A 56,899-nucleotide genomic window follows, 5' to 3' on the forward strand; every position below is an offset into this window, starting at 1 on the left:
CGACATGATCAGCGGGGTGTAGCCGCTTTCGGTCAGGGCGATGATCGCCTTCACGCCCGGGAAGTGGTTGGCGGTGTACATGGCCGCCAGGGCGATGCTTTCGTCGCAACGCTCGAAGGTGGTGTGCAGGCGGTGGCTGGACTTCTGGCTCGTCGGGTGCTTTTCAGCGCCCAGGCAGATGCGGGCCATGGCCTGAACGGCTTCGATCGGGTACGAACCGGCAGCACTTTCAGCCGACAGCATCACCGCGTCGGTATTGTCCAGCACGGCGTTGGCCACGTCGGACACTTCGGCACGGGTCGGCATCGGGTTCTGGATCATCGACTCCATCATCTGGGTCGCCACGATCACCGCTTTGTTGTTGCGGCGGGCGTGCTGGATGATCTTCTTCTGGATCGCGATCAGCTCGGCATCGCCGATTTCCACGCCCAGGTCGCCACGGGCAACCATCACCGCGTCGGAGGCGGCGATCAGCTTGTCGAGGGTCTCGTCGTCGGCAACCGCTTCGGCGCGTTCGATCTTGGCTACCAGCCAGGCGCTGCCACCGGCTTCGTCACGCAGCTTGCGCGCGTATTCCATGTCGCTGGCGTCACGCGGGAAGGACACGGCCAGGTAGTCCAGGTCCATTTCCGCAGCCAGCTTGATGTCGGCCTTGTCTTTTTCGGTCAGGGCCGGAGCAGTCAGGCCGCCACCTTTGCGGTTGATGCCTTTGTGGTCCGACAGTGGGCCACCGATGATCACCACGCAGTGCAGGGCATCTGCAGTGGCGGTTTCGACGCGCATGACCACGCGGCCATCGTCCAGCAGCAGTTCGTCACCGACGCCGCAGTCTTTGACCAGGTCGGGGTAGTCGATACCGACGATGTCCTGGTTGCCTTCGGTCAGCGGGTGGGCGGTAGAGAAGGTGAACTTGTCACCGATCTTCAATTCGATGCGCTTGTTGGCGAACTTGGCGATGCGGATCTTCGGACCCTGCAGGTCGCCCAGCAATGCTACATGGCGGCCGTTCTTGGCGGCGATGTCACGGATCAGGCGCGCGCGGGCCTTGTGCTCGTCCGGAGTGCCGTGGGAGAAGTTCAGACGTGCCACGTCCAGGCCGGCGAGGATCAGCTGTTCGATCACTTCCGGCGAGTTGCTGGCGGGGCCAAGGGTGGCGACGATTTTGGTACGGCGGATGCTCATGCACAGACTCCTATAGTGAAGCGCAGCGAAAGGCTACTCCTGAATCTCGCTGTAGTCATTGTTCCGTTGCACTACCTGCGACCAAGGCAGGGTGGCATTTGAACGGGCAGGGTATGCTTGCAAAACGCTGTGAAGATTTGTTGGCGTTGGCCGATAAACAGGCATCAAAGGAGATCCCCATGCGAGCCCTGATCGTTTTAGCCCTGGCCGCCAGCGTCGTCGGCTGTACCCGCTGGTCCATGGACCACCACCTGAACAATGCCTACCGTGCCTACGACCGTGGCGATTGCGCCCGGGTCATGCTGGAACTGTCGCAGGTCGACCGCACCAGCCGTGCGCGGCCATTCATCCACCCTGAGGTGTCGCTGCTACGCGGCCAATGCCTGGAGCGCCAGGCGCTTTATGTGGATGCCGCGCAGACCTATCAGTACCTGATCCAGCAGTATCCAGGCAACGAGTATGCCTATCGCGCCCAGGCCCGCCTGCAGACGCTGGAGAAACTGGGCCATTTGCGCGACGGTGAAACGGCGGTGGCCAAGCCGGTGACTACCGTACCTTGGCGCTAACACCAAGGTGTGGTTTATTTCACGAGATTTGCAGCGCGTGCTGCGCTAATCTGTAACTCAGCTGTTACAACAACCGCCAGTTCCTTGTATTCCTGGCATCAGGTACGGAATACACTTGCGATCATGTTCAACAAGCGCCACATCGAACGCCATCAGCTGCCTTGTGTCCTCAAGGTGTTCAACCGGTTTACCAACCAGGAAATCGGCCAGCTAGGCAATGCCTCCGAAGATGGCTTGATGGTCATCAGCCAGCTGCCCGTGCTGGTCGGGCCGGATTACGAGCTGCAACTGCGCATGCCGTTGGGCGGCGGGGGGCATCAGTTCGTCAACCTCACCGCCAGTTGCCTGTGGTGCCGCGAAGACCAGACGCCCGGGCACTATGATTCGGGCTTCATGCTGCTGCAGGCACCGCGCGAATACGACGAGTTCGTGCATTCGTTGCGTGATTACTTCAGTTTCCACCCCGCCAACGCTTCTGTCTGAGGCTGCGCTAGAATCGGGTCGACCTCGATACAGGACGAACCCGTGACCTCCAGCATTTTCTGGCACGACTACGAAACCACCGGCATCAACCCGCGCTGCGACCGCCCACTGCAGGTGGCCGGTGTGCGCACTGACTTTGACCTCAACGAGATTGACGAGCCGATCAGCCTTTATTGCCGGCCCTCTGACGATATCCTGCCGCATCCGGCCGCTTGCCTGGTGACCGGCATCACGCCACAGCTGCTGGCCGAGCAGGGGTTGTGCGAAGCCGAGTTCATGACCCGGGTGCATGCACAGCTGGCTCAACCGGGCACCTGTGGTGCCGGCTACAACACCCTGCGCTTTGACGATGAAGTGACCCGCTACAGTCTATACCGCAACTTTTTCGACCCTTATGCCCGTGAGTGGCAGGGCGGCAACAGCCGCTGGGACCTGATCGATATCGTGCGTACCGCCTATGCCTTGCGCCCGGACGGTATTGAATGGCCGCAGCAGGACGGCCGTACCAGCCTGCGCCTGGAGCTGCTGAGCAAGGCCAATGGCATTGATCACGGGCATGCCCACGAAGCGCTTTCCGACGTACGGGCAACCATTGCCCTGGCCCGCCTGATTCGGCAAAAGCAGCCAAAATTGTATGACTGGCTGTTCCAGTTACGCAGTAAGCATAAAGTGATGGAGCACATCCGTTTGTTACAGCCGCTGGTGCATATATCCGGGCGCTTTTCGGCGGCGCGTAGTTACCTGGGTGTCGTATTGCCACTGGCCTGGCACCCGCGTAATCGCAATGCACTGATTGTGTGCGACCTGCATCAGGAAACCCTACCGTTACTACGGGAAAGTGCTGAAGTTTTGCGCCAGCGTTTGTACACCCGGCATGATGAATTGGCCGAGGGGGAATTACCGGTACCGCTCAAATTGGTGCAGATCAATCGCTGCCCGGTACTGGCGCCGTTGTCGGTATTGCGCCCGGTCGATCAACAGCGATTGGGCCTGGACTTGACGTTGTTACAATTGCGCGGTGAAGAGTTGGCCAATCAACAGGCGCAATGGCAAGACAAGCTGGAGCACATCTATGGCAAGGATGAGTTTGCCCCGAGTGAGGACCCGGAACAGCAATTGTACGAGGGTTTTATTGACGACCGTGACCGGCGCTTATGCGAGCAAGTTCGTGCGCTGGAACCGGCGCAGTTGAGCCATGGGCACTGGATGTTCGATGACCCGCGCTTACCCGAACTGCTGTTCCGTTACCGGGCGCGTAACTTCCCCGACACCTTGAACAGCGAAGAACGCCAGCGCTGGCATGGCTTCTGCCAGCAGCGCCTGAGCGACCCGCGATGGGGGGCACCGAACACGCTGGGTGACTTTGAGCAGGCACGCCAGCAAGCCTGGGAGGGCGCGGACGAAGCGGGCCGGCGTGTGCTGGAGGCTTGGCAAGTGCATGCCCGGCAATTGCAGGCACAATTTGCAGTTGGCTGATCACCAGACAAACAAAAACGCCGGCGATGTGCCGGCGTTTTTGTTGCGATAAGCAAAAGGCGTAGATGGACAATCAGTCCAGCAGGGTCGCCCAGCTTTCAACCACATCGCCACCCCAAGTGGCTTTCCACTCTTTCAGGGTTTTGTGGTTGCCGCCTTTGGTTTCGATCACTTCACCGTTGTGCGGGTTTTTGTATTGCTTGACCTTGCGTGCACGCTTGGTGGCAACAGCCTTGACCGCACCACGAGGTGCCTTGCTCAGTTTCGACTCTGGGTCGAGCAGGGCAATCACGTCGCGCAGCGACTTGGAGTACTCGCCCATCAGTGCACGCAGTTTGCCTTCGAACTCCAGTTCTTTCTTCAGCTTGTCATCCTGCGACAGGTTGGCCAGGCGGGCCTGAAGTTCCTTGATGGCTTCTTCGGTGGCGCGGTACTCGTTGATCAGGGACATGGAGTGTTCCTTAATGCGTGTTCAGAAATGTGTGGGGCAATAATAGACAGGCGATAGTCGCAAGTAAACATGCTATTGGACAATTAACTGTTAATTAAGCTGTGACAACATTTCTCCACGTGAACAAAAATTTACATAAAGGCCCGCTATTTCGTCATGTCTGTCAGTCAAAGCGCGCTGCTGCGTTTGCAGGCCAGCATTGACCCACGCGGCTGCGATCAATACTGCGTTTTTTCTGTCGGGCCGCTAGAATAGGCGCCTTTGCGAAGTTCTGGAGTCTCATTCATGCGCACCTATCGTCTGGTGATCGCCTGCCCCGACCGCGTAGGCATCGTGGCGAAAGTCAGTAATTTCCTGGCCTTGTACAATGGCTGGATCAACGAGGCCAGCCACCACTCTGATGAGCACAGCGGCTGGTTCTTCATGCGCCATGAAATCCGCGCCGAATCGCTGCCGTTCGGTATCGAAGCCTTCCGCGAGGCGTTTGCGCCAATTGCCGAAGAGTTCTCCATGACCTGGCGCATTACCGACTCGGCGCAGAAAAAGCGCGTGGTGCTGATGGCCAGCCGCGAGTCGCACTGCCTGGCCGACCTGCTGCATCGCTGGCATACAGACGAACTGGACTGCGAGATCCCCTGCGTGATCTCCAACCACAACGACCTGCGCAGCATGGTCGAGTGGCACGGTATTCCGTTCTTCCATGTACCGGTCGACCCCAAGGACAAGGCCCCGGCCTTTGCCGAAGTGTCGCGCCTGGTCAATGAGCATGCCGCTGACGTGGTAGTGCTGGCCCGCTATATGCAAATCCTGCCGCCGCAACTGTGCCAGGACTATGCCGAGAAGGTGATCAACATTCACCACAGCTTCCTGCCGTCGTTCGTCGGTGCCAAGCCTTACCATCAGGCCGCTCTGCGTGGCGTGAAGCTGATCGGTGCGACCTGCCACTACGTTACCGAAGAGCTGGACGCCGGCCCGATCATCGAGCAGGACGTGGTACGCGTCAGCCATGCCGACAGCATCGAAGACATGGTCCGCTTTGGCCGCGATGTCGAAAAGATGGTGCTGGCCCGAGGCCTGCGTTATCACCTGGAAGACCGGGTGCTGGTGCATGGCAACAAGACCGTGGTGTTTGACTGACACTGGCTGGTTGGCTCTGAGACTCTGGGGCGCAAAGCGCCCCCGGGAATCCTGAAAGGAATACCCATGGCCAAGCAACGTAACACCCCCACTGCTTCACCCCCGCCCACCCTCGGCGAAGGCTGCCTGGCCCGCTACGACCCCGAAGCCCTGGATGACACTGACGGCACCGACTTCCCTGGCGCCGCCGAACTCTGGCAGCAGCTCAACCCGCCTGACGTCGCCAGCGCTCCAGCAACGGACGCGCAAGCAGGCACACGAACACCGGCCCACCCGCCAGCAGATAAAAGTAGTAAGTAACCGCCCGCCAAATCAGGATCGCCGCCGCTGCGGTCGAACTGCCCACCAAGGGCGTCAGCAGGCTGGCTGAAGTCAACTCGGCGGCCCCCGCCCCTCCAGGCAACAGGCTGAACTGGCCAGCACTGAGCGATAGCATCTGCACCAGAAAGCTGGGGATCCACGCCAAGTCCACACCCAGCCCTCTCAATACCAGGTACAGCACGCTGTAGCGCAGGCCCCAGTGTACGCAGGTCAGGGTGAATACCAGGCTCAGGGTGCGTTTGGGCAGGCGCCAGGTCTGTGCCAGTGCATCGATGAAGTGCAGCAGTTTGCGTGCCCAGCGGCGCTGGCGCGGCTGAGCTACGCCCAAGTGCTGCAGCAGCCTGCCGTTCATGCGCATTACCGTACGCCGGTAGCGCAACAGCCCGATCACTCCGGCCAGTGCTGCGCATAGCAGCAGTGCGCTGCCCAGCAGCATGCTTTCCTGGCTGCGGCCCAGGCTGTGGAACAAGGCGTAGCCGGCTATCGCGAGCATTGCGCAGAAGAAGAACGCCAGATCGTTCAGCTGGTCCATGGCGAACACGGCGCCGCTGCGCGCCGGGCCGATGCGGTGACGCGCCAGCAGCGCCATCAGGGTCAATGGCCCGCCACTGCCACCTGGGGTCGTGCAGATGGCAAACTCCGTGGCCATGACCACGCCGAGGCTGCGTGCATGGCTTAACTGTTTTGCCTGCTCACCCAGCAACAAGCGCAAGCGCAGCGTGTTGATGACCCAGCACGACAGAATCATGCCAAGCAATATGAGCAGCAGTTGCGGGTCGAACCGGCTTAGTCTGGGAAGCAGTTGGCTACCTCCCAACAGCGCTGGCACCAGTGCTGCGCCCAACAATGCCAGCATCAGCAAGGCCCAGCGGTTCATGCTGCCACCTGGCGCTCCAGCCAGGCCGATTTGGTCAGCGGTTCGCGGCCATCCTTCAGCAGTTGTTCCAGTGTTCGCAGCCAATAGTCGCGGGACGAGCGATGGCGCATGTCTACCGGGTGCAGCCCCAGGCGTAATGTGGTCGCGCCTTTCCAGCGACGGCATTGCCAGTCGCACAGCACGCGGGACAACGTGCGACGCCATGCACTGCGGGCGCTCCAGACAAGGCCAGGCGCATCGATAGGGATGAAGTCAGGCAAACGGTACAGGTGCTGTGGTGTGCTGGTGTACTTCAGCGGCAGGCGACGCAAGGCTTGCCGAGTGCCTTGGCTCATGAGCCAGGCCGGTGCGACAAACCCTGCCACAGGCCAACCTTGGCCCTCGAACAATGCCAGGCCATCCTGAAGGCGGGTAAGTGCTTCGGCTTCATCAAGGCTGTAGAACTCGCCTTCATGGGTATAGATGCGCCGCATGAAGTAGTCGATGGGGCTGCGCGGTGGCGGCCCTTCGTCCGCATGGGCGTAGCCGTGCAGCGCCAGTTCGTCCCCGTTGGCCAAGCGTTTGTCCAGCAGACGGCAGAACGAGGGCGCCAGTTGCAGCGGATTGCGCCGATGGAAGTCCGGGACCACCAGCCATGTCATGGGTACGTTGCCCAGCGCGTCGACGGCCTCTACGAATGGCTGGTAGTCCGGCCAGGTTTCCGGGGCTACATCATGCAGTACCAGCATGAGGTAGCGGTGGCTGGAGGAAGGCTCAGGCATGGGCACGCACCTGTGGCTGATAACCGAGCACGGCCTGGTAGTGCTGGAGCAGCCCCGCGACCACGTTATCCCACGAGTAATGCTGTTCTACATGCAGACGGGCCTGCGCACCCAGCGTGCCTACGCCAGCCTCGAACGCTTCGCGCACAGCGGTTGCCATGGCGCGGCCATCGTTGGCGCGGCACAGGAGGCCGCACTGATCATTGATGATTTCACCAAAGGCACCCGCGCGCACGGCCACCACCGGCGTAGCGCTGGCCATGGCTTCGAGAATGACCAGGCCGAACGTTTCCTGGTCGCCAGCGTGCACCAGCAGGTCGGCGCTGGCCATCAGCCGGGCCACCTCTGCAGCCGGGCAGAAGTGGTCGATGACGCTGACGTTGTGTGGCACGTTGGCGGGCATGTTCGAACCTACCAACACCAGGTGGTAGGGGGCGCCGAGCTGCTGTATGCAGTCGAGCAGCACCGGCAGGTTCTTTTCCCGCGAGCCGCGGCCGGCGTAAATCAACAGGCGGCTGGTGTCGGCAATGCCCAGCTGCGCACGCAAGTGCGGGTCGCGCTGGTCGGGGTTGAACGTGGCCAGGTCCACGCCCAGGCGTTGCACATGCACGTTGCGTATGCCCAGGCGGCGCAGTTTGTCGGCCATGATCTGGCTGGGCGCCAGCACCCGGTCGAAATTGCCGTACAGCTTGCTCACGTAGGCCTCGACATTGGGCGTGAACCAGTTGCCCATGCGGTTGCTGACCAGCAACGGCAGGTCGGAATGGTAGAAGCCGATCACTGGCACATCCAGTTGGCGCCTTGCCTCCAGTGCCGCCCAGGCGGTCAGGTAGGGGTCGCCGACTTCGATCAGGTCGGGTTTGAGCGTGCGCAGCGTCTTGCACCAAGGGGCGAGGCGTACCGGAAAGCGGTAGCCCTTGCCAAACGGCAGGGGTGGGGCGGGTACCTGAAAGATGCCATCGGCATGCCGGGCGCTTGGTCCGGGAATCAACAGGCTATGGCGTACGCCTTGGATGGCGTCGAGGCGGCGGTGTTTGGCATCAAGATAAGTACGTACGCCACCGCTGGCCGGGGCGTAGAACATGGTGATGTCGGCGATGTGCACGATCAGCATCCCTCCGGGATCGTCTTCGGGTCTGTCATCCGGCGGTAACGGGCCGGCGATGACGCGCCTAAAGGTTGACCTTTCAGAAGGATAGTTTGTTCGATCGGGGTTGGGGGGAGCGGCGTGGGCTTCTTCGCGGGTAAACCCGCTCCCCTAGGGACAGCGCAGGCCTTGATGCTTGCGCTGCCTCCTGTGGGAGCGGGTAAACCCGCGAAGCATGCGGCGCGGTACGTGCTTAGATGCGGAAGCTGCCCACCAGGTGTTTAAGACGGCCGGCCTGCTGCTCCAGGTCAGAGCACGCGCGCAGGGTGGCCTGCAGGTTCTCCACGCCTTCTTGATTGAGCATGTTGATCTCGTTGATGTCCATGTTGATGGCCTCGACCACGGCGGTCTGCTCTTCGGTAGCAGTGGCTACGGACTGGTTCATGCCATCGATCTCGCCAATGCGCACAGTCACGCTGTCCAGCCGTTCACCGGCCTGGTTGGCGATCTGCACGCTGTCCTGGCTGTGGCGCTGGCTCTGGTCCATGGTCTCGACCGACTCACGGGCGCCGACCTGCAGCTCTTCGATCATGGTTTGCACTTGTTGCGCCGATTCCTGGGTGCGGTGCGCCAGGTTGCGCACTTCATCGGCGACCACGGCAAAGCCACGCCCGGCTTCACCGGCGCGGGCCGCCTCGATAGCGGCGTTCAGCGCCAGCAGGTTGGTCTGCTGGGAAATGCTGGTGATCACTTCGAGGATCTGGCCGATATTCACGGTCTTGCTGTTCAGCGTTTCGATGTGCTCGCTGGACGTGACGATCAGGTTGGACAGGCGGTTCATCGCGGCTATGTTGCGCTCGACCACTTGTTGGCCTTCCTCGGCCAGCAGGCGCGCGGAGCTTGCATGCTGTGAAGCCTGGGCAGCGTTGCTGGCTATTTCCTGGGCGGCGGCACCCAGTTCGTTGATGGCGGCTGCCACGCTGTTGGTACGGTTGGACTGCTCGTCAGAGTTGGTCATCGACGAATTCGAAGCACTGATCACGCGCAGTGCCACTTCGTTGACCTGCTCGGTGGCCGAGGACACTTCGCGGATGCTGCTGTGAATGCGCTCTACGAACCGGTTGAAGGCGTTACCGAGGATGCCGAACTCGTCGTGGTTGTGAATGCGCAAGCGCTTGGTCAGGTCGCCTTCACCTTCGGCAATGTCTTCCATGGCGCGCGTCATGGTGTGCAGCGGCTGCATCAACACGCGGATCAGCAGGCCCAGTAGGCCGATGATGATCACCACCGCTACCAACGTGGCGATCACCGCCGAGGTACGGAAGGTGCTGAGCATCGAGAACGCTTTGTCCTTGTCCACCGACAGGCCGATGTACCAGTTGGCCGACGGCAGGCCGGTGATCGGGGTGAAGGTCAGCAGGCGGGCCTGGCCATCGCTCTGCACTTCGGTCAGTTCACCGGTCAGTTTCGGCGTGTGCTGCGGGAACAGGTCCGACAGTGACTTCATCACCAGGTCTTTGTCCGGGTGTACCAGGATCTTGCCCTGATCGTTGACCAGGAAGGCGTAGCCCATGCCGCCGAAGTTCAGCGAGTTGATGATCTGCACCAGGCCGTCCAGGGCCAAGTCGCCACCCACCACGCCGACACTGCTGGACACCTTGCTGAGGATGCCAATGACCATCTTGTTGGTGGTCATGTCGATGTACGGCTCGGTCAGGGTCGCGCCCGCCGCATTCATGCCTTCCTTGTACCAGGGGCGGGTGCGCGGGTCGTAGCCATCGGGCATCTTGGCGTCCGGCCGTACGCTGAAGCCGCCGTCGGTTTTGCCCAGGTAAACGGTAAGGAAGCTGGAAATCAGGGCATTCTGGCCCATCAGTGTTTCGGCGTTGGTCGGGGCCTGGGCAATGTTCTGCGCCAGGTTCTCTACCAGTTTGATACGGCCTTCGAACAGGTTACGAATGTTGGTCGACGTGGAGGCGCCCATTTCAGCCAGATAGTTTTCCAGGTCCTCGCGGATCGCATTACGCTGGAGGTAATCGTTGTAGAGGGTGAAAAGGCTGAAGGCGAGCATCACAATCAGTGATGCGGCCAAAAGGATCTTGTGGCTGAAACGAAGGCTTTTGTTCATGGCGTAATCGGTTCCGCTAAGGTGTTATATCAGGCGTTCGCTCCGGGGGAGCGCAAGGCAGTGCAACATCCCGAAATATCCCTTTTCGGTTGTTCCTCTCTATTAAGGCGAATATCACCCAAAGGTATCGGCCGAATTAAGGTAAAGCTTGAGCAGAGGATTAATGAGATGTCGGAATCTTCGACCATCGTTGTAGGCGCTGGCCCGGATGGCCAGCCAGTAGGGCAAGCGATGCGGCTGGCTAACCGTCACGGTCTGGTGGCAGGTGCGACGGGCACGGGCAAGACCGTCACCCTGCAGCACCTGGCGGAAGTGTTCAGCGACGCAGGGGTGGCCGTGTTCGCGGCCGACGTCAAAGGTGACCTCTGTGGCCTGGGGGCTGCCGGTGCGCCACAGGGCAAGGTGGCCGAGGGCATACGCCTCGGGCCTATCCCGTGAGCTTGTGGGATATAGCGGGGCAGTCCGGCCACCCCTTGCGCACCACGCTCAGCGAGATGGGGCCGCTGCTGCTGGGCAACCTGCTGGAGCTGACCGACAGCCAGCAAGCCGCGCTGTACGCTGCCTTCAAGGTTGCCGACCGCGAGGGCCTGTTGCTGCTGGACCTGAAAGACCTCAAGGCGCTGCTCGCGCACCTGAAGGACAACCCGCAATTGTTGGGTGAAGACAGCGCGCTGATGACCACTGCCTCTACCCAGGCGTTGTTGCGGCGGCTGGCGACTCTGGAGCAGCAGGGCGCCGAGGCACTGTTCGGTGAGCCGGCATTACAGCTTGAAGACCTGCTACGGCCGGACCCGGATGGCCGTGGGCGCATCCACCTGCTCGATGCCAGCCGGTTGGTGCATGAAGCGCCCAAGGTTTACGCCACCTTCCTGCTGTGGCTGTTGGCGGAGTTGTTCGAGCAGTTGCCCGAACGCGGGGATGCCGACAAACCGGTGCTGGCATTGTTCTTCGATGAAGCGCACTTGCTGTTCAACGGCACGCCCAAGGCGTTGCAGGACCGGCTGGAGCAGGTGGTGCGGCTCATTCGATCCAAGGGTGTGGGGGTGTACTTCGTTACCCAGTCGCCCGGCGACCTGCCGGATGCGGTGTTGGCCCAGCTGGGCTTGCGTATTCAGCATGGCTTACGGGCCTTTACCGCCAAGGAGCAGAAGTCGTTGCGAGCGGTGGCCGATGGCTTTCGCCCCAACCCGGCGTTCGACACCCTGGCAGTGTTGACCGAGCTGGGAATTGGCGAGGCGCTGGTGGGTACGCTGGAAGAGAAGGGCACGCCGGCCATGGTGCAGCGGGTGCTGGTTGCGCCGCCGCAGTCGCGCATCGGACCATTGTCTGCGGCTGAACGCAGCGCACTGATTGCCGCTTCGCCCCTGGCGGGGCGTTATGACAAACCGGTTGACCGCGAGTCGGCTTATGAAATGCTGACCCAGCGCAAGGGCGAGGCTGTGGAACCGGCGCCGCAGCCGAAGGCGGATGAGGAAAGCTTTGCCGACAAGGCGGGGGACTTCTTGCAAGGTGCGGCGGGGCAGGCGATCAAATCGGCGGTGCGCCAGGCGGCCAATCAGCTGGGGCGGCAACTGGTGCGCGGGTTGATGGGGTCGTTGCTGGGGGCAAGAAGAGGTGATCTGCCTGTGCCGGCCTCTTCGCGCCGAACCGCCGTGAACAGGCCGGCACAGGAATAACGCTCATGAAAAAGGCGCCACGGGGGCGCCTTCATTCATTGCGGTATCACTCAGCCAATGGCTTTGGACGCCAGCCAGAACAGGCCGGCCGCCAGGCCCATCGAGGCCGGCAGGGTGAGGACCCAGGCCAACAGGATCGTCTTCACGGTGCCGCCTTGCAGGCCGCTTTTGTTGGCGACCATGGTGCCGGCCACGCCGGACGACAGCACGTGGGTGGTCGATACCGGCAGGGCGAACACGTTGGCCATGCCGATGGCGCAGGCCGCGGTGATCTGTGCCGACATGCCCTGTGCATAGGTCATGCCCTGCTTGCCGATCTTCTCGCCGACGGTCAGTACCACACGCTTCCAGCCAACCATGGTGCCCAGGCCCAGGGCCAGGGCGACGGCCACGATCACCCAGAACGGGGCGTATTCGGTCGTGGCAGTGAGGTCTTTGCGCAGTTTCTCCAGGTCGGCCTTTTCACGGGCCTCCAGGCCTGGCAGCTTGCCAACCTTCTTCGCCGTGTCATCCAGGCACAGCAGGTAGCGGCGCACTTCGACACGCTTCTCGGCACTCAGGCTGTGGTAGTCGGTCACGCCTTGCAGCGAGGCCTGCAGCGCGGCAATGGTCGGCTCGGTCTGCTGCGGGTTGCAGCTGAACTGCTCCGGCAGGTCGCTGGCCTTGGCTTTGCCCAGCGCCAGGAACTCGCCCAGGGTGGCGGCGTTGCGCTGATAGAACTGGCTCATGTGCAGGGTGGCGTCGCGGGTACGCTCGATCTGGTAGGTGGTGCTGTTCAGGTCGAGGACGAACTTGGCCGGGACGATACCGATGAGCACCAGCATGATCAGGCCGATGCCTTTCTGGCCGTCGTTCGAACCGTGCACGAAGCTGACGCCCATGGCGGAAACCACCAGCACCATGCGGTTCCAGAATGGCGGGTGCTTCTTGTCGTCGAGTTTGCGGCGCTGGTCGGGGGTTTTGTGCATCTTCGACAGCGGGCGCCACCACTTCAGGCCGATCAGCACCAAGGCGGCAACGGCGAAGCCGGCCATTGGCGAGACCACCAGCGACATGGCGATGTCGATCGCCTTCTGCCAGTTGACGCCGTCACCCAGCGGAATGTCGTTGATCAGGGCGTTGGCCAGGCCGACGCCGAGAATGGAGCCGATCAGCGTGTGCGAGCTGGAAGCGGGGATGCCAAAGTACCAGGTGCCCAGGTTCCAGGTGATGGCCGCAGCCAGCAGCGAGAAGACCATGGCCAGGCCGTGTCCGGTGTTCACGTTGATCAGCAGCTCTACCGGCAGCAGGTGCACGATGGCATAGGCCACCCCGACACCGCCGAGCAGAACGCCAAGGAAGTTGAACACGCCGGAGAAGAACACGGCGAGGTGCGGCGGCATGGCTTTGGTATAGATGACGGTAGCTACCGCGTTGGCGGTGTCATGAAAGCCATTGATGAACTCGAAGGCGAGTACGAAGGTCAAGGCGAGCAGCAGGCTCACCAACACCCAGGCATCCAGTCCGCTGAATAAATCGATCATGAAGGTTGTCTGGCGGTCATAGGGGGGCGGGATTATGCCAGAAAACCTTGGCAATCGATGCACCTGCTACAGACCGATGGCGATCTTCATGGCGTGGGTGCGCCGTGCAAGGTGGGGCATTCAGGCAGGGAAATATCGGCTAACAAGCGTAAATATTGGCGAAATCAGGCATAAAAGCCAAGAAAATGCTGGCTTGCCATCATTCAAACGATCGTATGAAATTTGTGTAATTCCATTTCATCATCGGTCAGGCGGTAAAGATCGAGGCAATTTTGACCGCGCCCGGGCTGGCCGGGCGACGACGCGCTGGCGTAGTCCTGGGGTCAGGGGGTGTCGCTGCGCAGTTCCTTTTCAATGCGTTCCAGTTCCTGGCTGAAAGCCTGGTCGCGCACACTGGCACGTTTGCGCCAAGGTTTGCGTTCCGGATCCGGTTGTGCGGCATAAGTGGTGACTTCGCCGCCGTAAACATCCTTGTAACGTTCAGCCTGGCGCTCGAGTTCTGCGCGCAGTTCATCTTTCGTCACATGCAGTACCTGAATTAAGAGTAATGACGGTTGTTATGCACTGTGCAGCATGCACAGGCTATGCGGGCCGCAACGGCTTGATACAAGGCTTGATACAACAGAAGGTTCCTTGACCACGCTGGCGTCGGGTGCCTGCGCAATCGATTATAGCAACCGGTAATTCGCCGAACATCGTTATTTACCCGGCCCTGGCATCATCTGACGTAAGTAGTGGGATGTGCCTGGAAACAGTTTGGACCTTTCGTACAAGTTTGAAAGGCAAGGCGGATAAAAGTTCGCTGCAACGTCGGGATGATGCCCGAATGAAAAACGGCCTCGCCAGAAGGCGAGGCCGTTGCCTGGGGACTTCTACGGTGGGTACCTGACCAGTCTCTCCAAAGAAGCCACAAGTGGCATGAGAAAGGTATAAGCAAACGTGTCGGCGGTCAATTGCGATTATCGGCCGTTTGTTCGATAATCGCACGAACCGGCGTTTTTTTGAGGTGTGCGATGAGTGACGAAACCCTGGGCAACGATTCTGGCAATCCGGAGGTGGCACGGCCTGCTTCGGCTGCCATGGCGCCGCCGATCGTGGCTTCTCCGGCCAAGCGCATCCAGGCCTTTACCGGCGACCCGGACTTCATGACCTCCCTGGCACGTGGCCTGGCCGTGATCCAGGCGTTCCAGGAGCGCAAGCGCCACCTGACCATCGCCCAGATCAGCCACCGTACGGAAATCCCTCGTGCAGCGGTGCGCCGTTGCCTGCATACGTTGATAAAGCTGGGTTACGCCACCACCGACGGGCGTACCTATTCGCTGTTGCCTAAAGTGCTGACCCTGGGGCATGCATACCTGTCGTCGACACCGCTGGCGATTTCTGCCCAGCCATACCTGGACCGCATCAGCGACCAGTTGCACGAGGCGGCCAACATGGCCACGCTCGAGGGTGACGACATCCTTTATATAGCCCGCTCGGCCACGGTGGAGCGGCTGATTTCGGTCGACCTGTCGGTGGGCGGGCGCCTGCCGGCCTACTGCACGTCGATGGGGCGCATTCTGCTGGCAGCCCTGGACGACACCAGCCTGCGCGAGTACCTGGAGCGTGCCGACCTGAAAGCGCGCACCAGCCGTACCCTGCATGACCCTGAATCCTTGTTCGCCTGCATCCAGCAGGTGCGCGCTCAGGGATGGTGCGTGGTGGACCAGGAACTGGAGCAGGGGCTGCGATCGATTGCGGTGCCGGTGTATGACGCTTCGGGGCAGGTGTTGGCGGCGTTGAACGTGAGTACCCATGTCGGGCGAGTAACGCGTAGTGAACTGGAGCAGCGTTTCTTGCCGATTTTGCTCGCTGCCAGCCGCGACCTTTGTCATCAGTTGTTTGGTTGAAATTGCCGGGGCCGCAAGGCGGCCCCAAAATAGAACAGGCAAAACCGTTTCCTGTGCGATAAACGCACAGTGTCGTTCCGGGTGAATTGCTTCACCTGCGCCCGCTGATTAATGTTTCTCGCAACGGTCGGCCCTGCCTACCGAACAAGAAAAACATAAGAGGCACATAACATGAATACTGTCCCCTCGCTGCCGCGGCCGCACCCGCGCGCAGTACCGTTGTATCCAGGCTGACGCAGGCCATATTCCCTACTCATCGCCCTCTGTGCCGGTTGCCCGTGTGCAGTGGTCTGGCTGTGCCCTACATTCTGGATAACAACAATGAACCAAGCGCAAAACAACGTCGGTAAAAGCCTCGACGTTCAGTCGTTCATCAATCAGCAGCCGCTGTCCCGCTATCAGTGGCGGGTCGTGCTGTTGTGCTTTCTGATCGTCTTCCTCGATGGCCTGGACACTGCCGCCATGGGCTTCATCGCCCCGGCCCTGTCGCAGGAGTGGGGGATCGACCGTGCCAGCCTCGGCCCGGTCATGAGTGCCGCATTGATCGGCATGGTGTTCGGCGCCTTGGGCTCCGGGCCGCTGGCTGACCGCTTCGGCCGTAAAGGTGTTCTGGTGGGCGCGGTGCTGGTGTTCGGCGGTTTCAGCCTGGCTTCGGCCTATGCCACCAACGTCGACCAGTTGCTGGTACTGCGCTTTCTGACGGGCCTGGGCCTTGGTGCCGGTATGCCCAACGCGACTACGCTGCTGTCCGAATACACCCCTGAGCGCCTCAAGTCGTTGCTGGTCACCAGCATGTTCTGTGGTTTCAACTTGGGCATGGCGGGTGGTGGCTTCATTTCCGCCAAGATGATCCCGGCTTACGGCTGGCACAGCCTGCTGGTTATCGGTGGGGTACTGCCGCTGCTGCTGGCGTTGGTGCTGATGGTCTGGCTGCCGGAGTCGGCGCGGTTCCTGGTGGTACGCAACCGAGGCACCGACAAGGTGCGCAAGACCCTGTCGCCCATCGCGCCACAGGTGGTGGCCGAGGCCGGCAGCTTCACCGTACCGGAACAAAAGGCCGTGGCCGCACGCAACGTGTTTGCGGTGATCTTCTCCGGCACTTATGGCCTGGGCACCCTGCTGCTGTGGCTGACCTACTTCATGGGCCTGGTCATCGTCTACCTGCTGACCAGCTGGCTGCCAACCCTGATGCGAGACAGCGGTGCGAGCATGGAGCAGGCCGCGTTCATCGGTGCGCTGTTCCAGTTTGGCGGTGTGCTCAGTGCGGTCGGTGTGGGTTGGGCCATGGACCGTTTCAACCCGCACAAGGTCATCGGCATTTTCTACCTGCTGGCCGGGGTGTTCGCTTACGCCGTGGGGCAGAGCCTGGGCAACATCACCGTGTTGGCCACGCTGGTACTGATTGCGGGTATGTGCGTGAACGGCGCGCAGTCGGCAATGCCTTCGCTGGCGGCACGCTTCTACCCGACCCAGGGCCGGGCCACGGGGGTATCGTGGATGCTGGGCATTGGCCGCTTTGGCGCGATTCTCGGGGCCTGGAGTGGCGCAATGCTGCTGGGCCTGGGCTGGAACTTCGAGCAGGTGCTGACGGCATTGCTGGTGCCGGCGGCGCTGGCGACCGTGGGCGTGATCGTGAAAGGGCTGGTGAGCCACGCAGACGCGACCTGAGGTCGGTAAAGCGCAAGAAGGGGATCGGTAGGTTTGCAACAAATGGTTCGCTAATCGCACAAATAGTCGATTATCGGATTGTAAGCGACCTGCCAGTCTCCTTAATCTGAGCTCACTGAAGCACCCTGACCAGTAGCCTCCAGCAGACCACCCCCGAACCACTGAAGTCGAGCCGTCCGCCCTGCGTGACCTCGAAGCCCGTACCGCAGGAGAAGCTTAATGCGCGACGTATTTATCTGTGACGCCATCCGCACCCCGATCGGCCGCTTCGGCGGCGCCCTGGCCGGCGTGCGTGCCGACGACCTGGCTGCCGTGCCGCTGAAGGCGCTGATCGAGCGCAACCCGAGCGTACAGTGGGATCAAGTCGACGAAGTGTTCTTCGGCTGCGCCAACCAGGCCGGTGAAGACAACCGTAACGTGGCGCGCATGGCGCTGCTGCTGGCCGGCCTGCCCGATAGCATCCCGGGTGTTACCCTGAACCGCCTGTGCGCGTCGGGCATGGATGCCATCGGCACTGCCTTCCGCGCCATCGCCAGCGGCGAAATGGAGCTGGCGATTGCCGGTGGCGTCGAGTCGATGTCGCGTGCCCCGTTCGTCATGGGCAAGGCCGAAAGCGGCTATTCGCGCAACATGAAGCTGGAAGACACCACCATCGGCTGGCGTTTCATCAACCCGCTGATGAAGAGCCAGTACGGCGTGGACTCCATGCCGGAAACCGCCGACAACGTGGCCGACGATTATCAGGTTTCGCGTGCTGACCAGGACGCCTTCGCCCTGCGCAGCCAGCAAAAAGCGGCAGCCGCCCAGGCCGCCGGTTTCTTCGCCGAAGAAATCGTGCCGGTGCGCATTGCGCACAAGAAAGGCGAAACCATCGTCGAGCGTGACGAACACCTGCGCCCGGATACCACACTGGAAGCCCTGACCAAACTCAAGCCAGTCAACGGCCCGGACAAGACAGTGACCGCCGGCAATGCCTCGGGCGTGAACGATGGTGCTGCGGCGCTGATCCTGGCGTCGGCTGAAGCTGTGAAGAAGCACGGCCTGACGCCACGCGCCCGCGTTCTGGGCATGGCCAGTGGCGGTGTTGCCCCACGGGTAATGGGTATTGGCCCGGTGCCGGCGGTGCGCAAGCTGACCGAGCGCTTGGGTGTGGCAGTCAATGATTTCGATGTGATCGAGCTGAACGAAGCCTTTGCCAGCCAAGGTCTGGCGGTGCTGCGTGAGCTGGGTGTGGCCGATGATGCGCCGCAGGTGAACCCTAATGGCGGCGCGATCGCCCTGGGCCACCCGCTGGGCATGAGCGGTGCGCGCCTGGTGCTGACGGCACTGCACCAGCTGGAGAAGAGTGGTGGGCGCAAGGGCCTGGCAACCATGTGTGTAGGGGTTGGCCAGGGTCTGGCTTTGGCCATCGAGCGGGTGTGACCTGTACCGGCCTCTTCGCGGGCAAGCCCGCTCCCACAGGATGATTGTTGCCCACTGCACAACGGAAACCTGTGGGAGCGGGCTTGCCCGCGAAGAGGCCGGTCTTGTTAGACACAAGGCCAATTGCCAGCCAGAAAGCGGAACGAGTGTGTTACCAGGTATGTCTAGACTTACCTGGGACCCTCTTGGAGTAAAACCGTCATGACCTCAACCTATTACACCGGCGAAGAACGCAGCAAGCGCATCTTCGCTATTATCGGTGCCTCATCAGGCAACCTGGTGGAATGGTTCGACTTCTACGTCTACGCGTTCTGCGCGATCTACTTTGCCCCGGCCTTCTTCCCTTCCGACGACCCTACCGTGCAGTTGTTGAACACGGCAGGTGTTTTCGCCGCAGGCTTTTTGATGCGCCCCATCGGTGGCTGGATCTTCGGCCGCCTCGCTGACCGCCATGGTCGCAAGAATTCCCTGATGATCTCGGTGCTGATGATGTGCTTCGGCTCCCTGATGATCGCCTGCCTGCCCACCTATGCCAGCATCGGCACCTGGGCGCCAGCGCTGCTGTTGCTGGCTCGCCTGATCCAGGGGCTGTCGGTAGGCGGCGAATACGGCACCACTGCCACCTACATGAGTGAAGTGGCGTTGCGCGGTCAGCGCGGCTTTTTTGCTTCGTTCCAGTACGTCACCCTGATCGGAGGCCAGTTGCTGGCGGTGCTGGTGGTGGTGATCCTGCAACAGCTGCTCACAGAAGATGAGCTACGTGCCTGGGGCTGGCGCATTCCATTCGTGGTTGGCGCCATTGCCGCGCTGATCTCGCTGATGCTGCGCCGTTCGCTGCACGAAACCAGCAGCGCCGAGACTCGCCAGGACAAGGACGCCGGCACCATCAAGGGCCTGTTCCGCAATCACGCAGCGGCCTTTGTGACCGTGCTCGGCTATACCGCAGGTGGCTCGCTGATCTTCTACACCTTCACCACTTACATGCAGAAATACTTGGTGAACACGGCCGGCATGACGGCAAAAAACGCCAGCTACGTGATGACCGGTGCGTTGTTCCTGTTCATGGTGCTGCAGCCGTTCTTCGGCATGCTGTCCGATCGCATCGGCCGGCGTAATTCGATGCTGCTGTTCGGGGCGCTCGGTACCCTGTGCACCGTGCCGCTGCTGATGGCCCTGAAAACGGTGACCAGCCCGTTCATGGCCTTTGTACTGATCAGCCTGGCGTTGTGTATCGTCAGTTTCTACACCTCGATCAGCGGCCTGGTGAAGGCCGAGATGTTCCCGCCGCAGGTGCGTGCGCTGGGTGTGGGCCTGGCCTATGCAGTGGCCAACGCGGCATTCGGCGGCTCTGCCGAGTACGTGGCCCTGGGCCTGAAGACCCTGGGTATGGAAAACACTTTCTACTGGTACGTGACGGCCATGATGGCGATTGCCTTCCTGTTTAGCCTGCGCTTGCCGAAGCAGGCGGCGTACCTGCACCACGATGATTAAGGACGTGGCATGACCAACCAACTGTTCGACGCCTATTTCACCGCGCCGGCCATGCGCGAGATCTTCTCCGACCGTGGTCGCTTGCAGGGCATGCTCGATTTCGAAGCTGCGCTGGCCCGTGCCGAAGCCGCTGCCGGGCTGGTGCCGCATAGCGCCGTGGCCGCCATTGAGGCAGCTTGCCAGGCCGAGCGCTATGACGTTGGCGCGCTGGCCAATGCCATCGCCACCGCGGGTAACTCGGCAATCCCGCTGGTAAAGGCGTTGGGCAAGGTGATTGCCAGCGGCGTGCCTGAGGCCGAGCGCTATGTGCACCTGGGCGCCACCAGCCAGGATGCGATGGACACCGGGCTGATCTTGCAGCTGCGCAATGCCCTCGACCTGATCGAAGCCGACCTTGGCAAGCTGGCCGACACCCTGTCGCAGCAAGCCTTGAAGCATGCTGATACCCCACTGGTAGGTCGCACTTGGTTGCAGCATGCCACCCCGGTGACCCTGGGCATGAAACTGGCTGGCGTGTTGGGCGCCTTGACCCGCCACCGCCAGCGTCTGCAGGAACTGCGCCCGCGCCTGCTGGTGCTGCAGTTCGGCGGTGCTTCGGGCAGCCTGGCGGCCTTGGGTAGCAAGGCGATGCCGGTGGCCGAGGCCCTGGCGGAACAGCTGAAGCTGACGTTGCCGGAGCAACCCTGGCACACCCAGCGCGACCGCCTGGTGGAGTTTGCCTCTGTGCTGGGCCTGGTGGCCGGTAGCCTGGGCAAGTTCGGCCGCGATGTCAGCTTGCTGATGCAGACCGAGGCGGGGGAGGTGTTCGAGCCTTCCGCGCCGGGCAAGGGCGGTTCCTCCACCATGCCGCACAAGCGCAATCCGGTGGGCGCTGCAGTGCTGATCGGCGCCGCGACCCGCGTCCCTGGCCTGGTATCTACCCTGTTCGCCGCCATGCCGCAGGAACACGAGCGCAGCCTGGGCTTGTGGCATGCCGAGTGGGAAACCCTGCCGGATATCTGCTGCCTGGTTTCCGGCGCGTTGCGCCAGGCCCAGGTCATCGCCGAGGGCATGGAAGTGGATGCAGCGCGCATGCGCCGTAACCTCGACCTTACCCAAGGCCTGGTGCTGGCCGAAGCGGTGAGCATCGTGCTGGCCCAGCGCCTGGGCCGCGACCGTGCCCACCACCTGCTGGAGCAATGCTGCCAGCGCGCCGTGGCCGAACAGCGTCACTTGCGTGCCGTGCTGGGTGACGAACCGCAGGTCAGTGCCGAACTGTCTGCCGAAGAACTTGATCGCCTGCTCGACCCTGCCCACTACCTGGGCCAGGCGCGCGTCTGGGTGGCGCGCGCCGTGACCGAACATCAACATTTCACTGCCTGAAGGAGACCGCTGTGGCGCACTTGCAACTGGCCGATGGCGTTTTGAACTACCAGATCGATGGCCCGGAAAACGCCCCGGTACTCGTCCTGTCCAACTCGCTGGGCACTGACCTGGGCATGTGGGACACCCAGATTCCACTGTGGAGCCAGCATTTCCGAGTGCTGCGCTACGACACCCGTGGCCACGGTGCCTCGCTGGTTACTGAAGGCCCTTACAGCATCGAGCAACTGGGGCGGGACGTGCTGGCCCTGCTCGATGGCCTGGACATCCAGAAAGCGCACTTCGTGGGCCTGTCGATGGGCGGCTTGATCGGCCAGTGGCTGGGCATCAACGCCGGTGATCGCCTGCACAGTCTGACCCTGTGCAACACCGCCGCCAAGATCGCCAATGACGAGGTGTGGAACACCCGTATCGACACCGTGCTAAAAGGCGGCCAGCAGGCCATGGTCGACCTGCGCGATGCGTCCATCGCCCGTTGGTTCACTCCAGGCTTCGCCCAGGCCCAGCCCGCGCAGGCTCAGCGTATCTGTCAGATGCTGGCGCAAACCAGCCCGCAAGGCTATGCCGGCAATTGCGCAGCCGTGCGTGATGCCGATTACCGTGAGCAATTGGGCCGCATCCAGGTGCCGGCGCTGATCGTTGCCGGTACCGAAGACGTGGTGACCACCCCTGAGCATGGCCGCTTCATGCAAGCCGGTATCAACGGGGCCGAGTACGTCGACTTCCCGGCTGCACACCTGTCGAACGTCGAAATCGGTGAGGCCTTCAGCCGCCGCGTGCTCGACTTCCTGCTGGCTCACTGAGGACAACGCCATGGACGAGAAACAACGTTACGACGCCGGCATGCAAGTGCGCCGTGCGGTGCTGGGCGATGCCCATGTGGACCGCAGCCTGGAAAAGCTCAACGACTTCAACGGCGAGTTCCAGGAGATGATCACCCGCCATGCCTGGGGTGATATCTGGACCCGCCCGGGCCTGCCGCGCCATACCCGCAGCCTGATCACCATCGCCATGCTGATCGGCATGAACCGCAACGACGAGCTGAAACTGCACCTGCGCGCGGCGGCCAACAACGGTGTGACCCGCGACGAGATCAAGGAAGTGCTGATGCAGAGCGCGATCTACTGCGGCATCCCGGCGGCCAACGCCACCTTCCACCTGGCCGAGTCGGTGTGGGACGAACTGGGCGTAGAATCGCGCCAGTAAGCGTTATTGCTGAAGCCTGACCGGCCCTGCTGAGGTTTCCACGGCCGACTTCAGGGCCGGGCACAGGCCCAGCATGAACGCAGCTTCTGCCACCACGAACAGCGGCCCGATGATCAGGCCGCTGACATCGTCGACAAAGGCCGGTTTACGGCCTTCGTAGTAATGGCCGACGAACTGGATGACCCAGCCCAGCACGAATGCCCCCAGCCCGGCGCTTAGCCACAGCATTGTGGTCTGCATTGCCAGCACCTGGCCTACCCACAGGCACAACCCCAACAGCAGCCCCATCACCAGCCCGAAGCGCAGGTCCAGGCGCAGGTAGAACCATACCGAGGCGGCTGCGGCCAGCAGGGCCGGGGATAGCCACATGCCGGCCACCTCCCAGCCTGGGCGCGATAGCAAGATGGTGACGGCCAGCACGATCATGGGGATGCCGACGAAGTGGGTGGCGATGTTGCGTGGATCGCGGTGGTAGCTGGCGTACTGGCTCAGGTGGTCGACGAGGTTCTTCATTGTTGTGCCTCCCTGTTCAGCGTTGTTTGCCTGATAGTGAACAGGATAGCCCGCAGCCACCACCATCATCAGCTCAGCGAATGGCAGCAGCCCGCACTGGCATATCCAGCCCCACCAGCGTCTCGATCATCGCCCGCGCAGCCGGCGACAATCGATAGCCACTGCGACTGACCACGCCGCAGCGCACGCTCAACACCTCCAGTGCAGGCGGCAGGTTGCGCCAGTGCAGGCGCACCAGTGTGCCTGCGGCCAAATCTTCGGCCACGGCCTCTTCGCTGGCGGTACCAATGGCATCGCTGGCCTGTACCACGCTGCGCAGCACCGCCAGATGCTCGGTTTGCAGGTGCGGAGTGAAGTCGTTGCGCCCGCTCAGGTTAGCCAGGCGCTTGCGCACACCGGGGGCGAGCAGGGCGCTGGCCAGCGGGTAGCTGAACAGGTCGTTGGTCGACAGGCTGTCCTTGGCCAGCAGCGGATGGCCCGGGCGGCAGAAGAACAGCCCTGGGCGTGGCGACAGGGGCTCGGTGTGGAAATTGGGGTCGGCTTCGAACGGGCGGATATCATCGACGAAAAACTCGATCTGTTCGCGGCGCAAGGCCTGACCGAGGCGTTCGCTGTTGTCCACCAGCAGGGAAGTGCGGATACCGGGATGGCGCTCGATGAAGTGGCGCAGGGCGTCGGGCACCAGGCGCACAGCCAGGGCCGGGCCGCTGCCGAAGTGAAGCTCGCCGGCGTCGAGCTTGGTCATCTGCAGCACTTCGTTGCTCAGCTGCGCGGCGCCTTGAACCAATCGGCGGGCATGTTGCAGCACCACCAGACCTTCGGGGGTAGGCGGCAGGGCTTTGCTGGCGCGGTCTACCAGCGGGCAGCCGAAGGTGTGTTCCAGGCCTTGGATGGCACGGCTGAAGGCGGGCTGGGTAATGCCCATGGCCTCGGCGGCACGGACGAAACTGCGGTATTCGGTAAGGGCGATGAAGTAGCGCAGCTGGCGGAGGTCCATGTCACGGCTCTGGGGCGGGGATCAGGGGCCTATTCAAGCGGTTACAGCTTATGTCGTCAAAGAAGGTTTTAGGATTTGTTTATAGCTTAAAGTTATTTTATTGGGCATCTGGCCTCTTCGCGGGCACGCCCGCTCCCCAGGGTCACCACAGTTTTCAAAAGCTGTGGTGACCCTGGGGAGCGGGAGTGCCCGCGAAGAATTTAAAGGAGGTTCAGCGGGTAACTCACAATCAACCGGTTCTCATCGAACGCGTTGGTGCTGAAGTCCCGGCGCATGGTGGAGTTGCGCCATTTCACCGACAGGTCCTTGAAGCTGCCCGACTGCACCACGTACGCCAGTTCGGTCTCGCGTGCCCACTCCTTGCCATCATCCACGCTGCCCACGGTGACGTTGTCACCCTTGATGTAGCGGTTCATCAACGTCAACCCAGGCACGCCAACGGTGGCGAAGTTGAAGTCATGGCGCACCTGCCAGGAGCGTTCTTTGGCATTGTCGAAGCTGGAGTTGTAGCTGTCGTTAGCCAAGGTGCCACCACTGGTGCCGTTGACCCGCATCCAGGCATCGTCGCCGCTGACCTTTTGCAGGCCGACGTAGAAGGTGTGGCCTTGGTAGCGTGCCGAGAGCATGGCCGAGGCGGTGCGGTTGTCCAGCTTGCCGGCGCGTTCGGCACCGTCTTCCTTGCCGATGAAGTAGCCCAGATTGGCACCCAGGGTCCAGTCGCCCAGCGGTTGGCTGTGCGTCAGGTTGAGGTATTGCTGGCGGTAGATGTCCTTGAGCTGGGCATCCCACAGGCCAATCATGGTGCGCTTGTCGTTGAAGGTGTACTCACCGCCGCCGAAGTTGAAACGGTCGGAGGTGAACGCGCCTTTGCCGTTCATCGACATGTCTTCCATGCTGGCGTCGTTACGCGGGCTGTTGCCGCGGAACTGGCCGGCGTACAAGGTCAGGCCGGCGATTTCCTTCGAGGTCAGCTGGCCGCCGCGGAAGGTCTGTGGCAGCGAGCGGCCGTCGTCCGAGCGCAGGATGGGCAGTACCGGCATCCATTCACCGACTGTCAGCTCGGTTTCGGACAGTTTGGCTTTCAGTGCGACACCCAGTCGGCCGAAGTCATCGGCCGGGCGGCCGTCATCATGCACGGGCAGCAGGTGCGTGTTGGTGGTGCCTTTGCCGCCGTCGAGCTTGACCGAGTACATGCCCAGTACGTCCACGCCGAAACCGACGGTGCCTTGGGTGAAGCCGGAGCGGGCGTCGAGAATGAAGCTTTGTGTCCATTCTTCGGCCTTGGCCTGCGGGTGGGCGGGGTCGACGAAGTTGCGGTTGATGTAGAAGTTGCGCAGGTTGAGGGTGGCCTTGGCGTCCTCCATGAAACCGCCTTCGGCGGCGAACAGCGGGAAGGCGCAGGACATGGCCAACAGGCCGGGCAGCAGCTGGCGTGCGGGTTGCAAAGTGCTCATCTGTCGTGGATCTCTTGTTTTTATGGGGCGAGCCGGTGCACTGCCGGATCGAACCGGCAGGTGCGGGTCTTTTGGATGAACTTGGGCAACGTTGCGTGAGGGGATGGTGCGGGGTTGTGCGGGGCTGAGGCAATTCGCCGCAAGCGGAATGGGGCGATAATCGAACGGAATGTTCCGGTTGGTTAATTAATTTCCTCCGGCAAATAAAAAGCCCACCGCAAGGGTGGGCCTGATGCTGTTACATGACCAGTCAGCTTTTCGGTACGTCCACCGATGCCTGCTGATTGGCCTGCCCGGTCTGCTCATACCAGCCACCACCAAGCGCCTTGTACAGGTTGACCTCGCTGGTCAGCTGCGACAGGCGGTCGGTGATCAGCGATTGTTGGGCACTGAACAGGTTGCGCTGGGCATCGAGGAAGGTCAGGTTGCTGTCGATCCCGATGCGGTAGCGGCGTTCGGCCAGGCGGTAGTAGTCCTGGTTCGCCTGCACCAGGTCACGCTGGGCCTGCAGTTGCTCTTCGAAGGTTTTTCGCGCCGCAAGGCCATCGGAGACTTCCTGGAAGGCGGTCTGGATGGTTTTTTCGTACTTGGCGACGTTGATGTCCTTCTGGATCTTCGAGTAGTCCAGGCTGGCCTTCAGGCTGCCGGCGTTGAAGATCGGCAGGTTGATCTGCGGCTGGAACAGCCAGGTGCCCTGGCCGCCCGAGAACAGGTGGCCCATGTCGGGGCTCAGGCTGCCAGCGTTGGCCGTCAGGCTGATGCTCGGGAAGAACGCTGCGCGGGCGGCGCCAATATTGGCGTTGGCGGCCTTGAGCAGGTGTTCGGCTTCCTGGATGTCTGGGCGACGCTGGAGGATGTCCGACGGCAGGCCGGCTGGCACTTCGGCCAGTTGGTCGGCATCGAGCTGCAGCGGCTTGGCCAGGTCGGCCGGAATACCGGTGCCCAGCAACACGGTCAGGCTGTTGACGTCCTGGGCGACCAGGCGCTGGTACTGCGAGTACTTGACGCGGGCGCCTTCCACGGCGGTGCGCGCCTGGCTGACATCCAGTGCTGAAGCCACGCCGACTTCGTTGCTGCGACGGGTGAGGTTGTAGCTTTCCTCGTAGGTCTTCAGCGTTTCTTCGGTCAGCTTGAACAGCGCCTGATCGGCCTGCCAGGTGTAATAGGCGTTGGCCACGCTGGCCACCAGGGCGATCTGCGTGGAGCGGCGCGCCTGCTCGCTGGACAGGTAGGTTTCCAACGCCTGCTCGGTGAGGCTGCGCACACGGCCGAACAGGTCCAGCTCATAGGCACTGACGCCCAGGGTGGCCGAGTACTGGCTGGTGATGCCCGATTCACCGGTTTGCGACATGTTTGCCGGCACGCGCTGGCGGCTGCCGCTGCCGGTGGCCGAAACCGCCGGGAACAGGTCGGCACGCTGGATGCGGTATTGCGCGCGGTAGGCGTCGATGTTCAACGCGGCGACGCGCAGGTCGCGGTTGTTGACCAGCGAGGTCTGGATCAGCTGCTGCAGTGCCGGGTCGTGGAAGAACTGGCGCCAGCCCTGTTCGGCGGCGGCAACGTCTGCCGACTGGGTCGGCGAGTACGCAGGGCCTTGCGGCCACTGCGCTGCCACCGGCGATTCCGGGGTCTGGTAGTCGGGAATCAGCGAGCAGCCGCCAAGAATGAAAGCGGTTACCGCCAGGGACAACAAAGACTTGGTCATTGCCCAGCCTCATAACGTGGAGTTTCAGGGGTGACGTCTTTTTCCGGCTCTTTGCTGCCGAACAGCGACGACACTGCGACGAAGAATAGCGGTACCCAGAAGATAGCCAGCACGGTCGCACTGATCATGCCGCCGATCACGCCGGTACCAATGGCGTGCTGGCTGCCGGCGCCGGCGCCACTGGCGATGGTCAACGGTACCACGCCGAGGATGAACGCCAGCGAGGTCATGATGATCGGGCGCAGACGCATGCGGCACGCTTCGATCGCCGCGTCGTACAGGCTGCGGCCTTGCTCGTGCAGTTCCTTGGCGAACTCGACGATCAGGATGGCGTTCTTCGCCGCCAGGCCGATGGTGGTCAACAGGCCGACCAGGAAGTACACGTCGTTGGACAAGCCGCGCAGGCTGGTGGCGATCAGGGCACCGATGATACCCAGCGGTACGACCAGCACTACGGCGATCGGGATCGACCAGCTTTCGTACAGGGCGGCCAGGCACAGGAACACGAACAGTACCGAGAGGGCGAACAGCGCCGGCATTTGCGAGCCGGAGAGTTTTTCCTCGTAGGACATGCCGGTCCAGGAGAAGCCAATGCCGCTTGGCAGTTCGCCAGCAATGCGCTCGACCTCGGCCATGGCTTCACCGGTACTGTAGCCCGGCGCTGGTGCACCCAGAATTTCCATTGCCTCGACACCGTTGTAGCGCGACAGCTTCGGCGAACCGTAGGTCCACTCGCCCTTGGCAAAGGAAGAGAACGGCACCATCTCGCCAGCGCCATTGCGCACGTACCACTTCTGCAGGTCTTCCGGGCTCATCCGGGCGTTTGGTTCGCCCTGGATGTACACCTTCTTGACCCGGCCGCGGTCGATGAAGTCGTTGACGTAGCTGGCACCCAAGGCAATCGACAGGGTGTTGTTGATGTCGGCGATGGTCACGCCCAGGGCGCTGGCACGTTCGTCATCGATGGTCAGCTGGTACTGCGGCTCGTCGTTCAGGCCGTTAGGGCGCACGGCACTGAGGATCTTGCTTTGTGCAGCCTTGGCCAGGAACTGATTGCGCGCTTCCATCAGCTTCTCGTGGCCGACACCGCCGCGGTCCTGCAGGAACACGTCGAAGCCGGTGGCGTTACCCAACTCCAGTACTGCTGGCGGGGCGAAGGCGAACACCATTGCATCGCGGAAGGTGAAGAAGTGCTGCTGGGCACGTTGGGCCAGGGCGAACACGCTGTTCTCCTTGGAACGCTCATCCCAAGGCTTGAGCATGATGAACGCCATACCCGAGCTCTGGCCGCGACCGGCGAAGTTGAAGCCGTTGACGGTGAACACGGAGGCCACGGTGTCGGCTTCTTCCTTCAGCAGGTACTCACGCATCTGGTCAACCACCACCTGGGTACGCTCGGCACTCGAACCGGCCGGGGTCTGTACCTGGGCGAACAGTACGCCTTGGTCTTCCTCAGGCAGGAAGGCGGTAGGAATACGGGCGAACAGCCAGATCATGCCAACCACGATCAGTGCATAGGCCAGCAGGAACGGCACCTTGTTGCGCAGGATGGTACCAACGCTGCGTTCGTAGCCGGTTACGCTGCGGTCGAAGTTGCGGTTGAACCAGCCAAAGAAGCCACGCTTGGCCACATGGTGCTCGCCCTTCTTCAGCGGCTTGAGCATGGTGGCGCACAGGGCCGGGGTGAAGATAAGCGCCACCAGCACCGACAGGCCCATGGCCGAGACGATGGTGATGGAGAACTGCCGATAGATCACACCGGTGGAACCACCGAAGAACGCCATGGGCAGCAGTACCGCCGACAGCACCAGAGCAATACCCACCAGGGCACCCTGGATCTGCTCCATCGAGCGCTTGGTCGCTTCCTTGGGCGGCAGGCCTTCCTCGGACATTACCCGCTCGACGTTCTCCACCACGACGATGGCGTCGTCCACCAGCAAGCCGATGGCCAGGACCATGGCGAACATGGTCAGGGTGTTGATGCTGAAGCCCGCAGCGGCCAGGATGCCGAAGGTACCCAGCAACACCACCGGAACGGTCATGGTGGTGATGATGGTGGCGCGGAAGTTCTGCAGGAACAGGTACATCACCAGGAACACTAGGACCACGGCTTCGATCAGGGTGTGGATCACGCCGCTGATCGATTCGGTGACCACCGGGGTGGTGTCATACGGGAATACGGCTTTCACCCCCGGCGGGAAGAACGGTTCCAGGTCGGCGATGGTCTGGCGCAGCGCCTTGGCGGTGTCCAGGGCGTTGGCGCCGGTTGCCAGTTTTACCGCCAGGCCGGAAGCCGGCTTGCCGTTGAACTGGGCGCTGACCGCGTAGTTTTCACCGCCCAGGCCTACCTGGGCGACATCACCCAGACGTACCTGCGAACCGTCGCTGTTGACCTTGAGCAGGATCTTCTCGAACTGCTCGGCAGTCTGCAGACGGGTCTTGCCGATGATGGTGGCGTTCAGCTGGGTACCCGGCAACGCTGGCAGGCCGCCGAGCTGACCGGAAGACACCTGCACGTTCTGCGCGGCCACGGCGGTCTTGACGTCGACCGGGGTCAGCTGGAACTTGTTCAGCTTGGCCGGATCGAGCCAGATACGCATGGCGTACTGGGCACCGAACACCTGGAAGTCACCCACCCCCGCAGTACGCGAGATCGGGTCCTGCATGTTGGAGACGATGTAGTTGGCCAGGTCGTCCTTGGTCATGCTGCCGTCTTCGGACACCAGGCCGATCACCAGCAGGAAGTTTTTAACGGCCTTGGTAACGCGAATACCTTGCTGCTGCACTTCTTGCGGCAGCAGCGGGGTGGCCAGGTTCAGCTTGTTCTGTACCTGCACCTGCGCAGTGTCGGCGTTGGTGCCTTGTTCGAAGGTAGCGGTAATGGTCATGCTGCCGTCGGAGTTACTTTCCGACGACACATAACGCAGATTGTCGATACCGTTGAGCTGCTGCTCGATCACCTGTACCACGGTGTCCTGCACGGTTTGCGCCGAGGCGCCCGGGTAGGTCACGGCGATGGCGATGGCCGGCGGCGCGATGCTGGGGTACTGGTTGATCGGCAACTTCAGGATCGACAAGGCGCCGACCAGCATGATCACCAAGGCGATCACCCAGGCGAAGATCGGGCGATCGATAAAGAACTTCGACATGGTTTACTCCGCTTTGGCGTCTGCTTTCGCCGCGTTGGCCTGATCAGGGCTGGCCGGCTTCTTGACGTTGGTGGCTTCGCTGACCTTCACTTCGACGCCCGGGCGTACGTACTGCAGCCCTTCGGTGATCAGGCGGTCACCCGGGTTGAGGCCTTCCTCGATCAGCCAGTCGCTGCCCAAGGTACGGTTGGCCTTGAGCTGGCGCAGCTCGACCTTGTTCTCCTGGTTGACCACCAGCGCGGTTGGCGCGCCTTTGAGGTCGCGGGTCACGCCTTGTTGCGGTGCCAGGATGGCGTTGGCGTTGACACCGGCCTTCAGCCGCGCATGCACGAACATGCCAGGCAGCAAGGTGTGGTCGGGGTTGGGGAAGATGGCGCGCAGGGTGACCGAGCCGGTGGTTTCGTCGACCGCGACTTCGGAGAACTCCAGACGACCTTCCTGCTTGAACAGGCTGCCGTCTTCCAGCACCAGCTGTACCGAGGCGGTGTTGTCGCCGGCCTTCTGCAACTGGCCGCTTTCCAGGTCACGGCGCAGCTTGAGCAGCTCGGCGGTGGACTGGGTGACGTCGACGTAGATCGGGTCGAGTTGCTGGATGGTGGCCATGGCGTTGGTCTGGCCATTGCTCACCAGCGCACCTTCGGTGACCGAAGAACGGCCGATACGGCCACTGATCGGTGCCAGCACCTTGGTGTAGCGCAGGTCGATCTGGGCGCTTTTCAGCGAAGCCTCGGCCTGCAATCGTTTGGCATTGGCGTCGTCGTATTCCTGTTTGGAAACGGCTTGCTCGTCGATCAGTTGCTTGTAGCGCTCGGCCAGCGAGCGGGTCGCCTGCAGGTTTGCCTGGGCATTGGCCAGGGTGGCTTCGTACACGGCAGGGTCGATCTGGTAGAGCTGCTGGCCTTCCTTGACCTCACTGCCTTCCTTGAACAGGCGCTTGAGGATAATGCCGTTGACCTGCGGGCGCACTTCGGCGACGCGGTAGGCACTGGTACGCCCCGGCAATTCCGAGGTCAGGGTGAAGGCTTGGGGCTGGATGGTCACGACGCCGACCTGAGGAGCCTGCGCCGCTGGCGCTGCTTCTTCTTTCTTACAGCCACTGAGCAGGGTTGCCAGGGCGACGGCGGAAACCAGAGCGGTAACGGCTGGCTTGAATTGCATGAGGATCCTCGGGTCGCTGGAGCAGGGAGACGCTCAAGAGTAGTGGAAGTGTCTTGATCTGGAAAAGTTGCTATCCGGTGGATAAATAGCTTGCTAAGGAATATACTTACATTCATGGTTGTTTGTAAATACCGCTGAGTTGTACTGAGGTACCGCCACAGCCCTTGATTAGCTCATCCGCGAGGCCCCTGCAGAGGTGCCCCCGGAGCGTTCCCCGTACGCGCTGCGCGTTCGGGCCAGATGAGGTTGTACTGCCATGGTCCGTCGAACCAAAGAGGAAGCCCAGGAAACCCGCGCCCAGATCATCGAGGCGGCGGAAAAGGCCTTCTACAAGCGCGGGGTTGCGCGAACCACCCTGGCCGACATCGCCGAACTGGCGGGTGTGACGCGCGGGGCGATCTACTGGCACTTCAACAACAAGGCCGAACTGGTGCAGGCGCTGCTCGACAGCCTGCACGAGACCCATGACCATTTGGCGCGGGCCAGCGAAAGCGAGGACGAAGTCGACCCGCTTGGCTGCATGCGCAAGCTGTTGTTGCAGGTGTTCAACGAGCTGGTGCTCGATGCCCGAACCCGGCGTATCAATGAAATCCTGCATCACAAGTGCGAGTTCACCGATGACATGTGTGAAATTCGCCAGCAGCGCCAGGGCGCGGTGCTGGATTGCCACAAGGGCATCACCCTGGCGCTGGCCAATGCCGTGCGCCGGGGCCAGTTGCCTGGCGAGCTGGATGTCGAGCGCGCGGCGGTGGCCATGTTTGCCTTTGTCGATGGCCTGATCGGGCGCTGGCTGTTGCTGCCTGACAGTGTCGATCTGTTGGGTGATGTCGAAAAATGGGTCGACACCGGGTTGGATATGCTGCGCTTGAGCCCGGCACTGCGCAAATGACACTTTGTTAAGGATTGTGAGGGAGTGTTTCCCCTCTGTATTAAGCGGTGATTAAAGGCGGGGCCGGCGGGTGGCCCCGCGCTTCAGCGCCCCCGCAGTTGCCGGTCGGGCAATGCCACTGCTGCTGCCAGCCCGAGCACCGCAATCAGGGCACTCCCCATCAGTAAATGACGGAATGTTTCAGTCAGGCGCGCCTGTGTCACCAAGTCCACTTCACCGGCCTTCAGGCTCCCCAGCAACGGGTTACCCAGCATTTCAAATCCGCCCTGATGCAGCAGCGCCAGCAACAGGCTGGACATGCAGGCCACGCCCATGGCCCCGCCCAGCGAACGGAAAAGGTTGGTGGTACTGGTGGCCACACCAATGTCTTTGCTTTCCACCGCGCTTTGCGTGCCCACCAGCGATGTCGGGAACTGCAGCCCGCAGGCGATGCCGGTCAGCAGCATGAACAGCGCGCTGAGCAAAGCCGATTGTGGCGGCGTCAGCGCCATGGCGAAAATGGCCACGGGCATCAACAATGCACCTGCCAGGATCTGCGGCTTGTAGCGCCCCGTGCGGCTGGTCATGCGACCGCCGGTGAAGGCGCCAAGGGGCAGGCCCATGGCCAGTGGCAACAGGTGCAGCGCGGCGCTGTCGGCGCCAGCACCCGTGATGCCCTGGTAGCGCAACGGCATGAGCATCGTCAGGGAAATCGACTGGAAGCTGGCGAAAAAGATCACCCCCCAGCACAGCACCGCCACCCGATTGCTGAACAGGCCCAAGGGCAATAGCGGCTCCGGGCAGCGCCGCTCATGTGCGATGAACAACGCAAGGCCCAGTACAGCGCAGGCGAACAGGGCCAGTACGGCAGGATCAATCCAGGCGTGGCCCTGACCGACCAAGGTGATGCCCAGCAACAAGCTGCCCAGGCCGAGGATCAGCAGCACGGCGCCGAGGTAATCCACCTGGGCCTCGCGGCGTTGCGCCGGCATGCCACCGAGGGCACGGCGGATCGCCCACAAGGCAACCAGCCCCAGCGGCAGGTTGATCCAGAATACCCAGCGCCACGACAAGTACTCGGTCAGCCAGCCGCCCAGCACTGGCCCGGCGACGCTGGCCACGGCGTACATGCTGCTGAAGTAACCTTGGTAGCGGCCGCGCTCACGCGGTGGCACGAAATCGCCGATGATCGCCTGGCTGACCGAGACCATGCCGCCCGCGCCAATGCCTTGCAGTACACGGGCCAGCACCAGCTGTTGCATGTCCTGGGCCATGGCGCACGCGATGGAGGCCAGGGTGAACAGGCTGATACCGGTCAGGATCATCCGCCGCCGCCCGTACAGATCGCCCAGTTTGCCGTAGATCGGCACGGCCACGGTCATCGCCACCATGTAGCCGGAGATGACCCAGGCCAGCAGGCCGACATCGTTGAACTGGGCCGAGATTGCCGGCAGCGAGACGGCGACGATGGTCTGGTCCAGTGCGCCGAGAAAAATGGCCAGCATGAGAGCGGTGAGCACGTTGCGCAGGGTGGTGGGGGGCAGGGCGGCGGTCACGGGAATACCTTGTCTGTCTGTTACGGCCTCTTTGGGCAAGTCGGATTGTAACCTGAGTTAGGTAGCTTCCTATGTACTATCTGCATCCCCTATGCCGAATCGGCATTGGCGCATTCATCCAGTGCGGCATGGCTGCGTGATATCGTTGGTATGCCACAGAGGCTGAAATTCGCGGCCTGCACCAGCTTGGTGCAACATTCTGCCGCAGGTTTTTCAGTGTGCTGTCTCCCACACCTTTTATTCCTCTGCCTGCATGTCGAGCATGACCGCCCAGATGGCGACGGTTGGAACAGGTCAGGTAGACCCGATTACAGGGGTCGGTAGTTACCGTTCAAATTTCAACTTAAATTGCGGAGTGATCATGCCCAAGGCTTCCCATCAAGATCTGCGTTTTGCCTTCCGCGAGCTGCTCGCTTCAGGTTCTTGTTACCACACTGCATCGGTGTTCGACCCGATGTCTGCGCGCATTGCCGCAGACCTCGGCTTCGAGGTCGGTATCCTCGGTGGCTCCGTTGCTTCGTTGCAGGTACTGGCCGCGCCGGACTTTGCCCTCATTACCCTCAGCGAGTTCGTCGAACAAGCCACCCGTATTGGCCGGGTAGCGCAGCTGCCGTTCCTGGCTGACGCCGACCATGGCTATGGCAACGCATTGAACGTGATGCGCACGGTGATCGAGCTGGAGCGCGCCGGCGTGGCTGCGCTGACCATCGAGGACACCCTGCTGCCCGCCCAGTTCGGGCGCAAGTCCACCGACCTGATTCCGGTCGAGGAGGGCGTTGGCAAGATTCGTGCGGCGCTGGAGGCGCGGGTCGATTCGTCGTTGTCGATCATTGCCCGCACCAACGCAGGCGTGCTCACCACCGAAGAAATCATCGTGCGCACCCAGAGCTACCAGAAAGCCGGTGCCGATGGTATCTGCATGGTGGGGGTAAAAGACTTCGAGCAGCTTGAGCAAATTGCCGAGCACCTGACCGTACCGCTGATGCTGGTCACCTATGGCAACCCGAACCTGCGCGATGACGAGCGCCTGGCGCGCCTGGGCGTGCGTATAGTGGTCGATGGTCACGCGGCCTACTTTGCTGCCATCAAGGCCACCTACGACTGCCTGCGCCTGCAACGTGGCCAGCAGAACAAGTCGGAAAACCTCAGCGCGACCGAACTCTCGCACACCTACACCCAGCCCGAGGACTACATCCGCTGGGCCAAGGAATACATGAGCGTGGAAGAGTGACCGGCGGCGCGCCGTCAACTCAACGGACGGCGCTCAAGGTTGCGGTGTGAGGCACGCAATGTGCCTGCTCGCAGCTGTTGGCGGCACTGGGCTGGCTGCGTAGCAGCTCGGCGCGCCAACAGGCTGAGCCGTACAGCCCTGCGACAGCAGTCAGGGCCATGACAAGGGCGACTCTTCTTGATTTGATGCCCATGGTACTCACCTCCTGTTACAGCGACAGGTGATACCTTTAATCGTAGGTCATTTCTCACGTTACATCAGAGATCCCGGTCCCACTCGGGTTCGTCCTTGAACCGCTGCACCAGAAAATCCAGCATGCTGCGCAAGGTGGGCGGCATGTGCTTGCGTGACGTGTACACCGCATTCAGGTTCAGTTCGCGGGGCTTTGCCTCGGGCAGCAGACGCACCAGTTCGCCCCGGCGCAGGGCATCGGCGGCCTGGTAGGTTGGCAGCATGGCGATACCCGCGCCAGCCAGCGCGGCCTTTTGCAATGTCATGGCTTCGTTGGCACTGATGTTCCCTGTTATCGGCACGGCGATCTGTTGGCCGCCCACCTCGAAATGCCACAGGCTATGGCCGAAATAGGCATGGGTCAGGCAGTTGTGCCGGCTCAGTTCTTCGACCCGCTGCGGCGTGCCATGCTCAAGCAGGTAGGCGGGGGACGCACACACCACCGAGCGGCATATGCTCAGGCGCCGGGCGATCAGGTTGGGGTCCAGGTCGTTGCTGGTGCGGATGGCCAGGTCGATACGCTCATCCACCAGGTTGACGGTACGGTCGAGCATCTGCAGTTCCACCTTCACGCCTGGGTAGCGCCGCACATAGGCAGCCACTGCATCCACCAGTTGCGCCTGGCCAAAGGACGTACTGACGCTGATGCGCAATGCGCCCTTGGGCGCGTCATCTGGCTGTTGCACGGCAGCCTGCAGGTCACCGGCCAACTCCAGCAACTGCCGACAGCGTGGCAGGGTTTCCTGGCCGGCGGCGGTGAGGCTGAGCTTGCGTGTGGTGCGCTGCATCAGGCGCGCGCCCACCCAGTCTTCCAGCGCTGCCAGGTAGCGCGACACCACCGGCCGCGATAGCTGCAAATGATCCGCCGCTGCCGACTGGCTGCCCAGGTCGACGACGGTGACGAAAACGCGCATGGCGTTGAGACGGTCCATGATTTGCCCGGTTTCAGAAACAAACTATGTTCGAGCATCGCATTTTTTGTCATGGATCGGGCAACTAAGCTGTTGGCCAACGTTATCTGGAAGGCGTTGCCAATGTCCCTGTTCACTCCCTTGCGGGGCCTGCTGCTGGCCTGCGTTACCCTGGCCGGCCCGGCGCTGGCCGCCGAACCCTTGAAGCTGGAAGTCTACAACCCTGGGCATGAGGCCATCTTCCCGGTCAGTTCGGTGATTGTCAGTGGCGAGCACGATGCCGTGCTGGTCGATGCCCAGTTCGGTAAGGCCCAGGCCCAGCAACTGGTGCAGCGCCTGCGAGCTGGCGGCAAGCACCTGACTACCATCTATATCAGCCACGGTGACCCGGATTACTACTTCGGCCTGGACACCCTGACAAACGCTTTCCCCGACGCCAAGGTGCTGGCCTCGGCCGCCACTGTCGCGCATATCCGTCAGACCATGGACGCCAAGCTGGCGTACTGGGGCCCGCAGATGGGGGCGGACAAACCGGCACGGCTGGTGTTGCCACAGGTACTGGAAGGCAACCGATTGACGCTGGAAGGGCAGGCCCTTGAGGTGGTTGGCCTTGACGGTCCGCAACCAGACCGCAGCTTTGTGTGGATCCCGTCGATCAAGGCGGTGGTCGGCGGCGTGGTGGTGTCCGAGCACATTCATGTGTGGATGGCCGATACCCAGACCGCCCAGTCGCATGCCGACTGGCTCGGCACCCTGGCGCACATCGAAGCGCTGGCGCCGCGTACGGTCATCCCGGGCCATTACCTGAGGGACAGCAGCCGCTCGCTGGAGGCTGTGCGTTTCACGGCGAACTACATTCGTGACTTCGATGCCGAAACGGCCAAGGCAAAAGACGCGGGTGCCTTGATCGAGGCGATGAAGCAGCGTTACCCGGGCCTGGCCGATGAAAGCTCCCTGGAGCTGGGAGCCAAGGTCGCCAAGGGCGAGATGAAGTGGTAATTCCGTTCAATTGATGGAGAGTATCCCATGAGCAAGATCGCAATCATTGGTGCCACTGGCCGTGCTGGCAGCCAGTTGCTGGAAGAGGCCCTGCGCCGTGGCCACAGTGTATTGGCCATCGCCCGTGACCCTTCGAAACTGGAGGGCCGGGAAGGCGTGACCGTCAAGGCGCTGGATGCAAAGGACAGCGCGGCCCTGCAAGCCGCGGTCGCGGGCGTGGATGCCGTGCTGAGCGCCGCGCATTTCTCGACCATCGAGCCGCACGCGATCATTGAGCCGGTCAAGCGGGCCGGGGTCAAGCGCTTGCTAGTGGTGGGTGGTGCGGGCAGCCTGCTGTTGCCGTCGGGGCACCGGGTGATCGACAGCCCGGACTTTCCGGACGCCTACAAGGCCGAGGCCACTGCAGGCGTGCGCTTTTTGGAGGCGTTGCAGCGGGAGCCGAACCTGGACTGGACCTTCCTGTCGCCATCGGCGGAGTTCGTTGAAGGTGAGCGCAGTGGGCGGTACACGCTGGGCAAGGATCATCTGCTGATTGGTGCTGATGGCAAGAGCTGGATTACCTTTGCCGATTATGCGATTGCCTTGATCGATGAGCTGGAAAAGCCGGCGCATTCGCGCCGGCGTTTCACGGTCGGCTACTGAGTTGCCTGCTTGGCGGGCACTCCCGCTCCCATAGGTACAGCACAGGCCTTGGAATCTGTGCAGATCCTGTGGGAGCGGGAGTGCCCGCGAAGAGGCCTTCATAGGCTGGCCTGGCTCTCCAGCCAGTCCAGCAATTCCACCAACCCCGGCGGCAAGCTCCTGGCCTGGCTCACCAGGTAGTACCCCTTACCGGTCATCACCTTCAGCGCAAACGGCATGCATAACCGCCCCCCGCGCAGGTCATCACCAATCAGCGACCAGTCGCCAATTGCCACCCCGGTCCCCTGCGAGGCCATGGCCATTGCCATGTCCAGCGTCTCGAAGTGCTGCTTGGGCCCATGAGCGGCCAACGTCACCCCGGCCGCCTGCAACCACAACCGCCAGTCATGCTCGTCCCGCGAGGGGTGCAGCAACATGTGCCGCGACAGGTCATCCACCTGCCGCAAGGGTATTGGCCCGTCGCATAGCGATGGCGCACACACCGGCGTCAGCTGTTCATCGAACAACTTGCGCACCTGTAACCCGTGGTTCGGCGTGTCGCCATAGACCACTGCCGCATCGAAGCCCTCCCGGCGAAAGTCCACCCCGTGCTGCACCGTAGTCGTCAGCTCCACCGGCACATCCGGGCGCAGTGCTTGCCACTCCATCAGGCGTGGCAATAACCAACGCATCACGCAGGTGGGTGCCTTGAGCTGCAAGGTCGTGCTGCGTCCGCCCACCTCATTCACGCCTTGTTCGATCAGTGCGAACACCTGCTGCACCCGTGGCAGCCAGTCCTGGCCTTCACGGGTCAGGCTCAGCCCACGGGCCAGGCGCTGGAACAGCGCATACCCCAGGTGCTCCTCAAGGGCCGCGATCTGGCGACTGACGGCGCCTTGCGTGATGTGCAACTGTTGCCCGGCACGGGTGAAGTTGCAGTGCTGGGCGGTCACCAGAAAGGTGTACAGGGCGGGTAAGGGCGGTAGGCGTTTCATTGCGATAAGCCATGATTAGAAGACATGGCTAGTATGTGTTTTTTTGCATTGTGGTGGTAGTCGTGGGTTGGGTCCAATAAGCACATAACCCAAGCAGATTCATGGTGAACCCTGATGGCAACGTGCGGCGAAGTACTGGTCAAACTCCTTGAAGGCTATGGCGTGGACCATGTCTTCGGCATTCCCGGTGTGCATACCGTGGAGCTCTATCGCGGCCTGGCGGGTTCGTCCATTCGACACATCACTCCGCGCCACGAGCAGGGTGCCGGGTTCATGGCTGACGGCTATGCGCGCACCCGTGGTAAACCCGGAGTGTGCTTCATCATCACCGGCCCAGGCATGACCAACATCACCACGGCGATGGGCCAGGCCTACGCCGATTCGATCCCGATGCTGGTGATTTCCAGCGTGCAGTCCCGTGATCAGTTGGGCGGTGGCCGTGGCAAGTTGCACGAGCTGCCCAACCAGGCGGCGCTGGTGTCGGGCGTGGCTGCGTTTTCCCACACCTTGATGAGTGCAGCAGACCTGCCGCAGGTGTTGGCCCGGGCATTTGCCGTGTTCGACAGCGCCCGACCACGCCCGGTGCATATCGAAATCCCGCTCGACGTGCTGGTCGAACCGGCCGATTTCCTGCTGCCGGGCCGGCCCGTGCGCGGTAGCCGTGCGGGGGCTGCCCCGCAAGCTGTAACACAGTTGGCCGAGCGCCTGGCCGGTGCAAAGCGGCCGTTGATTCTGGCCGGCGGTGGCGCGTTGGCAGCCGGTGCTGCCTTGGCACGCCTGGCCGAACACCTTCAGGCTCCGGTGGCGTTGACCATCAATGCCAAGGGTTTGCTGCCGGCCAGCCACCCGCTGCAAATCGGTTCGACCCAGTCGTTGCCTGCCACGCGGGCGCTCGTCGCCGAGGCCGACGTGGTGCTGGCGATCGGCACCGAATTGGCCGAAACCGATTATGACGTGACCTTCAAGGGTGGCTTCGAGATCCCGGGAAGCCTGCTGCGCATCGATATCGACCCGGACCAGACCGTGCGCAATTACCTGCCGGAGCTGGCGCTGGTGGCTGATGCCAAATTGGCCGCCGAAGCGCTGCTCGGTGCTTTGCAGACTCAGCCGCAACCCGTGCGTGAAAGCACCTGGGGTGTGGCCCGGGTGGCCAACCTGCGCAAGGCTCTGGCGGCAGGTTGGGACCAGCCGACATTGAGCCAGACGCGTTTGCTGAGCGCCATTCTTGAGCGCCTGCCCAATGCCATTCTGGTGGGCGACTCGACCCAGCCGGTGTACACCGGCAACCTGACCCTGGACATGGATCAGCCACGTCGCTGGTTCAATGCCTCGACCGGCTACGGCACCCTGGGTTATGCGCTACCTGCGGCCATGGGCGCCTGGCTCGGGAGTGCGGAGCAAATCGGCCAGCGTGCGCCTGCCGTGTGCCTGATTGGCGATGGTGGTATGCAATTCACCCTGCCGGAGCTGGCCAGCGCGGTGGAGGCGCAGGTGCCGCTGATCGTGCTGCTGTGGAATAACCAGGGGTATGAGGAAATCAAGAAGTACATGGTCAACCGGGCGATCGAGCCGGTTGGCGTGGATATTCATACGCCGGACTTCATCGGCGTGGCACGGGCGTTGGGGGCTGCGGCGGAGAATGTGACGAATGTGGCGCAGTTGCAGGCGGCGCTGGGGCAGGCGGTGGAACGCAAGGGGCCTACCTTGATTCAGGTTGACCAGAATCAGTGGCAAGGGACAGTTTTGGGTTGAAGTGAAGCTGTTGCCTGTACCGGCCCTTTCGCGGGCGAGCCCGCGAAAGGGCCGGTACAGCCACCAACAAGTCCTAGACAGCAGTGGCTCTCAATCTGGCGACATCCCGAATCGGCGGCGCTCCATACAGCCTGCTGTACTCCCGGCTGAACTGCGATGGGCTTTCATACCCCACCCGATAAGCCGCCACCGCCGCCTCCAGCCCGTCATTGAGCATCAACCTGCGCGCCTCCTGCAGGCGCAGCTGCTTCTGGTACTGCAACGGGCTCATCGACGTCACGGCCTTGAAGCGGTGGTGCAGGGTCGAGGTGCTGAGGTTGACCTCCCGGGCCAGGTCCTCGATACGCAGCGGCTGTTGATAGTTGTTGTTGAGCCAGGTAATGGCCTGGCAAACCCGGTGCGTCTGGCTGTTGGCCAAGGCAATTTCGTACAGCCGATAACCCTGTGGCCCGCGCAACAAACGGTAGAGAATTTCACGGCGGAACAACGGCGCCAACATCGCGATATCGCGCGGCGTGTCCAGCAGTCGGATCAGCCTCAGCAGGGCATCAAGCAATGGCGCATCGGTTCTGTCCACATACAAACCGCGGCCGGAAGGCCGGTTAGGCACCAGCATCGGCCCGCTCTCGGCAATCAGCTGGCTGATCTCTGCCGGGTCCAGGTCTATGCGCAACCCAAGGCTGGGGTGTTCGGGGCTGGCGTCGAGCTTTACGCCGCTCAGTGGCAAGGTTACCGAAACCACCATGTAGTGCAGCGGGTCGTAGGCATATTGTTCGTCACCGAGGAACAGGCTTTTGCTGCCCTGGGCCAGGATGCACAGCGCGGGTTGAGCGAGAGTCGGCACCGAGCGCACGTTCTCGGTGTAGCGCACCAGGAACAAGCCATCGATGGCCGAGGCCGGGCCGTGAGGATCGCCGGCATGACGGCGGATCAGTTCCGCAAGCTCCTGGCGCTGCAATTCCAGGGGCGGGTCGATGGGTGTCGGTGTGGTCATGGTGGATTTCCTCTGCTGACCGACGCAGCATAGGTTTGGGCAAGGGCGGGCGCTAGTCGAAAGCTGCACGTCGATTGCCTGATCCTGTCACGCTGCAGGATTAGGCAATCGGCATGCAGTAATGGCCTAACGCGTCGCGCGAGGTAGCCCCTAACCTTGGCAGCCTGGCTTTTCCGTCCGCCTGCTTCAAGGAGATTGTGCAATGACCTCAAAACAACCGGTCACCCACCTTGCTTTCATCCGTGCCAGCAGCGGGCGCTCAGCCGAGTTGGGTGCGCGACTGCGCGACCTGCTCGAACCCTCGCTGCGGGCGCCGGGTTGCCTGAGTTTCACGGTGCAGCGCTCCCAGGCGGATGCCGACCTTTGGTTACTCAGCGGTAGCTGGCAGGACCTGCAGGCGATGAGTGGCTACTTTGCTTCGCCAACGTTGGAGGTGTTTGGCGAGCTGGTACAGGCACAGGTGGTCAGCAGCTTGGACCTGCATACCTTCGATTGATCAGTGATGGGGTAAAATGACTGCCTTGTTCAATCAAGTGGATAGCAACATGGCACGTAGGGAATTCCCGCATTTCGAAGCGGTTTCGGCAATGGTCCCGGTCGAGGGGGGCGGCTACAACGCGGCTATCGCGGTCAAGGCCTTGGGCATGGGCGGCGCGCCGCGTTTTCACAAGGTACTGGACGGGCAGGTGTTCAAGGGGGCCGTGGCCGCCGACGAAGCGGCTACGGCGGAGCTGCAACGCCTGCAAGGCGTAAGCGAAGAGGGCGAGCTGATCTGGTGATCAGGCCGGCGGGCGGGCCATCTTGAACAGGTTGCCCAGCTCGAAGTAGTCCGCCGGGCCACCGCCACGCAGGATCGGTTCGGCGGCAGCGGTGTCGTAGATGCCGTTTTTCAGCAGGTGCTCGGCAATGTGCACCGCCACCACTTCACCCAGGATCAGCCAGCTGGGCACCAGCGCCTGGTCTGCCCGCTTGAGCTGCACGATCTGGCTGACCTTGCACTCGAAGGCCACGGGTGTTTCCCCCACGCGCGGTACGTTGACGATGCTCGACGGCGTGGCAGTGAGGCCGCTCAATTCAAATTCGTTTACTTCGGCCGCAACCGGTGCGCAGCTCTGGTTCATCTGCTCAGCCAGCGGGCGGGTGGCCAGGTTCCAGACAAATTCGCCGGTCTGTTCGATGTTGTTCAGGCTGTCTTTGCGCCCGACGCTGCAGAAACCGATGATCGGCGGGATGTAGTTGAACGCGTTGAAAAAGCTGTAGGGCGCCAGGTTCAGGCGGCCTTCACGGTCTTGCGAGGAGATCCAACCGATGGGGCGGGGGCCGACGATAGCGTTGAACGGGTCGTGGGGCAGGCCGTGGCCTTTGGCGGGTTCGTAGTAATACATCTGTGCTGGGCTTGCTGGCCCACCTCCTGGGTTGCGAGGTGCCTAGTGTGCCAAGCCTGTGCCCGTCTGCAAATGATCAAGCCCGGCGAAAGCCGGGCTGGGTGCACGCATCAGGGATCAGCTGATGCGGTGGGCGTTGGTGCGGTCGAAGCCGTCTTCGGCGAAGCGTTGGCCGCCAGTGCGGTCGAAACCGTCTTCGGCGAAGCGTTGGCCGCCAGTGCGGTCGAAGCCGTCTTCGGCGAAGCGTTGGCCACCGGTGCGGTCGAAGCCGTCTTCGGCGAAGCGTTGGCCACCGGTGCGGTCGAAGCCGTCTTCGGCGAAGCGTTGGCCACCAGTGCGGTCGAAACCATCTTCAGCGTAGGTAGCGGACTGGCTCTGTACCGCTGCAAATGTGTGGGCGTTGGTACGGTCGAAGCCATCTTCGGCGTAAGCGCCAGCTGCGAAAACCGAGAGGGCCAGGGTAAGGATCAGTTTGTTTTTCATGGTCGTTGCTCCAAGGGCTTCAGGGGTTGTTTGTTTCTATGGGTTTAATCCTACGCCGATTAATTTGATTAAAAAGCGCAAAAAATAGCGATTAAAAATCTAATTATTCGATGTATGTAGGAGCGCTTTTCGTGAATCAGGCTGTGGCATCACCCAGGAGCCGCATGCCCGCGCGTTGTCGTTCTTTGAGCTATTTCAGCTTGAAGGGTGGGAATTAATGAGACGTTAAGAACGAAATATCTTGTTTCAAAGATCTATCAACGCTTTTTTCATGCATCACCAACCGATTTTTTAGGCAACGATCAGCACCATCGCCGCACCTCAAACTGGAGCGGTACAACAATGAACAAACTCCCGCAAATCACCTTGGCCTTCTGGGTCATGAAGATCTGCGCTACCACCCTTGGCGAAACGGCGGGCGACTTGCTGTCGATGACGCTGAACGTTGGCTATGCCGTCAGCTCGCTGCTGCTGATCAGCGTGTTCCTGCTGACGTTGCTCGGCCAACTCTACTCGCGCCGTTACCACTCAATGCTGTATTGGCTGGTGATCCTCTCCACCAGTACCGCCGGCACCACCATGTCCGACTTCATGGACCGCACTCTGGGCCTGGGTTATGCCACGGGGTCGGCCTTGCTCATCGGCATCCTGCTGCTGACCTTCCTGGTGTGGCGCCTGAGCGGCAACCCACTTGATGTCACCCGTATCAATAACCGCACGGGCGAGCTGTTTTACTGGGTAGCGATCCTGTTTTCCAACACGCTTGGCACCGCCCTGGGCGATTACCTGGCCGATGATTCGGGGCTCGGCTTTGCTGGCGGCGCGTTGCTGATCGGCAGTGCCATTGCCTTGGTAGTGGTAGCCCGCTACTGGACGCGTATCCCAGGCGTTGTGCTGTTCTGGGTGGCGTTCGTGCTTACCCGTCCGTTTGGCGCCACGCTGGGCGATGTCCTGACCAAACCCCATGAAAAGGGGGGCCTGGACTTTGGCACGGTCGGCTCTTCGGCTGTGCTGGGCGGGGTGTTGCTGGTGCTGGTGCTGATGGCCAGCTGGTACCAGCGCCGTGAGCCGCGTCAGGCGTTGGAGATGTCCTGAGCCAGGTTTCAGGCGCTGGTGAGCCGATTAATTGAGCTATTCGGCTCACATGATGAGCCGAATAGGATCAATCATTGGCTCATCGAATCACATCATGCATTCACAATGCATGAAAAAAGGGCGCCCGAAACGGTGCGCCCTTCTTCATTGCGGCAGGTTCAAACTCACTCAGTAGTAATCCGCGAGTGCTGTTTGGTGTCTTTCATGGTTGCGTATACCAGCAGCGAACAGGCGATACAGGCAGTGACGTACCAGTAGAAGCCGCTTTCCATACCTGCGCTCTTGAACCACAGGGCCACGTATTCGGCGGTGCCGCCGAAGATGGACACGGTCAGGGCGTACGGCAGGCCCACGCCCAGAGCGCGGATTTCCGTCGGGAACAGCTCTGCCTTGACCACTGCGTTGATCGAGGTGTAGCCGCTGACGATGATCAGCGCGGCCATGATCAGGAAGAACGCGCCCCACCAGGTCTGGATGGTGTGCAAGGTGCTGAGGATAGGGACGGTGAACAGGGTGCCGAGCACACCGAAGGCGATCAGGATCGGGCGACGGCCGATCTTGTCGGACAGCCCACCAATCAACGGCTGCAGGCACATGAACAGGAACAGCGTGGCGGCCGAGATGGTGGTCGAGTCGCTGATGCTCATACCCACGGTGTTGACCAGGTACTTCTGCATGTAGGTGGTGTAGGTGTAGAAGGCCAAGGTGCCGCCCATTGTCAGGCCGACCACGGTCATCAGCTCTTTGGGGTGGCGCATCAGGGTGCGCATCAGGCTTTCCTTGGCCTTTTCCTTCTTGGTGAAGGAGGCGGTTTCTTCCATGCCGCGACGCAGGTACAGGGCCACCACGGCGCACAGCGCACCGATCACGAACGGCACGCGCCAGCCCCAGGCGTACAGCTGCTCGGTGGTCAGGGTCTGCTGCAGGATGATCAGTACCGCCAGGGCAATGAGTTGCCCGGAGATCAGGGTCACGTACTGGAAGCTGGAGAAGAAACCACGGCGGTCCTTGCTGGCCATTTCGCTGAGGTAGGTGGCCGAGGTGCCGTATTCACCACCCACCGACAGGCCCTGCATCAGGCGCGCGATCACCAGCAGGATCGGTGCGGCGACACCGATGGTTTCGTAGCCCGGGGTCAGGGCGATGACCAGCGAGCCTGCGCACATCAGCAGTACCGAGGCCATCAATGCAGCTTTGCGGCCCTTGCGGTCGGCGTACAGGCCCATCAACCAGCCACCGATCGGGCGCATCAGGAAGCCCACGGCGAAGATCGCGGCGGTGTTGAGCAGTTGTGCGGTGGAGTCGCCGGCCGGGAAGAAGGCCTTGGCGAAGTACAGCGAGAATGCGGCGTAGACGTACCAGTCGTACCATTCGACCATGTTGCCGATGGACCCGCTGAAGATCGACTTCAGGCGGCTGGCGGTGGTTTTTTCCGCGGCGGGCGCAGTGGCCGCCCCGGCGGGCAGGGAGGTGGCGTTATCCATCAGAGATACCTTCTCGTTGTTTTTGTGTGGAGCGCGCCGTGGCGCAGCTTGCCAAGGCAATAGCAGAAGGTGTGCCAAATGGGGGCAGGGTGATTCATTTGAAGGCGTTGCGAGTTTCTTGAGCCCCGAAATAGAAGGCTTTGAACGGCCCTTGTAGGAGCGGCCACGTGTCGCGACGGGCTGCAAAGCAGCCCCAAAATCTCACAAAAATAAGCGGAAACCCGCCTGTCTCCAGTCGTTCATAAGCGGAAATCCGCTCATTCTCGCTCAACAAAATCGTCGCGCACCAACCCGTGCCGCTGCATCTTTTCATTAAGCGTGCGCCGCGGCAGCTGCAAGGTCTCCATCACCGCCTTGATCTCGCCCCCATGCTGTCGCAACGCTGCGCGCAGGCATTGCGCCTCGAACGCCTCCATCTGCTCGCCCAGCGATTGCCCGGCAGGCGCTACCTCGATGTTCGGCGAACCTAGCCCCAACGCGTGCCGCTCCGCCGCATTGGCCAGCTCGCGAACATTACCTGGCCAGTCATGCGACAGCAGTTGTGCCAGCTGTGCCCCCGACAGCGGCGGTGCGCAGCGCCCAAGCTTTTCGCCTGCTGCACGGGCAAAGTGTTCGAACAGCAGCGGAATGTCCTCACGCCGCTCACGCAACGGCGCCAGGCGCAATTCGGCCACGTTCAGGCGGTAGGCCAGGTCTTCGCGAAAACGCCCGGCACGGGCCTCGTCGAGCAGGTCGGGCTTGGTCGCGGCAATGATTCGCAAGTCGATGCTGATGCTCTGGTTAGCCCCCAAACGCTCCAGTTTCTGCTCCTGGATCACCCTTAGCAGCTTGGCCTGTTGCGCCAGTGGCATGCTCTCGATTTCGTCGAGGAACACAGTGCCACCGTTGGCGTACTCCAGTTTGCCGATGCGCTTGCCTTGGGCGCCGGTGAAGGCACCGCTTTCATGGCCGAACAGTTCGGCTTCGAACAGCGCTTCGGGGATGGCCGCGCAGTTGAGGGCAACGAATGGTTTGCCGGCGCGCGGGCCAAAATCGTGCAGGCAGCGGGCGACCCGCTCTTTGCCGCTGCCGGTTTCACCACGAATCAGCACGTTGACTGGCAGGCCGGCCAGGTCCAGCACCTGCCGGCGCAGTTGCTGCAGGCCCTGGGACATCCCCAGCAGTGTGCCTTCCAGGCGTGACTTGAGGTCAGCCTGTTCGTGCAGCCGACGGTTTTCAAGGACCAGCTGGCGCTTTTCCAGTGCCCTGCGCAGGCTACCCAGCAGGTGCTGCGGGGTGAAGGGTTTTTCCAGGAAGTCATAGGCCCCGTTGCGCATGGCTTCTACTGCCATGGGCACATCACCGTGGCCGGTCAGCAGGATCACGGGCAGGTCGGGGTCGTCCGCCTGCAGGCGCTTGAGCAATTGCTGGCCGTCCATGCCTGGCATGCGCACATCGCTGATGATCACCCCCGGGAAGTGCCGTGGCAGGTGTGCCAGGCATTCTTCAGCGCGAGCGAACAACTGCACAGTGAAGCCGGACAGGCTCAGCCATTGCTCGACGGCAGTACGGATGCTGGCTTCATCATCGACGACGATCACTGAATTCAACATACAGGCTCCAGGTCACGGGGCAGGGTCAGGCTCAGGCGTGCGCCACCGGGTACGTTTTTGGCCCGCAGTTGGCCACCGGCCTCGTGGACGATGCCGTAGGAAATGGCCAGGCCCAGGCCCAGCCCTTCACCCACCGGTTTGGTGGTGAAGAACGGGTCGAACACCTTGGCCAGATCGGCCTCGGCGATGCCGCCACCTGAATCCAGCACGCTCAGGCGCCACAGCTCGCCATCTGGCTCGATGCGCACCTCCAGGCGTTTGTAGCGCTTGTCGGCCATTGCGTCGAGGGCATTGCGCAGCAGGTTGATCAGCACTTGCTCCAGGCGAATGGCATCGCCGCGCACCCAGGCTGGGCGTGCCAGGTACAAGGCCACCTCGACCTCTTCACTACGGATGCGGGTTTCCAGCAGGTGCAAGGCTTGGTCGACCACGGTGGCCAGATCGAGGCGCTCGCGCAGGCCGACCGGGCTGTTGCGGGCAAAGGTTTTCAGGTGGCTGGTCAGTGCCGCCATGCGTGTGAGCATTTGCTCCAGCGGTTCCAGAGCCTGGCGCGCTTCGTCGTAACGGCCGTGGTCCAGCAGCAGCCGCAGGGTTTCCAGTTGCATACGCTGGGTGGTCAGCGGCTGGTTGATTTCGTGGGCCATGGCGGCCGACATTTGCCCGAGGGCGGCCAGTTTGGCCGACTGCACCAGGCCCTCCTGGGCGGTGCGCAACTCACGGGTGCGTTCTTCGACCTGGCGTTTGAGCTCTTGCCGGCTGCGCTGGCGCAGCCGGGCCAGGCGCAGGCGCTGGCTGACGAACAGGGCGGCGAACACCAGGCTCAGCCACACGGCTGCGGCGCCCAGGGCGGCATTGCGGCCATCAGCGGCCACCTGTGGCTTACGCAACAGGTGCAAGGTCCAGTGGTCACCTTCCAGCGGCAGGCTTTCCCACAGGTACTCGGCACTGCCCTGCGGGCCTTGCACGCGGCTAAGGGTGCTGTACTCGGCAAAACGGGTCAGCACCTGGTGCTGCAGGGGCACCAGCGGCTGTTTGTCGTACTGGCGTGTTTCAGCCAGCTCGGCACGGTCGGCACCACTCAGCGGCTGGAGCTCGCGGTAGCGCCAGCCATCCTGGTTGGCGATGAAGGTGATGCCACGTGCGTCGCTGACCAGCAGGATATCGCTGCCCTGGCGCCACTCGCGTTCCAGCTCGGGGAACTCCAGCTTGACCACCATGGCACCGAGAAAGCGGCCATGCTCGTCATTTACCGCGCTGGCGAGGAAGTAGCCCGGTACGCCACTGGTTACGCCCACGGCGTAGAAGCGGCCACTGCCTTGGCTGCGGGTTTGCTTGAAATAGGGGCGGAAACCGTAGTTGGAGCCGACGTAGCTACTGGGCAGCCGCCAGTTGCTGGCGGCAATGGCCAGGCCGGTGCGGTCGAGCAGCTCAAGGGTGGAGGAATTGGCCGCGCCATTGATGCGCTCCAGCTTGCGGTTCAGGGCGTCCTGCACTTGTTCATTGACCGGGCCGCGCAGGGCCGCGATCAGTTCCGGGTCCAACGCCAGTACAGCGGGCAGGGCGCGGTAGCGGTCGATCAGGGTGTGCAGGGCATTGGCGTACAGCCCCAGTTGCTGACTGGCACGCCGGGCGTCGTCTTCCATGGCCTGGCGCTTGGCCTGGTGCATGGCCCAGCCGGCACTGAGGGCGGTGCCCAGCAGGATGAGCAAGGTGATCAGCCCCAGACGCAGGGCGCGAAAGGAAAAGGGCATTGGGGCGGATCCGGAATATTTGGGGATCGGGGCCGGCCCTTTCGCAGGTCTACCTGCGAAAGGGCCGGTACAGGCGGCCGGTTTCAGTTACAGCAGTTCAAAGCTCTGCTGTTGCACCGCCTGGGAGTCCAGCCCTACCTGGACATTGAACTCACCTGGCTCGGCAACCCGCTGCAGCTGGCCATTGTAGAACCTCAGGTCATCCTCGTTGATGCGGAAGGTCAAGGTCCGCGACTCACCCGGCTTGAGCATCAGCTTCTGGAAGTTTTTCAGTTCCTTGACCGGGCGGCTCGTCGAAGCCGACACATCTTGCAGGTACAGCTGCACCACGGTCTCGCCGGCCACCTTGCCGGTATTCTTCACCGTCACCTTGGCCTCCAGGTTGTCACCGCGCTTGAGGTCCTTGTGCGACAGCTTCAGGCCGGACAGCTCGAAGCTGCTGTAGCTCAGGCCATAGCCGAACGGGTACAGCGGGCCGTTAGGCTCTTCGAAGTACTGCGAGGTGTAGTTACCCGGCTTACCCGGCGTGAACGGCCGGCCAATGCGCGTGTGGTTGTAGTACATCGGGATCTGCCCGACCGAACGCGGGAAGGTGATTGCCAGCTTGCCGGATGGGTTGTAGTCGCCAAACAGCACGTCGGCGATGGCATTGCCGCCCTCGGTACCGGCGAACCAGGTTTCGAGGATGGCGTCGGCCTGCTCGCGTTCCCAGCCGATCGACAGCGGCCGGCCGTTCATCAACACCAGTACCAGCGGCTTGCCGGTCGCCTTCAGGGCCTTGATCAGCTCACGCTGGCTGGCTGGAATTTCCAGGGTGGTGCGGCTGGACGACTCGTGGGACATGCCACGCGACTCGCCGACAACCGCTACGACCACGTCGGACTGCTTGGCAGCCTTCACGGCTTCGTCGATCAGCACCGCAGGCGGGCGTGGGTCGTCGACGATTTCCGGTGCGTCGAAGTTGAGGAAGTTCAGGTAATCGAATATCGCCTTGTCGCCGGTGACGTTGGAGCCTTTGGCGTAGACCAGCTTGGCTTTGCCTTCTACGGCGCGGCGCAAGCCTTCACGCACTGTCACCGAGTGCACGGGCTTGCCGTCGGCGGCCCAGCTGCCCATCATGTCGATCGGTGCATCGGCCAGCGGGCCGACCAGGGCGATGGTGCCGGTTTTTTTCAGCGGCAGGGTCTGGTTGTGGTTTTCCAGCAGTACCAGGCTGCGGCGGGCCACATCGCGCGCGGCTTCGCGGTGCAGGCGGTCGTTGCCGTAGTAGTCTTTCAGGTCGGTTTCGGCCTTGCCGATGCGCACGTAAGGGTCCTTGAACAGGCCCATGTCGTACTTGGCTCCGAGTACTTCGCGCACCGCCTGGTCCAGCTCGCCCTGGGTCACTTCACCGGACTTCAGCAGGCCTGGCAGCTCTTCGCCGTACAGGGTGTCGTTCATGCTCATGTCGATGCCGGCCTTGATCGCCAGCTTGGCGGCTTCGCGACCGTCCCGGGCGACACCGTGGCGGATCAGCTCCTGGATGGCGCCATGGTCGCTGATGGTCACACCCTTGAAGCCCCACTCCTTGCGCAGCAGGTCGTTCATCAGCCAGGTGTTGGAGGTGGCCGGCACGCCGTTGATCGAGTTCAGTGCCACCATCACCCCGCCGGCACCGGCGTCGAGGGCGGCGCGGTAGGGCGGCAGGTAGTCGTTGTACATCTTCGGCAGGCTCATATCGACCGTGTTGTAGTCGCGCCCGCCTTCTACGGCGCCGTACAGGGCGAAGTGCTTGACGATGGCCATGATGCTGTCGGGGTTGGCCGGGCTGCTGCCCTGGAACGAGCGCACCATCACCTGGCCAATCTTCGAGGTCAGGTAGGTGTCTTCACCAAAGCCTTCACTGGTGCGGCCCCAACGTGGGTCGCGGGCAATATCGACCATGGGTGCGAAGGTCATGTCCAGGGCGTCGGCCGAGGCTTCGATGGCGGCGGTGCGGCCAACCTTGGCCACGGCGTCCATGTCCCAGGTGGCAGCCATGCCCAGGCCGATCGGGAAGATGGTGCGCTCGCCGTGGACGGTGTCGTAGGCGAAGAACATCGGGATCTTCAGGCGGCTGCGCATGGCCGCGTCCTGCATCGGGCGGTTTTCGGGCGCGGTGCGTGAGTTGAACGTGCCACCGATACGGCCGGCGGCGATTTCCTCACGAATCTTGTCGCGAGGCATTTCCGGGCCGATGCTGATCAGGCGCAACTGGCCGATTTTCTCGGCTTCGGTCATCTGGCTGATCAGATGGTCGATGAACGCCTGCTTGTCCTGCAGGGGCGGGGCGGAGGGGGCGGCGAGGGCCGCCTGACTGGCAAGGCCCATGGCCAGGCCCAGCAAAGACAATTTCATCATCAATTCCGTTGTGGGGCCTCTGCCGTATCCAGCGGTGATACGTGCGCGGCCGAAGTTTTCAGGCGGCTATTGTTGTACGATTGACACGCTCATTTTCCAGCGGCGGATTATGCCTGAATATGTCGCCTGGGGACGAAGCCCCGAATGCCGGGACAACAACTATAAGAACGCTCAAGAGACCGACGGCATGACCCCCTTCGACGAATACCATCAACGGCAGATTGCCGAAGCCATTGCCCGTGCTGAAAAGCGAACCGATGCCGAACTGGTGACGGTACTGGCCCGCCGTGCTGACGATTACGCCTATTGGCCGCTGTTGTGGGCCGCCGTGCTGGCACTGGCTGTGCCGGGGCTGTTGCATTGGCTGCTGGGTTGGCCCAGCGTGCGTGGCTTGCTGGTGGCCAACGTGTTGCTATTCGTCGGTTTGTGCCTGCTGCTGCGCAACCCGCTTCTGGCCGGCTGGCTGATTCCTCGTGCTTTGCGTCGCTGGCGCGCCTCACGGCTAGCTCGGCAGCAGTTTCGCGAGCAGAACTTGCAGCGCACGGCAGGCGCCACGGGCGTGCTGATCTTCGTCAGCGAGGCGGAACGGCATGTGGAGATCCTGGTAGACTGCGGTATCGAGCATTATCTGGATACCAACGCGCGGGCGGCCATTGTCGCCCGCTTTGCCGAGCAGGTGCGTCAGGGGCGGACCTTGCAGGGGTTTGTCGAGTGCATCGATGCGTGCGGCGAGCTGCTTAGCGAGCATGTGCCGCCTACCCATGCGCGCAACGAGTTGCCCAACCGGTTGGTGATCCTGGACTGACTTGGAACCTGCAGGGTGTAGAATGCGTTTCCCGCTATTCGAGGCACCGTTTCTCCATGTCCGCCAGTTCTTCCGCCCTCTCTGCGTCAGATGCACGCGCCCGGTTTCTCGGCCTTCTGAATGCAGCCTTGCACGGCAACACCTTGGTCAAACTGGTGCTGGCGCGCCATGTCGGTGCCGACCAGACCTTGCAACGGATCATTGCCAAGCCGCTGCAGGTCAAGGGCCAGCCATGCCTGTCGCTGGTCTACCGCCACCAGACCCGCGACATCACCCGCAACTTGTCGCTGGAACAGGCGCAGGCGCTGGTAGCCGAGCTGCTGCCGGACAGCTTCCGCAATGCCCACCTGTTCGACGCAGATGGCGAAGTGCAACTGACCTTCAGCAAGAAGGGCAAGCCGATGTTGCAACGCCACGGCGCGCAGGCTCCACGCGAGGCCGCGGCGAGCAGTGGCCATGACCGCGAGAAGAAGCGCTACCTGGATTTGTCCAGGCCGTTCCTGCGTGACCTTGGCGTGACCGACGCACAAGGTGCATTGATCCCGTCCATGTCGCGCAAGTGGAAGCAGATCAACAAGTTCATCGAGGTCTTCGACCATGCCTTGGCCAGTGCGCCGGTACCTGCGAAACAGGCACTGCGGGTGGCCGACTTCGGCTCGGGCAAGGGCTACCTGACCTTTGCCATGCATGACTACCTGAGCAACAGCCTGGGCCGTGAGGCGCAGGTCACCGGTGTAGAGCTGCGCCAGGACATGGTCGACTTGTGCAACGCCGCCGCTTCGCGCCTGGAGCACCCGGGACTGGAATTCCAGTGCGGGGATGTACGTAGCGTGGTTCCCGAGGCCATCGAAGTGATGATCGCCCTGCATGCGTGCGATATCGCCACCGACTACGCCATTCACACCGGTATCCGCTGCAACGCCGCGATTATCATGTGCTCGCCGTGCTGCCACAAGCAGATCCGCCCGCAACTGCACAGCCCGGGGTTGCTGCAACCCATGCTGCAATACGGCTTGCACCTGGGCCAGCAGGCCGAAATGCTCACCGACAGCCTGCGCGCGTTGTACCTGGAAGCCTGCGGTTACGAAACCAAGGTGTTCGAGTTCATCTCGCTGGAGCACACCAACAAGAACAAGATGATTCTTGCGGTGAAGCGGCGGCAGCCGGTGGCTAACGGCGAGTTGCTGGAGAAGATTGCCCAGCTCAAGGCGTTTTATGGGGTGCAGGAGCATTGCCTGGAAACATTGCTGCGGGCGGATGGCTTGCTTTGAAAGCAACCACTGGCAAGCCTGCTGGCGTGCTCGTGCAGCGGGCGTGCTAGCGTCTAGCCGCTGGTCGATCGATCGCCAAATCTGGTAGCCCCAGCGGATGCGTACTGGCGTCATAGAAATGCACCTGCGTCCCCGACAAATCTCCAAACCGATCAACAAAATGCTGCTTCTGGTTGATCACCGAAGCTTCGCTCACCGGCCGGATAGCAATCGAGAGCTGCTTCGGTCGGGCCTGGCGGATGGCTTCGAGCAGGTGCTGGTCACTGCTGTCCAGGTGCTGACCGAACAGGCATAACCCTTGGCTTTCCTGGGCCAGCTGCCCCAGGCACCAACTGAGGTAATCCGAATGGCGGATGGCGCGCAGTTTTTCCTCGCTGCGGTCTTCATTGACGAACAGTGGCACTTCACCTGGGATGTTCACGGCAAAGCCATCAAGCAGTTCGGCGCTGTCGGCACTGCGTTGGCGGGTGGTGCCGTCGGGTAGCTTCAGCAGGTGGAGGCCGCCGTGCAGGTGCATCACCCGCGTGCCTTCGCTGCGGGTGCGACGCACGTCGAAGAAGCCTTGTTCGTCGAACAGGTCGGCGAAGCCGTGTGGGGCGCTCTGTACAGCCCACGGTAGCAGCAGGTCGTAGTTGCTGGTGTAGACGCTGCGGTAGCCACACAGGGCCTGGTTGAGGGTCGCGAGGGTGGCTGGCGGCATCAGCGGCCACGGCAGGTGTACCGTGCGCACGGCGTGAATCAACGCTTCCTTGATCGAGTAATAGCGGTTCAGCGGTGCGGTGGAGTTGATGGCCAGCGCCGCGTTGGCGCGCACGGTGGTGTTGAGGGCGCTGAGCACCGGCTCGAACAGTTCCGTACCCAACGACTTGAACAGGGCCTGGTCACTGACCGCCAGGCCTTTCTTGCGGCCTGCGCGTTGTGCCTCCTCGAACAGCGAGAAATAGCCGAAAGGCTTCCACACTGCGCGGCTGGCGCCGTTGCCCAGCAGCAGGGCTTCGCAGGGGTGGCGGGCGGCGAGTTCTGGCCAAGGGGTGAGGGTGGCGTCAAGTGCAGGCATGCTGGAGTCCGTTGGGTGGAGCGGGGAGCGGGGGGACTTTAGCATGTCGTGCAGGGTGTGCGACGCCTGCAGGCCCTTGTCAGTGCGCAAGGGCCTTTGATACATGATCAGGATCATTACGTATTGCGCGTAGTAATGCCTTGGCAGGCCCGGTAGGTTCTCGTCGCCCTTGTTCCCAATTCCTCAATGTTGCTACCTGAACATCGATGATCTCGGCAAAGCGTGCTTGCGTGAGCCCCGTTGCCTTGCGGATGTTACGCACCAGGAGTCATGAGCCGGACTTGGAGCAAGCGATAGGCATCGTCATCAAGGAGTTCCTTGACTCGCTTGGTGAACAAGGCTGTTTCGGTAAAAAGCATAACAGGTTGTACGCCATTGGCGTAGCTGCTGGTTGTCCAGCGCCACGGAGAAGGATTGCCCGGCCGTATTCAGGATCGGGTCAGCGAGGCTAGCGAATCCGCTCCTCACTGGGCGATCATCCTTTTCCGGGGGGCGGGTAGTCCTTTTCTCTGTAGGGGCCGAATGGGTTGCGAAAGCGTTCTGTTCAGCCTTCTCCGGTAATGAGCGTGCTGCGCTTGCGGTTACGCCACACCCGATACGCCCGAATCCCCGCCCGCACCGAGCCGAACAGCAGTTTGTCTTCCATTTCCCGTGCCATCCCCGAGCGCACCAGCATGCGCAGGAAGGTGCCCCGGGCGCGGGCGATGGCAAAGAAGATGCCTTGCGCGGCCAGGGTGTCGCGCACTTCACGCAGGGCGGCGATACCGCTGACGTCGATGCTGGTGACGGCTTCGGCATCGAACAGCACGGCCTTGGGCTGGTCCTGGCTCTGCACCGCTTCGAGCAGGCGCATCTTGAAGTAGTCGGCGTTGAAGAACAGGATCGCGTCGTCGAAGCGGTACACCACCAGGCCCGGCACGGTGCGGGCGTCCTTGAATTTGCGGATGTCGACCTGGCCTTCGGTGCCCGGCAGCCAGCCAAGCACAGCGTCGGTGGGTTGGTAGATGCTGTAGAGCAGGCGCAGGATCGCCAGGGTCACAGCAAACACGATGCCGGGCAGCACGCCCAGGCCCAGCACGCCCGCCGTGGTCAGCAGGCAGAGCCAGAACTCGAAGCGGCTCAGGCGGCGGATGAGCCCCAGCGACTTGATGTCGATCAGCCCCCAGCCGGCCATCAGTAGCACGGCGCCCAATGCAGCCTGCGGGATCCACGCCATCGGCGCGGTGAAGAACAACAGGATCAGGGCAATGACCAGCGCGGCGACGATGCCCACCAGCTGGCTCTTGCCACCCACCATGTCATTGACGGCGGTGCGCGAGTCGGCGCCGCTGATGGCAAAGCCCTGGGATACCCCGGCCGCCAGGTTGCTCACGCCCAAGGCGACGAATTCGTGGTTGGCGTTGATCGCGTAGCCGTGGCGGGCGGCAAAGCTGCGTGCGGTGAGCATGGCGCTGCAGAAGCTGACGGTGGCGATACCCAGGGCGTCGCGCAGCAGGCTCTTCATTTCCGCCAGGTTGCTGTGCGGCCAGGCCAGCTGCGGGATGCCGGCCGGCACCGGGCCGAGGATGGCGACGCCGAAGCGGTCGAGGCCAAACAGGCCGACCAGCAACATGAACAGTGCCACCACGGTCAGTGCGGCGGGCAGGCGTGGGAAACGCCGTGGTAGCCAGATCAGCAGGCCCAGAGCGGCTAGGCCGATGAACAACGTGATCCAGTGGATCTCACCCAGGCGCTGGAAAAAGTTGATCAGGCTGAGG

Annotated in this window: 47 protein-coding genes and 3 pseudogenes (2 of these 50 only partly in view); 22 read left to right on the forward strand and 28 right to left on the reverse strand. The window is 62.2% G+C overall.

Features of this window, described 5'->3' with window-relative positions; all coding sequences use genetic code 11:
- On the reverse strand, positions 1-1,182 hold the 5' portion of the coding sequence (gene pyk, locus PM2_RS03035) for a pyruvate kinase (RefSeq protein WP_016713620.1). Its footprint begins 273 nt before the window's first position; the window shows 1,182 of its 1,455 coding nt (coding positions 1-1,182); the start codon lies at positions 1,180-1,182; the stop codon falls past the left edge of the window.
- A gap of 179 nt (positions 1,183-1,361) precedes the next feature.
- On the opposite strand from pyk, the gene PM2_RS03040 reads away from it, so the two are divergent.
- The 3 genes from PM2_RS03040 to sbcB all read left to right on the forward strand — a co-directional run bounded on the left by PM2_RS03040 (position 1,362) and on the right by sbcB (position 3,707).
- Positions 1,362-1,748 carry a tol-pal system YbgF family protein gene (locus PM2_RS03040; protein WP_028698591.1) on the forward strand — a complete coding sequence of 129 codons (387 nt, stop codon included), beginning with the start codon at positions 1,362-1,364 and terminating at the stop codon, positions 1,746-1,748.
- A 123-nt stretch (positions 1,749-1,871) separates the two neighbouring features.
- A complete protein-coding gene (locus tag PM2_RS03045; protein WP_016713622.1) occupies positions 1,872-2,231 on the forward strand; it encodes a PilZ domain-containing protein in 360 nt (119 codons plus the stop codon).
- Between the two features lie 42 nt (positions 2,232-2,273).
- Entirely contained in the window at positions 2,274-3,707 is a 1,434-nt protein-coding gene (gene sbcB / locus PM2_RS03050; protein WP_016713623.1) for an exodeoxyribonuclease I, read from the forward strand.
- Between the two features lie 73 nt (positions 3,708-3,780).
- On the opposite strand, the gene mvaT is transcribed toward sbcB, so the two are convergent.
- Positions 3,781-4,158, reverse strand: a complete 378-nt coding sequence (gene mvaT, locus PM2_RS03055) for a histone-like nucleoid-structuring protein MvaT (protein WP_016713624.1) — start codon at positions 4,156-4,158, stop codon at positions 3,781-3,783.
- A gap of 285 nt (positions 4,159-4,443) precedes the next feature.
- Here mvaT and purU point away from each other — a divergent pair, with 285 nt between their 5' ends.
- Positions 4,444-5,295 (forward strand): formyltetrahydrofolate deformylase, encoded by an 852-nt coding sequence (gene purU / locus PM2_RS03060; protein WP_016713625.1) that lies wholly within the window; start codon positions 4,444-4,446, stop codon positions 5,293-5,295.
- 205 nt (positions 5,296-5,500) lie between these two features.
- Here the strand turns inward: purU and gpgF are convergent, their stop codons facing one another.
- The 5 genes and pseudogenes from gpgF to PM2_RS31980 form a co-directional block, all read right to left on the reverse strand.
- Positions 5,501-6,493 (reverse strand): glucosaminyl phosphatidylglycerol flippase, encoded by a 993-nt coding sequence (gene gpgF / locus PM2_RS03065; RefSeq protein ID WP_016713626.1) that lies wholly within the window; start codon positions 6,491-6,493, stop codon positions 5,501-5,503.
- Positions 6,490-7,254, reverse strand: a complete 765-nt coding sequence (gpgD, locus tag PM2_RS03070) for an N-acetylglucosaminyl phosphatidylglycerol deacetylase (protein WP_016713627.1) — start codon at positions 7,252-7,254, stop codon at positions 6,490-6,492. Before gpgD ends, gpgF begins: the two co-directional genes overlap by 4 nt.
- Complete coding sequence (gene gpgS / locus PM2_RS03075) at positions 7,247-8,368, reverse strand: N-acetylglucosaminyl phosphatidylglycerol synthase (protein WP_016713628.1); 1,122 nt, start codon at positions 8,366-8,368, stop codon at positions 7,247-7,249. The genes gpgD and gpgS overlap by 8 nt, the downstream gene beginning before the upstream one ends.
- A gap of 226 nt (positions 8,369-8,594) precedes the next feature.
- A complete protein-coding gene (locus PM2_RS31975) occupies positions 8,595-9,359 on the reverse strand; it encodes a methyl-accepting chemotaxis protein (protein WP_372237802.1) in 765 nt (254 codons plus the stop codon).
- Positions 9,360-9,452: 93 nt separating this feature from the next.
- A pseudogene (locus tag PM2_RS31980) lies at positions 9,453-10,469 on the reverse strand (cache domain-containing protein); the annotation flags it as partial.
- A 168-nt stretch (positions 10,470-10,637) separates the two neighbouring features.
- Here PM2_RS31980 and PM2_RS03085 point away from each other — a divergent pair.
- Positions 10,638-12,145: pseudogene (locus PM2_RS03085) on the forward strand (helicase HerA-like domain-containing protein).
- A 50-nt stretch (positions 12,146-12,195) separates the two neighbouring features.
- On the opposite strand, the gene PM2_RS03090 reads toward PM2_RS03085, so the two are convergent.
- Positions 12,196-13,668 carry an inorganic phosphate transporter gene (locus PM2_RS03090; protein ID WP_028698590.1) on the reverse strand — a complete coding sequence of 491 codons (1,473 nt, stop codon included), beginning with the start codon at positions 13,666-13,668 and terminating at the stop codon, positions 12,196-12,198.
- Positions 13,669-13,991: 323 nt separating this feature from the next.
- Positions 13,992-14,192, reverse strand: a complete 201-nt coding sequence (locus tag PM2_RS03095; protein WP_016713632.1) for a hypothetical protein — start codon at positions 14,190-14,192, stop codon at positions 13,992-13,994.
- 489 nt (positions 14,193-14,681) lie between these two features.
- Here PM2_RS03095 and pcaR point away from each other — a divergent pair, with 489 nt between their 5' ends.
- The 7 genes from pcaR to pcaC all read left to right on the forward strand — a co-directional run bounded on the left by pcaR (position 14,682) and on the right by pcaC (position 22,706).
- Positions 14,682-15,557 carry a pca regulon transcriptional regulator PcaR gene (pcaR, locus tag PM2_RS03100; RefSeq protein WP_016713633.1) on the forward strand — a complete coding sequence of 292 codons (876 nt, stop codon included), beginning with the start codon at positions 14,682-14,684 and terminating at the stop codon, positions 15,555-15,557.
- A 321-nt stretch (positions 15,558-15,878) separates the two neighbouring features.
- A complete protein-coding gene (gene pcaK / locus PM2_RS03105) occupies positions 15,879-17,225 on the forward strand; it encodes a 4-hydroxybenzoate transporter PcaK (protein ID WP_016713634.1) in 1,347 nt (448 codons plus the stop codon).
- Positions 17,226-17,444: 219 nt separating this feature from the next.
- Positions 17,445-18,647: a 3-oxoadipyl-CoA thiolase gene (gene pcaF, locus PM2_RS03110; protein ID WP_016713635.1), complete on the forward strand. Its 1,203-nt coding sequence runs from the start codon at positions 17,445-17,447 to the stop codon at positions 18,645-18,647.
- 201 nt (positions 18,648-18,848) lie between these two features.
- Complete coding sequence (locus tag PM2_RS03115) at positions 18,849-20,138, forward strand: MFS family transporter (RefSeq protein ID WP_016713636.1); 1,290 nt, start codon at positions 18,849-18,851, stop codon at positions 20,136-20,138.
- A gap of 9 nt (positions 20,139-20,147) precedes the next feature.
- Positions 20,148-21,500: a 3-carboxy-cis,cis-muconate cycloisomerase gene (locus PM2_RS03120; RefSeq protein ID WP_016713637.1), complete on the forward strand. Its 1,353-nt coding sequence runs from the start codon at positions 20,148-20,150 to the stop codon at positions 21,498-21,500.
- Between the two features lie 11 nt (positions 21,501-21,511).
- On the forward strand, positions 21,512-22,303 hold the full coding sequence (pcaD, locus tag PM2_RS03125) for a 3-oxoadipate enol-lactonase (protein ID WP_016713638.1): 792 nt from the start codon (positions 21,512-21,514) through the stop codon (positions 22,301-22,303).
- A 10-nt stretch (positions 22,304-22,313) separates the two neighbouring features.
- A complete protein-coding gene (pcaC, locus tag PM2_RS03130) occupies positions 22,314-22,706 on the forward strand; it encodes a 4-carboxymuconolactone decarboxylase (protein WP_010952489.1) in 393 nt (130 codons plus the stop codon).
- A gap of 3 nt (positions 22,707-22,709) precedes the next feature.
- Here the strand turns inward: pcaC and PM2_RS03135 are convergent, their stop codons facing one another.
- The 6 genes from PM2_RS03135 to ttgA form a co-directional block, all read right to left on the reverse strand.
- Positions 22,710-23,219: an Mpo1 family 2-hydroxy fatty acid dioxygenase gene (locus tag PM2_RS03135; protein WP_028698588.1), complete on the reverse strand. Its 510-nt coding sequence runs from the start codon at positions 23,217-23,219 to the stop codon at positions 22,710-22,712.
- Between the two features lie 73 nt (positions 23,220-23,292).
- On the reverse strand, positions 23,293-24,216 hold the full coding sequence (locus tag PM2_RS03140) for a LysR family transcriptional regulator (protein WP_016713640.1): 924 nt from the start codon (positions 24,214-24,216) through the stop codon (positions 23,293-23,295).
- 200 nt (positions 24,217-24,416) lie between these two features.
- Positions 24,417-25,670 carry an OprD family porin gene (locus tag PM2_RS03145; protein ID WP_028698587.1) on the reverse strand — a complete coding sequence of 418 codons (1,254 nt, stop codon included), beginning with the start codon at positions 25,668-25,670 and terminating at the stop codon, positions 24,417-24,419.
- A gap of 250 nt (positions 25,671-25,920) precedes the next feature.
- On the reverse strand, positions 25,921-27,375 hold the full coding sequence (locus PM2_RS03150) for an AdeC/AdeK/OprM family multidrug efflux complex outer membrane factor (RefSeq protein ID WP_016713642.1): 1,455 nt from the start codon (positions 27,373-27,375) through the stop codon (positions 25,921-25,923).
- Positions 27,372-30,524 carry a multidrug efflux RND transporter permease subunit TtgB gene (ttgB, locus tag PM2_RS03155; RefSeq protein ID WP_016713643.1) on the reverse strand — a complete coding sequence of 1,051 codons (3,153 nt, stop codon included), beginning with the start codon at positions 30,522-30,524 and terminating at the stop codon, positions 27,372-27,374. The genes PM2_RS03150 and ttgB overlap by 4 nt, the downstream gene beginning before the upstream one ends.
- 3 nt (positions 30,525-30,527) lie before the next feature.
- Positions 30,528-31,682 (reverse strand): toluene efflux RND transporter periplasmic adaptor subunit TtgA, encoded by a 1,155-nt coding sequence (gene ttgA, locus PM2_RS03160; RefSeq protein WP_016713644.1) that lies wholly within the window; start codon positions 31,680-31,682, stop codon positions 30,528-30,530.
- 256 nt (positions 31,683-31,938) lie between these two features.
- Here ttgA and ttgR point away from each other — a divergent pair, with 256 nt between their 5' ends.
- Positions 31,939-32,571 (forward strand): efflux transport transcriptional regulator TtgR, encoded by a 633-nt coding sequence (gene ttgR, locus PM2_RS03165; protein WP_016713645.1) that lies wholly within the window; start codon positions 31,939-31,941, stop codon positions 32,569-32,571.
- Positions 32,572-32,654: 83 nt separating this feature from the next.
- Here the strand turns inward: ttgR and PM2_RS03170 are convergent, their stop codons facing one another.
- Positions 32,655-34,106: an MDR family MFS transporter gene (locus tag PM2_RS03170; protein WP_016713646.1), complete on the reverse strand. Its 1,452-nt coding sequence runs from the start codon at positions 34,104-34,106 to the stop codon at positions 32,655-32,657.
- Positions 34,107-34,467: 361 nt separating this feature from the next.
- On the opposite strand from PM2_RS03170, the gene PM2_RS03175 reads away from it, so the two are divergent.
- Entirely contained in the window at positions 34,468-35,337 is an 870-nt protein-coding gene (locus PM2_RS03175; RefSeq protein WP_016713647.1) for an isocitrate lyase/PEP mutase family protein, read from the forward strand.
- 257 nt (positions 35,338-35,594) lie between these two features.
- On the opposite strand, the gene PM2_RS03180 is transcribed toward PM2_RS03175, so the two are convergent.
- A complete protein-coding gene (locus PM2_RS03180) occupies positions 35,595-36,500 on the reverse strand; it encodes a LysR family transcriptional regulator (RefSeq protein ID WP_028698586.1) in 906 nt (301 codons plus the stop codon).
- Between the two features lie 102 nt (positions 36,501-36,602).
- On the opposite strand from PM2_RS03180, the gene PM2_RS03185 reads away from it, so the two are divergent.
- Positions 36,603-37,478, forward strand: coding sequence for an MBL fold metallo-hydrolase (locus PM2_RS03185; protein ID WP_016713649.1), 876 nt, complete (start codon positions 36,603-36,605; stop codon positions 37,476-37,478).
- Between the two features lie 27 nt (positions 37,479-37,505).
- Positions 37,506-38,120, forward strand: a complete 615-nt coding sequence (locus PM2_RS03190; RefSeq protein ID WP_028698585.1) for an NAD(P)-dependent oxidoreductase — start codon at positions 37,506-37,508, stop codon at positions 38,118-38,120.
- Between the two features lie 98 nt (positions 38,121-38,218).
- Here PM2_RS03190 and PM2_RS03195 read toward each other — a convergent pair whose 3' ends face one another.
- Entirely contained in the window at positions 38,219-39,094 is an 876-nt protein-coding gene (locus PM2_RS03195; RefSeq protein ID WP_028698584.1) for a LysR substrate-binding domain-containing protein, read from the reverse strand.
- A gap of 114 nt (positions 39,095-39,208) precedes the next feature.
- Between PM2_RS03195 and PM2_RS03200 the strand changes: the two genes are divergently transcribed.
- Positions 39,209-40,846, forward strand: coding sequence for a 5-guanidino-2-oxopentanoate decarboxylase (locus PM2_RS03200; protein ID WP_028698583.1), 1,638 nt, complete (start codon positions 39,209-39,211; stop codon positions 40,844-40,846).
- Positions 40,847-40,919: 73 nt separating this feature from the next.
- On the opposite strand, the gene PM2_RS03205 is transcribed toward PM2_RS03200, so the two are convergent.
- Positions 40,920-41,840 carry an AraC family transcriptional regulator gene (locus tag PM2_RS03205; RefSeq protein ID WP_025753919.1) on the reverse strand — a complete coding sequence of 307 codons (921 nt, stop codon included), beginning with the start codon at positions 41,838-41,840 and terminating at the stop codon, positions 40,920-40,922.
- Positions 41,841-42,042: 202 nt separating this feature from the next.
- Here PM2_RS03205 and PM2_RS03210 point away from each other — a divergent pair, with 202 nt between their 5' ends.
- Together PM2_RS03210 and PM2_RS03215 are read left to right on the forward strand one after the other, a co-directional pair.
- On the forward strand, positions 42,043-42,336 hold the full coding sequence (locus PM2_RS03210) for a putative quinol monooxygenase (protein WP_028698582.1): 294 nt from the start codon (positions 42,043-42,045) through the stop codon (positions 42,334-42,336).
- Between the two features lie 16 nt (positions 42,337-42,352).
- Entirely contained in the window at positions 42,353-42,619 is a 267-nt protein-coding gene (locus PM2_RS03215) for a hypothetical protein (RefSeq protein WP_016713655.1), read from the forward strand.
- Here the strand turns inward: PM2_RS03215 and PM2_RS03220 are convergent, their stop codons facing one another.
- Together PM2_RS03220 and PM2_RS03225 are read right to left on the reverse strand one after the other, a co-directional pair.
- A complete protein-coding gene (locus PM2_RS03220) occupies positions 42,620-43,225 on the reverse strand; it encodes a flavin reductase family protein (RefSeq protein ID WP_016713656.1) in 606 nt (201 codons plus the stop codon).
- Positions 43,226-43,342: 117 nt separating this feature from the next.
- A complete protein-coding gene (locus tag PM2_RS03225; protein ID WP_028698581.1) occupies positions 43,343-43,708 on the reverse strand; it encodes a hypothetical protein in 366 nt (121 codons plus the stop codon).
- A 342-nt stretch (positions 43,709-44,050) separates the two neighbouring features.
- On the opposite strand from PM2_RS03225, the gene PM2_RS03230 reads away from it, so the two are divergent.
- On the forward strand, positions 44,051-44,803 hold the full coding sequence (locus tag PM2_RS03230; RefSeq protein WP_028698580.1) for a COG4705 family protein: 753 nt from the start codon (positions 44,051-44,053) through the stop codon (positions 44,801-44,803).
- 164 nt (positions 44,804-44,967) lie between these two features.
- Here PM2_RS03230 and PM2_RS03235 read toward each other — a convergent pair whose 3' ends face one another.
- The 4 genes from PM2_RS03235 to bglX form a co-directional block, all read right to left on the reverse strand.
- Positions 44,968-46,287: an MFS transporter gene (locus PM2_RS03235; RefSeq protein ID WP_016713659.1), complete on the reverse strand. Its 1,320-nt coding sequence runs from the start codon at positions 46,285-46,287 to the stop codon at positions 44,968-44,970.
- Positions 46,288-46,544: 257 nt separating this feature from the next.
- The gene (locus PM2_RS03240) at positions 46,545-47,879 is read right to left on the reverse strand and encodes a sigma-54-dependent transcriptional regulator (protein WP_028698579.1); all 1,335 of its coding nucleotides are present in this window, start codon (positions 47,877-47,879) and stop codon (positions 46,545-46,547) included.
- The gene (locus PM2_RS03245; RefSeq protein WP_028698578.1) at positions 47,873-49,630 is read right to left on the reverse strand and encodes a sensor histidine kinase; all 1,758 of its coding nucleotides are present in this window, start codon (positions 49,628-49,630) and stop codon (positions 47,873-47,875) included. The genes PM2_RS03240 and PM2_RS03245 overlap by 7 nt, the downstream gene beginning before the upstream one ends.
- A gap of 87 nt (positions 49,631-49,717) precedes the next feature.
- Positions 49,718-52,009, reverse strand: a complete 2,292-nt coding sequence (gene bglX, locus PM2_RS03250; RefSeq protein WP_028698577.1) for a beta-glucosidase BglX — start codon at positions 52,007-52,009, stop codon at positions 49,718-49,720.
- 187 nt (positions 52,010-52,196) lie between these two features.
- Here bglX and PM2_RS03255 point away from each other — a divergent pair, with 187 nt between their 5' ends.
- Both PM2_RS03255 and PM2_RS03260 read left to right on the forward strand, forming a co-directional pair.
- Complete coding sequence (locus tag PM2_RS03255) at positions 52,197-52,814, forward strand: TPM domain-containing protein (RefSeq protein WP_016713663.1); 618 nt, start codon at positions 52,197-52,199, stop codon at positions 52,812-52,814.
- Between the two features lie 56 nt (positions 52,815-52,870).
- Positions 52,871-54,085 (forward strand): class I SAM-dependent methyltransferase, encoded by a 1,215-nt coding sequence (locus PM2_RS03260; RefSeq protein WP_016713664.1) that lies wholly within the window; start codon positions 52,871-52,873, stop codon positions 54,083-54,085.
- Between the two features lie 46 nt (positions 54,086-54,131).
- On the opposite strand, the gene PM2_RS03265 is transcribed toward PM2_RS03260, so the two are convergent.
- The 3 genes and pseudogenes from PM2_RS03265 to PM2_RS03270 all read right to left on the reverse strand — a co-directional run.
- The gene (locus PM2_RS03265) at positions 54,132-55,142 is read right to left on the reverse strand and encodes a DUF4917 family protein (protein WP_028698576.1); all 1,011 of its coding nucleotides are present in this window, start codon (positions 55,140-55,142) and stop codon (positions 54,132-54,134) included.
- 79 nt (positions 55,143-55,221) lie between these two features.
- A pseudogene (locus PM2_RS29675) lies at positions 55,222-55,410 on the reverse strand (helix-turn-helix domain-containing protein); the annotation flags it as partial.
- A gap of 276 nt (positions 55,411-55,686) precedes the next feature.
- Positions 55,687-56,899, reverse strand: the 3' portion of a protein-coding gene (locus tag PM2_RS03270) for a SulP family inorganic anion transporter (protein ID WP_016713667.1). 494 nt of this gene lie beyond the right edge of the window; only the last 1,213 of its 1,707 coding nucleotides appear in the window; its start codon lies beyond the right edge, outside the window; its stop codon occupies positions 55,687-55,689.

It is taken from the genome of Pseudomonas monteilii NBRC 103158 = DSM 14164 (assembly GCF_000730605.1).
GTDB lineage: Bacteria > Pseudomonadota > Gammaproteobacteria > Pseudomonadales > Pseudomonadaceae > Aquipseudomonas > Aquipseudomonas monteilii.

Bases quoted from the DNA above. Each gene is read 5' to 3' on its own strand.
- PM2_RS03040 (WP_028698591.1), top strand. From the start codon at position 1,362: ATGCGAGCCCTGATCGTTTTAGCCCTGGCCGCCAGCGTCGTCGGCTGT.
- PM2_RS03045 (WP_016713622.1), top strand. From the start codon at position 1,872: ATGTTCAACAAGCGCCACATCGAACGCCATCAGCTGCCTTGTGTCCTC.
- mvaT (WP_016713624.1), bottom strand. From the start codon at position 4,158: ATGTCCCTGATCAACGAGTACCGCGCCACCGAAGAAGCCATCAAGGAA.
- purU (WP_016713625.1), top strand. From the start codon at position 4,444: ATGCGCACCTATCGTCTGGTGATCGCCTGCCCCGACCGCGTAGGCATC.
- gpgF (WP_016713626.1), bottom strand. From the start codon at position 6,493: ATGAACCGCTGGGCCTTGCTGATGCTGGCATTGTTGGGCGCAGCACTG.
- gpgD (WP_016713627.1), bottom strand. From the start codon at position 7,254: ATGCCTGAGCCTTCCTCCAGCCACCGCTACCTCATGCTGGTACTGCAT.
- gpgS (WP_016713628.1), bottom strand. From the start codon at position 8,368: ATGCTGATCGTGCACATCGCCGACATCACCATGTTCTACGCCCCGGCC.
- PM2_RS31975 (WP_372237802.1), bottom strand. From the start codon at position 9,359: ATGACCAACTCTGACGAGCAGTCCAACCGTACCAACAGCGTGGCAGCC.
- PM2_RS03090 (WP_028698590.1), bottom strand. From the start codon at position 13,668: ATGATCGATTTATTCAGCGGACTGGATGCCTGGGTGTTGGTGAGCCTG.
- pcaR (WP_016713633.1), top strand. From the start codon at position 14,682: ATGAGTGACGAAACCCTGGGCAACGATTCTGGCAATCCGGAGGTGGCA.
- pcaK (WP_016713634.1), top strand. From the start codon at position 15,879: ATGAACCAAGCGCAAAACAACGTCGGTAAAAGCCTCGACGTTCAGTCG.
- pcaF (WP_016713635.1), top strand. From the start codon at position 17,445: ATGCGCGACGTATTTATCTGTGACGCCATCCGCACCCCGATCGGCCGC.
- PM2_RS03115 (WP_016713636.1), top strand. From the start codon at position 18,849: ATGACCTCAACCTATTACACCGGCGAAGAACGCAGCAAGCGCATCTTC.
- PM2_RS03120 (WP_016713637.1), top strand. From the start codon at position 20,148: ATGACCAACCAACTGTTCGACGCCTATTTCACCGCGCCGGCCATGCGC.
- pcaC (WP_010952489.1), top strand. From the start codon at position 22,314: ATGGACGAGAAACAACGTTACGACGCCGGCATGCAAGTGCGCCGTGCG.
- PM2_RS03135 (WP_028698588.1), bottom strand. From the start codon at position 23,219: ATGAAGAACCTCGTCGACCACCTGAGCCAGTACGCCAGCTACCACCGC.
- PM2_RS03140 (WP_016713640.1), bottom strand. From the start codon at position 24,216: ATGGACCTCCGCCAGCTGCGCTACTTCATCGCCCTTACCGAATACCGC.
- PM2_RS03145 (WP_028698587.1), bottom strand. From the start codon at position 25,670: ATGAGCACTTTGCAACCCGCACGCCAGCTGCTGCCCGGCCTGTTGGCC.
- PM2_RS03150 (WP_016713642.1), bottom strand. From the start codon at position 27,375: ATGACCAAGTCTTTGTTGTCCCTGGCGGTAACCGCTTTCATTCTTGGC.
- ttgB (WP_016713643.1), bottom strand. From the start codon at position 30,524: ATGTCGAAGTTCTTTATCGATCGCCCGATCTTCGCCTGGGTGATCGCC.
- ttgA (WP_016713644.1), bottom strand. From the start codon at position 31,682: ATGCAATTCAAGCCAGCCGTTACCGCTCTGGTTTCCGCCGTCGCCCTG.
- ttgR (WP_016713645.1), top strand. From the start codon at position 31,939: ATGGTCCGTCGAACCAAAGAGGAAGCCCAGGAAACCCGCGCCCAGATC.
- PM2_RS03175 (WP_016713647.1), top strand. From the start codon at position 34,468: ATGCCCAAGGCTTCCCATCAAGATCTGCGTTTTGCCTTCCGCGAGCTG.
- PM2_RS03180 (WP_028698586.1), bottom strand. From the start codon at position 36,500: ATGGACCGTCTCAACGCCATGCGCGTTTTCGTCACCGTCGTCGACCTG.
- PM2_RS03185 (WP_016713649.1), top strand. From the start codon at position 36,603: ATGTCCCTGTTCACTCCCTTGCGGGGCCTGCTGCTGGCCTGCGTTACC.
- PM2_RS03190 (WP_028698585.1), top strand. From the start codon at position 37,506: ATGAGCAAGATCGCAATCATTGGTGCCACTGGCCGTGCTGGCAGCCAG.
- PM2_RS03195 (WP_028698584.1), bottom strand. From the start codon at position 39,094: ATGAAACGCCTACCGCCCTTACCCGCCCTGTACACCTTTCTGGTGACC.
- PM2_RS03200 (WP_028698583.1), top strand. From the start codon at position 39,209: ATGGCAACGTGCGGCGAAGTACTGGTCAAACTCCTTGAAGGCTATGGC.
- PM2_RS03205 (WP_025753919.1), bottom strand. From the start codon at position 41,840: ATGACCACACCGACACCCATCGACCCGCCCCTGGAATTGCAGCGCCAG.
- PM2_RS03210 (WP_028698582.1), top strand. From the start codon at position 42,043: ATGACCTCAAAACAACCGGTCACCCACCTTGCTTTCATCCGTGCCAGC.
- PM2_RS03215 (WP_016713655.1), top strand. From the start codon at position 42,353: ATGACTGCCTTGTTCAATCAAGTGGATAGCAACATGGCACGTAGGGAA.
- PM2_RS03220 (WP_016713656.1), bottom strand. From the start codon at position 43,225: ATGTATTACTACGAACCCGCCAAAGGCCACGGCCTGCCCCACGACCCG.
- PM2_RS03225 (WP_028698581.1), bottom strand. From the start codon at position 43,708: ATGAAAAACAAACTGATCCTTACCCTGGCCCTCTCGGTTTTCGCAGCT.
- PM2_RS03230 (WP_028698580.1), top strand. From the start codon at position 44,051: ATGAACAAACTCCCGCAAATCACCTTGGCCTTCTGGGTCATGAAGATC.
- PM2_RS03235 (WP_016713659.1), bottom strand. From the start codon at position 46,287: ATGGATAACGCCACCTCCCTGCCCGCCGGGGCGGCCACTGCGCCCGCC.
- PM2_RS03240 (WP_028698579.1), bottom strand. From the start codon at position 47,879: ATGTTGAATTCAGTGATCGTCGTCGATGATGAAGCCAGCATCCGTACT.
- PM2_RS03245 (WP_028698578.1), bottom strand. From the start codon at position 49,630: ATGCCCTTTTCCTTTCGCGCCCTGCGTCTGGGGCTGATCACCTTGCTC.
- bglX (WP_028698577.1), bottom strand. From the start codon at position 52,009: ATGATGAAATTGTCTTTGCTGGGCCTGGCCATGGGCCTTGCCAGTCAG.
- PM2_RS03255 (WP_016713663.1), top strand. From the start codon at position 52,197: ATGACCCCCTTCGACGAATACCATCAACGGCAGATTGCCGAAGCCATT.
- PM2_RS03260 (WP_016713664.1), top strand. From the start codon at position 52,871: ATGTCCGCCAGTTCTTCCGCCCTCTCTGCGTCAGATGCACGCGCCCGG.
- PM2_RS03265 (WP_028698576.1), bottom strand. From the start codon at position 55,142: ATGCCTGCACTTGACGCCACCCTCACCCCTTGGCCAGAACTCGCCGCC.